Source organism: Pseudomonas sp. PME37.24/025 (assembly GCF_055556615.1).
Genome location: NZ_JBVHNK010000001.1, coordinates 1 through 57671, shown reverse-complemented (window position 1 = coordinate 57671; position 57671 = coordinate 1). Strand labels below are relative to the sequence as shown.

Annotated in this window: 38 protein-coding genes; 19 read left to right on the top strand and 19 right to left on the bottom strand. The window is 58.5% G+C overall.

All coding sequences use genetic code 11. From position 1 onward, the window contains the following. Window positions 1-433 precede the first annotated feature (433 nt). Both ACZ3HH_RS00190 and ACZ3HH_RS00185 read left to right on the top strand, forming a co-directional pair. The gene (locus tag ACZ3HH_RS00190) at window positions 434-1030 is read left to right on the top strand and encodes a TetR/AcrR family transcriptional regulator (RefSeq protein WP_465802715.1); all 597 of its coding nucleotides are present in this window, start codon (window positions 434-436) and stop codon (window positions 1028-1030) included. Between the two features lie 506 nt (window positions 1031-1536). After that, a complete protein-coding gene (locus tag ACZ3HH_RS00185) occupies window positions 1537-2838 on the top strand; it encodes an MFS transporter (RefSeq protein WP_465802062.1) in 1302 nt (433 codons plus the stop codon). 143 nt (window positions 2839-2981) lie between these two features. Here ACZ3HH_RS00185 and ACZ3HH_RS00180 read toward each other — a convergent pair whose 3' ends face one another. The 5 genes from ACZ3HH_RS00180 to ACZ3HH_RS00160 form a co-directional block, all read right to left on the bottom strand. Next, window positions 2982-6077, bottom strand: coding sequence for an efflux RND transporter permease subunit (locus tag ACZ3HH_RS00180; RefSeq protein ID WP_465802060.1), 3096 nt, complete (start codon window positions 6075-6077; stop codon window positions 2982-2984). Next, the gene (locus tag ACZ3HH_RS00175; RefSeq protein ID WP_465802059.1) at window positions 6074-7186 is read right to left on the bottom strand and encodes an efflux RND transporter periplasmic adaptor subunit; all 1113 of its coding nucleotides are present in this window, start codon (window positions 7184-7186) and stop codon (window positions 6074-6076) included. Before ACZ3HH_RS00175 ends, ACZ3HH_RS00180 begins: the two co-directional genes overlap by 4 nt. Window positions 7187-7215: 29 nt before the next feature. Beyond that, window positions 7216-8739, bottom strand: a complete 1524-nt coding sequence (locus ACZ3HH_RS00170; protein WP_465802714.1) for an efflux transporter outer membrane subunit — start codon at window positions 8737-8739, stop codon at window positions 7216-7218. A 117-nt stretch (window positions 8740-8856) separates the two neighbouring features. Further along, the gene (locus ACZ3HH_RS00165) at window positions 8857-9072 is read right to left on the bottom strand and encodes a hypothetical protein (RefSeq protein ID WP_465802057.1); all 216 of its coding nucleotides are present in this window, start codon (window positions 9070-9072) and stop codon (window positions 8857-8859) included. 123 nt (window positions 9073-9195) lie between these two features. Next, window positions 9196-12111: an AAA family ATPase gene (locus tag ACZ3HH_RS00160; protein ID WP_465802056.1), complete on the bottom strand. Its 2916-nt coding sequence runs from the start codon at window positions 12109-12111 to the stop codon at window positions 9196-9198. A 264-nt stretch (window positions 12112-12375) separates the two neighbouring features. On the opposite strand from ACZ3HH_RS00160, the gene mhpA reads away from it, so the two are divergent. Together mhpA and ACZ3HH_RS00150 are read left to right on the top strand one after the other, a co-directional pair. Then, window positions 12376-14034, top strand: coding sequence for a bifunctional 3-(3-hydroxy-phenyl)propionate/3-hydroxycinnamic acid hydroxylase MhpA (mhpA, locus tag ACZ3HH_RS00155; RefSeq protein ID WP_465802054.1), 1659 nt, complete (start codon window positions 12376-12378; stop codon window positions 14032-14034). A 2-nt stretch (window positions 14035-14036) separates the two neighbouring features. Further along, the gene (locus tag ACZ3HH_RS00150) at window positions 14037-14681 is read left to right on the top strand and encodes a TetR/AcrR family transcriptional regulator (protein WP_465802053.1); all 645 of its coding nucleotides are present in this window, start codon (window positions 14037-14039) and stop codon (window positions 14679-14681) included. A gap of 21 nt (window positions 14682-14702) precedes the next feature. On the opposite strand, the gene ACZ3HH_RS00145 is transcribed toward ACZ3HH_RS00150, so the two are convergent. Beyond that, complete coding sequence (locus tag ACZ3HH_RS00145) at window positions 14703-15938, bottom strand: NADH:flavin oxidoreductase/NADH oxidase family protein (protein ID WP_465802052.1); 1236 nt, start codon at window positions 15936-15938, stop codon at window positions 14703-14705. Between the two features lie 294 nt (window positions 15939-16232). Between ACZ3HH_RS00145 and ACZ3HH_RS00140 the strand changes: the two genes are divergently transcribed. The 6 genes from ACZ3HH_RS00140 to ACZ3HH_RS00115 all read left to right on the top strand — a co-directional run bounded on the left by ACZ3HH_RS00140 (window position 16233) and on the right by ACZ3HH_RS00115 (window position 23318). Further along, complete coding sequence (locus tag ACZ3HH_RS00140; protein ID WP_465802050.1) at window positions 16233-16847, top strand: TetR/AcrR family transcriptional regulator; 615 nt, start codon at window positions 16233-16235, stop codon at window positions 16845-16847. A gap of 85 nt (window positions 16848-16932) precedes the next feature. Beyond that, window positions 16933-18024, top strand: a complete 1092-nt coding sequence (locus ACZ3HH_RS00135) for a VOC family protein (RefSeq protein ID WP_465802713.1) — start codon at window positions 16933-16935, stop codon at window positions 18022-18024. A 175-nt stretch (window positions 18025-18199) separates the two neighbouring features. Continuing rightward, complete coding sequence (locus ACZ3HH_RS00130) at window positions 18200-19156, top strand: fumarylacetoacetate hydrolase family protein (protein WP_465802049.1); 957 nt, start codon at window positions 18200-18202, stop codon at window positions 19154-19156. Further along, window positions 19156-21057 carry an acyl-CoA synthetase gene (locus ACZ3HH_RS00125; protein WP_465802047.1) on the top strand — a complete coding sequence of 634 codons (1902 nt, stop codon included), beginning with the start codon at window positions 19156-19158 and terminating at the stop codon, window positions 21055-21057. The genes ACZ3HH_RS00130 and ACZ3HH_RS00125 overlap by 1 nt, the downstream gene beginning before the upstream one ends. A gap of 162 nt (window positions 21058-21219) precedes the next feature. Then, the gene (locus tag ACZ3HH_RS00120) at window positions 21220-22539 is read left to right on the top strand and encodes an outer membrane protein transport protein (RefSeq protein ID WP_465802046.1); all 1320 of its coding nucleotides are present in this window, start codon (window positions 21220-21222) and stop codon (window positions 22537-22539) included. Between the two features lie 236 nt (window positions 22540-22775). After that, window positions 22776-23318: a DinB family protein gene (locus ACZ3HH_RS00115; RefSeq protein ID WP_465802044.1), complete on the top strand. Its 543-nt coding sequence runs from the start codon at window positions 22776-22778 to the stop codon at window positions 23316-23318. Between the two features lie 180 nt (window positions 23319-23498). On the opposite strand, the gene ACZ3HH_RS00110 is transcribed toward ACZ3HH_RS00115, so the two are convergent. From ACZ3HH_RS00110 to ACZ3HH_RS00095, 4 genes are all read right to left on the bottom strand, one after another. Then, window positions 23499-24173: a class I SAM-dependent methyltransferase gene (locus ACZ3HH_RS00110; protein ID WP_465802042.1), complete on the bottom strand. Its 675-nt coding sequence runs from the start codon at window positions 24171-24173 to the stop codon at window positions 23499-23501. Window positions 24174-24251: 78 nt separating this feature from the next. Next, window positions 24252-24872 (bottom strand): glutathione S-transferase family protein, encoded by a 621-nt coding sequence (locus ACZ3HH_RS00105; protein ID WP_465802040.1) that lies wholly within the window; start codon window positions 24870-24872, stop codon window positions 24252-24254. Between the two features lie 98 nt (window positions 24873-24970). Further along, window positions 24971-25852: an NmrA family NAD(P)-binding protein gene (locus tag ACZ3HH_RS00100; protein ID WP_465802039.1), complete on the bottom strand. Its 882-nt coding sequence runs from the start codon at window positions 25850-25852 to the stop codon at window positions 24971-24973. A gap of 108 nt (window positions 25853-25960) precedes the next feature. Continuing rightward, window positions 25961-26602, bottom strand: a complete 642-nt coding sequence (locus tag ACZ3HH_RS00095) for an HD domain-containing protein (RefSeq protein ID WP_465802038.1) — start codon at window positions 26600-26602, stop codon at window positions 25961-25963. Window positions 26603-26707: 105 nt separating this feature from the next. Between ACZ3HH_RS00095 and ACZ3HH_RS00090 the strand changes: the two genes are divergently transcribed. Together ACZ3HH_RS00090 and ACZ3HH_RS00085 are read left to right on the top strand one after the other, a co-directional pair. Beyond that, entirely contained in the window at window positions 26708-27751 is a 1044-nt protein-coding gene (locus ACZ3HH_RS00090) for a GlxA family transcriptional regulator (RefSeq protein ID WP_465802712.1), read from the top strand. Between the two features lie 196 nt (window positions 27752-27947). Further along, a complete protein-coding gene (locus tag ACZ3HH_RS00085) occupies window positions 27948-28487 on the top strand; it encodes a nuclear transport factor 2 family protein (RefSeq protein WP_465802037.1) in 540 nt (179 codons plus the stop codon). An 82-nt stretch (window positions 28488-28569) separates the two neighbouring features. Here ACZ3HH_RS00085 and ACZ3HH_RS00080 read toward each other — a convergent pair whose 3' ends face one another. Genes ACZ3HH_RS00080 through ACZ3HH_RS00070 form a run of 3 tightly spaced genes read right to left on the bottom strand, consistent with a single transcriptional unit; the run spans window position 28570 to window position 31247 of the window. Next, window positions 28570-29211 (bottom strand): TetR/AcrR family transcriptional regulator, encoded by a 642-nt coding sequence (locus ACZ3HH_RS00080; RefSeq protein ID WP_465802035.1) that lies wholly within the window; start codon window positions 29209-29211, stop codon window positions 28570-28572. After that, complete coding sequence (locus tag ACZ3HH_RS00075) at window positions 29198-30049, bottom strand: 3-hydroxybutyryl-CoA dehydrogenase (RefSeq protein ID WP_465802034.1); 852 nt, start codon at window positions 30047-30049, stop codon at window positions 29198-29200. The genes ACZ3HH_RS00080 and ACZ3HH_RS00075 overlap by 14 nt, the downstream gene beginning before the upstream one ends. Before the next feature lie 13 nt (window positions 30050-30062). Then, window positions 30063-31247 (bottom strand): acetyl-CoA C-acyltransferase family protein, encoded by a 1185-nt coding sequence (locus ACZ3HH_RS00070; protein WP_465802032.1) that lies wholly within the window; start codon window positions 31245-31247, stop codon window positions 30063-30065. Window positions 31248-31378: 131 nt separating this feature from the next. On the opposite strand from ACZ3HH_RS00070, the gene ACZ3HH_RS00065 reads away from it, so the two are divergent. After that, on the top strand, window positions 31379-32395 hold the full coding sequence (locus ACZ3HH_RS00065) for an AraC family transcriptional regulator (RefSeq protein WP_465802030.1): 1017 nt from the start codon (window positions 31379-31381) through the stop codon (window positions 32393-32395). 255 nt (window positions 32396-32650) lie between these two features. Here ACZ3HH_RS00065 and ACZ3HH_RS00060 read toward each other — a convergent pair whose 3' ends face one another. Beyond that, window positions 32651-33073 carry a nuclear transport factor 2 family protein gene (locus tag ACZ3HH_RS00060; RefSeq protein WP_465802029.1) on the bottom strand — a complete coding sequence of 141 codons (423 nt, stop codon included), beginning with the start codon at window positions 33071-33073 and terminating at the stop codon, window positions 32651-32653. Window positions 33074-33174: 101 nt separating this feature from the next. Here ACZ3HH_RS00060 and ACZ3HH_RS00055 point away from each other — a divergent pair, with 101 nt between their 5' ends. Next, window positions 33175-34059, top strand: a complete 885-nt coding sequence (locus tag ACZ3HH_RS00055; protein WP_465802028.1) for a LysR substrate-binding domain-containing protein — start codon at window positions 33175-33177, stop codon at window positions 34057-34059. Window positions 34060-34092: 33 nt separating this feature from the next. Here ACZ3HH_RS00055 and ACZ3HH_RS00050 read toward each other — a convergent pair whose 3' ends face one another. Continuing rightward, a complete protein-coding gene (locus ACZ3HH_RS00050; protein WP_465802026.1) occupies window positions 34093-35502 on the bottom strand; it encodes an amino acid permease in 1410 nt (469 codons plus the stop codon). A 359-nt stretch (window positions 35503-35861) separates the two neighbouring features. On the opposite strand from ACZ3HH_RS00050, the gene ACZ3HH_RS00045 reads away from it, so the two are divergent. The 4 genes from ACZ3HH_RS00045 (at window position 35862) to ACZ3HH_RS00030 (ending at window position 41796) form a co-directional block, all read left to right on the top strand. After that, window positions 35862-37643, top strand: coding sequence for a type I secretion system permease/ATPase (locus ACZ3HH_RS00045; protein ID WP_465802025.1), 1782 nt, complete (start codon window positions 35862-35864; stop codon window positions 37641-37643). After that, a complete protein-coding gene (locus ACZ3HH_RS00040) occupies window positions 37624-38937 on the top strand; it encodes an HlyD family type I secretion periplasmic adaptor subunit (RefSeq protein ID WP_465802024.1) in 1314 nt (437 codons plus the stop codon). Before ACZ3HH_RS00045 ends, ACZ3HH_RS00040 begins: the two co-directional genes overlap by 20 nt. A gap of 38 nt (window positions 38938-38975) precedes the next feature. After that, window positions 38976-40325 carry a TolC family outer membrane protein gene (locus ACZ3HH_RS00035; protein WP_465802711.1) on the top strand — a complete coding sequence of 450 codons (1350 nt, stop codon included), beginning with the start codon at window positions 38976-38978 and terminating at the stop codon, window positions 40323-40325. A 727-nt stretch (window positions 40326-41052) separates the two neighbouring features. Then, window positions 41053-41796 (top strand): response regulator transcription factor, encoded by a 744-nt coding sequence (locus ACZ3HH_RS00030; RefSeq protein ID WP_465802023.1) that lies wholly within the window; start codon window positions 41053-41055, stop codon window positions 41794-41796. A gap of 126 nt (window positions 41797-41922) precedes the next feature. On the opposite strand, the gene ACZ3HH_RS00025 is transcribed toward ACZ3HH_RS00030, so the two are convergent. The 3 genes from ACZ3HH_RS00025 to ACZ3HH_RS00015 form a co-directional block, all read right to left on the bottom strand. Continuing rightward, a complete protein-coding gene (locus ACZ3HH_RS00025) occupies window positions 41923-47874 on the bottom strand; it encodes a DUF5801 repeats-in-toxin domain-containing protein (protein ID WP_465802022.1) in 5952 nt (1983 codons plus the stop codon). A gap of 250 nt (window positions 47875-48124) precedes the next feature. Continuing rightward, on the bottom strand, window positions 48125-50812 hold the full coding sequence (locus ACZ3HH_RS00020; protein ID WP_465802021.1) for a DUF5801 repeats-in-toxin domain-containing protein: 2688 nt from the start codon (window positions 50810-50812) through the stop codon (window positions 48125-48127). A 354-nt stretch (window positions 50813-51166) separates the two neighbouring features. Then, a complete protein-coding gene (locus tag ACZ3HH_RS00015) occupies window positions 51167-55300 on the bottom strand; it encodes a T1SS-143 repeat domain-containing protein (protein ID WP_465802019.1) in 4134 nt (1377 codons plus the stop codon). Window positions 55301-56080: 780 nt separating this feature from the next. Here ACZ3HH_RS00015 and ACZ3HH_RS00010 point away from each other — a divergent pair. Beyond that, complete coding sequence (locus tag ACZ3HH_RS00010) at window positions 56081-56440, top strand: DUF6124 family protein (protein ID WP_465802018.1); 360 nt, start codon at window positions 56081-56083, stop codon at window positions 56438-56440. A gap of 50 nt (window positions 56441-56490) precedes the next feature. Here ACZ3HH_RS00010 and ACZ3HH_RS00005 read toward each other — a convergent pair whose 3' ends face one another. After that, window positions 56491-57483 carry a LacI family DNA-binding transcriptional regulator gene (locus tag ACZ3HH_RS00005; RefSeq protein WP_465802016.1) on the bottom strand — a complete coding sequence of 331 codons (993 nt, stop codon included), beginning with the start codon at window positions 57481-57483 and terminating at the stop codon, window positions 56491-56493. Window positions 57484-57671 lie beyond the last annotated feature (188 nt).

Here is a 57671-nt window from a genome sequence, read left to right as displayed (position 1 = left end):
TGTCACCGGGCTCGATGCTTTGATCTGGCATTGGTTGCATCAATGGTGGCAAGTAAAAACCATTCGGTATCTGAAAATCAAGCGGTATTTCATGATCGTCGCACCGTCGACGTCCTTGAATCCGACCTAAAACACGAAAAACCCACAGTTTAGAGCGTTGTAGACAGCAGGCATTCATCAAAAAGCCCAACCTCGCTGATTCGATCGGGCAGGGGGGAGCACGCGTCAGGCTGGATACCTGCCTATCTTGGGCCTCCCTCCCGTCGGCCTGGTACATGGCATTTACATGGCACTCCTTAAAAGTTTAAAGGTGAAGTGATTAAGAAGGCGTAGTATAAGATATGATAGTTAAAACAGATTTTGCGCAGTGAGTAGCAGATCTGTTGCATCCAGTTACAAATGGATTTTTTGTTTGGCCAAAGGAGCCGAAGGTGTGATTAAAAAGAGATTGGGTCGAGAAGAAAGTCAGCAAGTAACAAGAGATAAGTTATTCGACACTGCCACTGAACTTATGGTGAGAAAAGGCTTTCACGCCGCCAGTGTCAATGCTATTTCCGAGGAGGCCGGTTTTTCGAAGGGGGCTTTTTTTTCAAACTTTTCAAGTAAGTCAGACTTGCTTCTGCAATTGGCTCAGAGATTCAAGAGGGTTGAAATCGATCGATTGAGTATTACCCTGTCTTCGGGGTATTCATCGGAAGAGTTGGCCTATGGGTTGAATGCATATATTGACACGCTTAAAAATAATACCAGTTGCGCGATTCTTGATGCTGAACTGCAACTGATTGCCTTGCGCAATGAAGAGTTCTCAAAGCATTATTACGATCTGCATCAGGAAAATAGTGAAGCCTTGGGAAAGCTGATTACCATTATATTTAATCATGCGGGCAAGAAGCCTCCTCTGGAGTACGCCGCTCTTGCAAGAACCTTCACCGCTTTGTCGGAAGGTTTGATACTGCAAGGGCATAAAGATCCGGCCTCTGAAATAAAGCTGGTGTTGAATTCGCTTATTCAGACAGCAGAATCTTTATAGACGCTGCCATTCTTGTGATACATACGGTATTCGCATGTCCGAGGCTCAGACCTCGGGCAGGATGCGAAAAGGCCCCTCTGTATTTTCATGGTGGTGGGGCATTGCCTGGTATGGAGCAAAGTGCATCGATGGATAAACGATCACTCAACACCGCAGCCCCTTGGTATCGATGCCGTGAACGGAGTCTGAAAAACGCGTTGATACTCATAAAATCACGCCCGTAACACCCAGGCTCTTCAGACGTCAGGGAGTGGCTAATCTGTCGTGGCACACGTGCAACCCGCACGTCCCATAAAAAATTCTTCTGCATTTCTTGTTGAGGGCAGCGTTTTCAATCCCCCTCGTAGGCACCGAGCGCTACTCTATAAACAATCAGAGTGCCTCTTCGTATTGAGTTCCGCAGTGGGGACTGCCTGTTCGGCGGGATCGGTCGTTTCGAACCAGCGAGTAACAAAGCGAAACGGGTTGTTTCAAAACCCGTTGAGTGAGGGTGGGGAGTTGATGATATGAAATTGTTCAGGCCGTTGCTTCAGCGGCCCGTAGCGTTGCTGTGGGGAGGGTTGGCGCTATCCTCAATTGGCGACGAACTCTTCGTGATTGCCATCGCCTGGATGGCGGTGCAGATCGCCGGTACCGATGCGAGCTGGCTCAGTGCTTTACGCGGTGCTGCTGCGTTGGCGGGCGCATTACTGGGTGGAATATGGGCGGAGCGTTGGGATCACCGTCGCACGATGATTGGCGCTGATCTGGTGCGGGCCGGACTTGCCTTGATTCCGGTGATCGCCTGGGGGCTTGGCATCATGAGTCTCTGGATGTTGGCGGTGCCGCTCATGCTCATGATGATCGTCAACTCGCTCTTCGAGCCGGCGCTACGCGCCAGTCTGCCACGCATTGTCGCGGCGCCGGATCAGCTGCAATCGGTCAACGTACTATTCGATGCCATCATCCGGGTTGCCCGGGTGATTGGGCCGATGCTTGCCGCCACGATTACGCTGCTGATACCGATCGAGCATCTTTTTACCCTGAACGGCATCACATTCCTGATCTCCGCCTGGGCGGTCATGAAGCTGGGTAAAGCGTTGCCGCGCCAACCTGTCAAGGCGACAAGCCGACGTGCCGGTTTCACTGCCGGTTGGCGAAGCCTTGTGGGGCGCAGCCAGATGCAGACGGTATATGTGTGTGCAGGACTGGGCAATGTTGCCTGGAGCGTGGGTATTTCAATCGGCATGGCGCTGGCCGTCGTCAAATACGATATCAAGGGTTTCGGTGTCCAGGATTTTGCTGCCTACGGCCTGATCATGGGTGCCTATGGGGCAGGGAACCTGATCTCCATTTTTATCGTGGGTAACTTGCAAATCCGCCGCTTGTATCACGGGTTTACCTTCGGCTCAGTGATCAACGGACTGGGCATTGCGACCATCGGTGCAGCCGTGATGTATCTGCCTCCGGAGCATGTTTTGGCGGGGATGATGATCGGCGCAGGTCTTGCGGCACTCGGTGGGCCACTGATTGACATCTCATTCATTCTGCTCATTCAAACCAAGTTCAAGCAAAGCGAGATCGCCGGGCTGGCCAGGCTGCGCTTTGCGGCGCTGGGTGCATCCATTCTGATAGCCGGTGCTTGCGGTGCTGCGCTGTATGCCCATTTTGAAACTGGCCTGGTTATTGTCGGTGCCGGGATTTTCGAGGTGATCGTGGGTGCGATCGTGCTGCTCGTTCCGAAGGATAACGAAGCCGTACAGGCGAACAGGGAAGGAGGTGCTTCATCGTCCTCCTTGGCGGATGGCAGCGAGGTGTTACCTGTTTGATGTGGCGTTCATTTGAACCGCGAGGGGGCGAAAGAAAGTAACGTTCGCAGAACCTCGCGGCTGACCTCGATGGTTTTCAGAAACGCTGCTGAGTAATCCTCTCTAATAGTGGTGAGGCCGGGCGCACAGTGCCACGGCATTCATCACTCAGAAGCGAGCGCGGCATCCCCCCGTACCAGTTGGGTGTCAGTGGCTGTCTGGCGATCCACCTTGAACCATGCGGCGTACAACGCCGGGACGAAGAAGATCGTCAGTAGCGTCGCCACGGTAAGGCCGCCCATGATCGCAATTGCCATTGGCCCCCAGAACACACTGCGCGTTAGCGGGATCATCGCAAGCACGGTGGCCAGCGCCGTCAGCATCACCGGACGGGCTCGGTGAATGGCGGCATCCAGCACAGCATTCCACGGGTCGCGTCCTTCGGCGATCTCGGTTTGTACCTGATCGATCAGGATCACCGAGTTGCGCATGATCATGCCACCCAGTGCGATGATGCCCAGGATTGCAACGAAGCCCAGCGGCGACTGGAACACCAGCAGCGCCGGCACCACACCGATCAGGCCCAACGGTGCGGTCAGCACCACCATCCACATGCGAGAGAAGCTCTGCAGTTGCAACATAAGCAGCAGCAGGATGCTAATCAGCATCAGCGGAGCCACCGCTAGCAGTGCCTTGTTGGCCTTGTCACTTTCCTCCACCGCGCCGCCCACGTCGATGCGGTAGCCCGACGGCAGCTTCGCTTCGATATCCTTGAGCAACGGCTGGATTTCCTGCGTCACCGATACACCTTGTTCGCCATCCTTCACGTCGGCACGCACCGTGATCGCCATGTCGCGGTTGCGGCGCCACAGCACCGGCTCTTCCAACTCAGAGCGCACCTGTGCGACTTGCGACAGTGGCATCACCGTGCCCTGGCGCGTGTAGAGGTTGATGTCTTTCAATGTGTCGAGGCTCAAGCGCTCCTCAGGCACGGCACGGGCCACGATGTCGATCAGGTCTTCGTGCTCGCGCAGCTGCGACAGGGTTGCGCCGTTCATCACGGTCTGGGTCGCCAGCGACACGTCGGCGGGCGTAAGGCCAAGCGCGCTCGCCTTGTCCTGATCGAGCTCTACCTTCAGCGTGCGCACTGGGTCGTTCCAGTCGAGCTGGAGGTCGCGCACCTTCGGGTTGGCTCCAACCACCTTCTCCACGTCGCGGGCGATTTGGCGCACCACCTGGGTATCAGGGCCGACGACGCGAAACTGCACCGGGTAGCCGACAGGCGGCCCCAATTCGAGCCGGGTCACGCGTACCCACGCCTGCGGGAATTGTTGGTCGGCCGAGGCCACCAGCCGTGCACGTACCCGCTCGCGAGCATCCAGGTCCTTGGTCATTACAACGAACTGGGAAAATCCCGGATTCGGCAGCTCGGGGTTGAGCGAGAGATAGAAGCGCGGTGCGCCGGCGCCGGTGTAGGCGGTGTAGAAACGCACGTCCTCGTCCTTCGCCAGCGTCTCCTCCATGTGCTTGACCTGCTCGGTCGTCGCGGCGAACGAGGCGCCTTCCTTGACGCGCAGGTCAATGACCAGTTCAGGACGCGAACTGTTGGGGAAGAATTGCTGCGGCACTAGCTTGATACAGGCCAGAGCCAGCACCAGAGCGCCAAACGTCGCACCGATGACCACCCAGCGGCGCTCGATGGCGGCGTCGATCAGGCGGCGCAGGCTGCGATAGAACTTCGTGTCATACATATCACCATGCTGGTGCTTGCCCAAGTCGTTGGGCAGCATCTTGACCGCCAGGTACGGCGTGAAGATGCCGGAACAAATCCACGAGAACAGCACCGCGGCGCCGACGATCCAGAAAATGCCACCCGCGTACTCGCCGGTGGTGGACTTCGAGAGGCCGATCGGCAGGAAGCCCACGACGGTGATCAGCGCGCCGGTCAGGCGCGGCATGGCGGTGGACTGATAGGAGAAGGCGGCCGCCTTCACGCGATCCATGCCGGTTTCCATCTTCGCCACCATCATCTCGATGGCGATGATGGCGTCATCCACCAGCAATCCCAACGCGATAATCAGCGAGCCGAGCGAGATACGCTCGAGGTTCCAGCCCATCGCCAGCATCACCAGCGCCACGCCGCCCAACACCAGCGGCACCGTGGTCGCGACCACGAGGCCGGCGCGCCAGCCCAGGCTGGCGAGGCTCACCGCGATGACGATGATCAGCGCCTCGGCCAGCGCGTGCGCGAAGTCGTGGATGGCATCCTTCACCGTGGTGGGTTGGTCGGCCACGAGCTCAAGCTCCACGCCATGTGGAAGCTCCGACTGGATGTTGGCGACTGCCGTGTCCATCGCCTTGCCAAGGTCCACGATGTTGCCGTCGCTGGTCATCGTGATGCCGAGCATCAGCACTGGCTGGCCGTTGTGACGCACCGTGTAGGTCGGCGGATCCTCGAAGCCACGTGTAACGGTCGCAATGTCGCCGAGCTTGATCAGCCGGCCGCCTGCGGAGATGGGCACGTTGCGGATAGCCTCTTCGCTGGCGAACTGGCCGCTCACGCGCACCATGACACGGTCGCCGTTGGTGTCGATCTGGCCTGCGGGCAACATGGCGTTCTGGCTTTTGAGGCTTTCGGCGATGGCCAACGGTGTAATGCCCAGTGCTGCCAGGTGCTCGTGTGAGAACTCGACGTAGATACGCTTGGCTTGCTTGCCAATGACGTCGATCTTCTTGACCATCGGCACTTTCAGCATCTGGCGCTTGATGTCCTCGGCCGCGTCCGACAGGTCGGCGTGACCGACACCGTCGCCCTTGATCGCGTACATCAGGCCATACACGTCGCCGTATTCGTCGTTTACGATCGGGCCGATCACACCATCAGGCAGCTCGCGGCTCAGGTCGTCGAGTTTCTTGCGCGCCTGGTACCAGGCCTCGCGCTGGTCAGCCTTGGAGGTGCCGCCGCGCACGGTGAGCGTCATGCCTGCGTAGCCTTGCCGCGCGTAGGTGACCACTTTCTCGAAGTTGTCGATCTGCTCGAATTTCTTCTCCATGCGGTTGAGGACCTGGTCCTGCATCTGCTGGGCGGTGGCGCCCGGCCAGATGACCATGGCGGTCATGGAGGGCACGGAAAAGTTCGGATCCTCGAGCTGACCGAGCCTGGTGAAGCTGAAGGCGCCAGCCACTGCGACAATGAGGAGCATGAACAGGACGATGGCGCGATGGCGCAGCGCCCAGTCGGTGAGGTTCAGGTTGTTCATCGGGCGGCCTGCTGCGTGGTGTTCGCGTCAACAATCGCCGCGCCGGGAAGCGCGACCTTCAGTCCGGATGCCATCTTCTGCACCCCGGCGGTGACGACCAATGCGCCGGCCTGCGGCCCGGAGACGAGCACCTCGTCGTTGCGGTAGCCCAACACCGCCACCTGCACCAGTTCGACGACGCCTACCGGATCCTTGCCCACGGGCGTGACCACCCACAGCGCAGGCTGGCCGCCGCTTTGCGTCAGTGCCGTGGCTGGCACCGCTGCCACCGAGACACTGGTCATCACACGCTCGGCCGTTACCGTGGCAGTGGCGCCCAGCGGCAGCGCCTGCATCGGTTTGAGCCGCGCGCGATAGGTGCGCGTTTGCGCCGCGGCCTGCGGCGACAGTTCGCGCAGCGTGACATCGAAGATCTCGTTCGGCGCACTGGCCAGCGAGGCCTTGAAACGCGCCTCCTTGAAGACGGACAGCTGAGCCTCGGGCACATCGATGACGATCTCGGATTCATCCGGATTCGCGATCGATACAACCGGTTGGCCCTCCGGAACGACCTGTCCGGCCTCAAAGCGCACGGCCGTGACGACGCCGCTACGCGAAGCGCGCAGCACGGTGTACTTGAGCCGGTTGCGCGCAAGCTCGAGCTTTCGCGCCTCCGCCTCGGCGGTCGCATGCGCGGTCTGGGCATTGGTATGTGCGCGCTCGTCGTCGGCCGCACTGACCGAGCCGTCAGCCTTCAGTGCAGTCAGGCGTTGGCGGTCCGAGTCGGCCTGGCGCGTCTGCTCGACGGCAACCGCCCACTGTTGTCGCGACGCTTCCTCAGCGAGGCGGTAGTCGCTGTCATCCAGCACAGCCAGGATGCTGCCTTCGCGCACAAACTGGCCTACATCGACGTTGCGCTGGGCGACTTTGCCGCCCACGCGGAAGGCCTGGTCGACTTCATGTCGCGACTGTACGGTGCCCACGTAGCGACTGATGTCGCGAGCATTGTCGTAGCTGATTTCAACGGTGCGTACCGGTCGTGGCGCCTGAACGGTCGGCTGGTCCGGGCTGCACGCGGACAGCATGACGGCTACGGCCAAAGCGCCGGCCGCAGTAAGGGAGGTTTTCAAGGCGGTTCCTCTTTGAAAAAGGCAGTTTCTTAAGAAAGTGGTGGCCGGTCGGCTTGGGTGGCTTGGCTGGCTGCGGTGGGAGTGGCGGGTTGTTCGAACACCTGCCAGCCCCCGCCCAGTGCCTTGTAGAGCTGCACGCTATCGAGCAGCAGGCGGGTGTTGCTGTCGTTGGCGCTCAGGCGCACCGACAAGCGCGCCCGTTGCGCGTCCAGCAGCGGCAACAGGTCGATCTGCCCCCTGTCGTAGAGCGACTGCGCGTGGCTCAGCGCTGCCTCCGCAGATTCGGTGGCCGACTGCAACGACTGGGCGCGCTGACGCTCTTGCGTCTGCGTGACGAGGGCGTTCTCCACGTCCTCGAGCGCGCGCACAATGCCGTCCTCGGCGCGCAGTAGCGCCTCACGCTGGCCGCTCTCGGCGACCTCGTTGATCGCGCGCGTACGCCCGGCGTTGAAGAGCGGCATCGCGAGCAGGCCGGCCACATTGGTGAAGCGGGCGGCCCCCAGATCCAGACCGTTCAGCTCAAGGCCCTGGCGGCCGTAGGATGCACCGAGGAACAGCCGCGGGAACCACTCAGCCGCGGCTTGTTTACGCCGCGCATTGGCGGCATCGAGCTGCGCCATCAGCGCCAATACATCAGGCCGGCGCTGTAGCAGGGTGGCGGGCTGGCCTTGGCGTGCCTCAGGCGCCACCGCGTTGCCACGGGAGGGCTGGATGCTCGTGGCATCAAAGGCCTGGTCACCGATCAGTACCGCGATGCGGTGTCGCGATACGGCTGCCAGCGTCTCCAGCGGTGGGATCTGCGCGTGCGCCGATGCGGCATCGGTCTGTGCGCGCTCGACGTCGAAGGAAGTCGCCAACCCTACACGGTGACGCGCATTAACCAGGCGCAGTGTTTCGTCCTGCGCCGTCGAGATCGCGCGCAATGTTTCGGCCTGGCGCAGTGCGCCGACCAGCGTGAAGTAGTTGCTGGCGACGTCGCTCATTACCAGCAGGCGCACGCCGCGCACGCCGTCCTCCGCGGCCAGTGCTTCGGCATCGGCGGCTTGCGCACCAGCGCGCAGGCGTCCACTCAGGTCAAGTTCCCACGAGACGTCCAGGCCTGCGCCCACGGTCTTGGTATCTGGATAAGCCTGCTTCTTGGCAGTGTCGTAGCCGCTGCTACGGTCGGAGCCGAAGGCGGATATTCCGACACTCGGAAAGAGCCAGGAGCGACTGATCGTTTCACCGGCGCGAGCGGTGCGCACACGCTCGGCGGCGATCTTGATGTCACGGTTCTCGCGCATCGCGCGGCGCACCAGATCCGTCAACACCGGATCGTTGAACGTCTCCCACCACGCGGCTTCGGGTTCCATCTCGGAGGCCGTGCTTGCGGCAAACTTGGCCGGCAGGTCTACCGACGGCTTGGCGACCTCTGTGGAACAACCGGTCAAGACCAGAGCGAAAGACGCGGCGAGCGCCGCACCCACGACGACGCCGAGCAGGCGTTCGGCATGTTGCAGGGGCGTCTGCCCGGCGTAGCGGGTCAATGGATGGGAGGTTGGAAGTCGCGGCATCGGATTGGACTCGTGTAGATTCGAGGTGGCATCAGCGTAGGGCCCGGTGTGTGCGAAGTCGTCAGCGAAGCGTCGCCGTTCGGTCGCCATATCGAGCGCTCATTCATGTTGGAGGTGTCACTCGCCGTCGGTATCTGCCGCGTGCTCGCCGGCCGCCGACGTGAGGTCCGAGTCAATCGACTCCAGCAACTCATCGGCGGACGAAAACTCGCGCTGACGCCCGGTGACCAGGTTTTCGAGGCGGCCCACGAGGGCGCCGGGCGTGGCATCGCTGCGCAGCTTCACGACGTACGAGCGACGATTGGGGTACTTGGATTCAGGGTTCAGGCTCATCACAGACCAGGGGGCAAGAAAGTTCGACGACAGCGTAGGCCGTCCCCCCTGGTGGAGTCGTAAGCGAAAGGTCAGACTTCGGTCGGGACAGCGCCGCTCCCTCAGGTCTGTGCCCTTGACTCGTCAATCAGACTTTGCCGCCTGAAGCAGCGAGCGCGCACGTTTCACCAGCTCGGTTCCATCTGTTTCGGGCAACTGGTCAAGCAGCGCCGCCAGGGCCTGACGGTCCTCCGCCGTGGCGTCGTGGTGCCCACACAATTCGACTAACGCCTGCAGCTCCAGCCACGGTGCTTCCTGGGCGCGAGCCTCCTCAACCGCACGCAGCACCGCGGTGCTGCCGTCATCGAGCCGGCCCTGCATCCGCGCAATCGTTGCCTCCAGCAGCAACAGTTGCGGCAGGTACACGCGCTCGCCCAATTCTTCCCCCACCCGTAGGGCTTCTTCTAGCTCGACTTGCGCAGCATCGCAATCACCCGCCAGCAGCAACGCTTCGGCGGCGTAGCCGAGCACCTCGCTGGCACCGGATCGCATGCCGAGTCCGGTGTGTTCGTCGTAGGCTTCGCGGATGCTGCGGTAGCCGTCTCGTGGCGCACCGTTGCGCGCGTCGGCCCAGCCGCGCCACCAGCGGCAAGCCGTGCGCCCCAGTGCGAGCGAATACTCGTCGACCAGCGTCTGCATGTCGTCAGCCAGCGCTGCCACACGCACAGGGTTTCCCATCCGCACCTCGATCAACACCTCCTGCCAGGTGGCGACCAGCCAGGTCATAGGCTGGCGAAGTGTTTGTGCGCGGGTCCGCGCCAGTTGCATGTGAGCCCGGCCTTGCTCAACCAGGCCAGAGCGCACGAGTTCTATGGCCAGCATGCCGTGCAGCATGACCTGAGGATCGGCCGCAAAGATCTCGTTCGCCCCGATGTTCAGCGGCTCGGCGATTGCGAGTGCGCGCTCCAGCCATCGGCGGGTCGCCTGCGTGCGACCCTGGAGATGATGCACCTCGCCCTGCACGATGCACGCCACCAGCATCAGTGCTGGATCGTTCGCCTCGGACGAGAGGGCTTCGGCGCGTTCCGCTACCGCCAGCGCCTGCGTATAGTCGCCGCGCAGACCGAGCAGATAGCCGAGTCCGTGCAGCAGGCGACCGCGCATTGGATGCTCGGGTACATCTGCTAGCAGCGTGTAGGCGCGTTCGAACGCGTTCCTGGCTTCGCTGCCGACACCGAGCGTATGGAACGCCGACACGCCTTGCAGCGTGGCCAAGGTGATTTCGAGCGTATCGCGCTCTATCCCTTCTGGCGCTTGGCGCAGCAGGACCAACGCGCGCTCAGTGAGGCCGATGCACAAGGCCGGGCTGAAGTGCAGCAGCGCGGCTTCCGCGGCCTCGGCGTAGTAGCGCAGCGCGGTCATCGGCTGCCGGGCCCGGTCGAAGTGCGTCGCCAGCTCCGAGGCCGCAACCGGCACGCCGGCCATGCGCTCGCGTTCGAGCGCAGTGCCAACCTGGCGATGAAGGTGGGTGCGCAATGAGCGCGGTGTGCGGTCGTACAGTACCTGGCGGAAGAGGGCATGCCGGAACGAGTAGGGTAGCTCCATCGTTTCTTCAAGTTCGGCGGCCCGCGACCGTGTGAGCCATACCTGCTCGCGCACCAGTTCCTCGCAGGTGTCGGCCACCGAAGCGAGGTCGCGCTCGAGGGCCAGCGAAACCGTCTCGACCCGGAATTCGACTCCGCATACCGCTGCCGCCGAGAGCAGCGCACGCTGCTCCGGCCCGAGCTTGCTGATGTAGTGGTCAATGATGGCCGCGAGGTTCTCGGGAACCGCCATTCCCGCCAGCCGGGCCTCGATGGTGGCGTCGTCGTCCGTGGTGTCCATCACTTCACTGATGACTGACGACACGAACAGCGGCACACCGTCGGTGCGCTCGTGCAGGGCACGCACGAAAGCTTCATCGCGGGCCAGAGAGGTCGAACGCAGCGCGACATAGTCAGCGACTTCGGTTTCCGAGAACGGATCGAGCACCACTTCCTCGCACAGACGTTGCAGGCGCAGTTCGTGGCGCAACGAGTTGAGCGGATGGTCGAGCGCCACCACCTCGGCGACGCGAAAGCTCGCCAGCCACATAAGCCGAGTGCGGCCACGTCGCCGCGCCACATAGTCAATGAGCTGGACCGTCGCCCGATCGCTCCAATGCAGGTCTTCGGTTATCAGCAACAGCGGCCGTTGCTCGGTGTAACGGTCCAGCAGTTCACCCATTTCCCGCAGCATGCGATCCGGACCGATGCCGGCAAGCTCGCGCCGCAACGCGTCTCGCTCTTGCGCGGTGCTCAGCCACGGCAGTTGCAGCAGCCAGGTCGGCGCCACGGCGCGCATCAGCGTCGGCAAGGCGGGGTCGCTGCGGCACAGATCGGCCAACGCCTCCAGCACCGGCAGGTACGGCTCGCCGGTGCCGTAGTGCTCCACGCAATGGCCGCGTGCGCAGGCGATGCCGCCAAGGCTGGCGAGGAAATGCTCGATCAACGTGGTCTTGCCAATCCCCGGTTCTCCGGCCAGCCAGACCACTGCACGATGCCCGCCGTAAGCCCGTTCCCACGCCCGTTGCAGTCTTGAGAGTTTGTCGGTGCGACCAATGAATGGCGGTGATGGATACGCTTCGGCCACTGGCACTGGCACTGGCACTGGCACTGTTGCGGATGCCGGTGGCATCGAAGGCGCAGGGGAGGGCGCGGCGATGAAGCGATAGCCGCGCCGCGACACAGTCTCAATGAAGCGGGGCTGTCTTGGGTCATCGCCCAGCACCTTGCGCAGATCGCTGATGGCCGTCTTCAGCACTGAATCGCTGACGAACCTATGCCCCCACACGGCATCAAGCAAAGCATCTTTGGTCACCAGCGACCCAGGCTGGCGCGCAAGTACGCACAGCAGAGTGAAGGGCGTTGGCGCCAGCGCCACGGTTTCTCCGTTACGCAACAAGCAGGCGTTGGCCTCGTCGAGCTCGAACTCGACGAAGCAGAGCTGGACTGGGTTCGGATGGGGCTGCGGACGCGCCACGTTGGATTCCTGACTAAAACATAGTTTCTAGCGCTGGGGCATTACTTCAATAACAACGCTGATTGGCTCAGAAGCCAAGCCTCGCCGGTCGGAAAACTGGCCCTCGGCACAGCCTGAATGACCTCATCCCGGCGCGGTAACGATCTCAAAAAAACTAATGAGGAAAATTTCAATATTGAAATATGTCTCAATATTACATACCTTCACCTTGCCTGACGATGAGATCTCCACCTCTCACGACTTCAATCACAACAAGGGCTCGAGATGAACAACAACAAGAAAGGTACCGAACTGCCTCCCACCGCCGTCGATGTGCTGGTCGTCGGTAACGGTCCGGTAGGGGCGACAATCGCGGCGCTGCTCGGCCGCTATGGGGTAACGACGCTGGTATTGGACAAGACCCATGAGGTCTTGCTGATGCCCCGTGCCATCGCTCTGGACAACGAGGCGCTTCGCATCCTGCAACTCGCCGGATTGTCGGAAGACGCTTTCGAGAAGATCGTTATCCCTGAAGTGAAGATGCATTCCCCGGTCCTCGGACAATTCAGTCGGGCCAATACCGCGGGGTGCATCGACGGTCATCCCAAGCTTGTGACTTTCTATCAACCCGACCTCGAACACGCGATGCGCAATCAGGTCTCCCGGCTGAAGTCAGTGACCAGCCTGGGAGGATTCGAGCTTGAGAATCTGGTCGAGGAACCGGATTGTGTCGTCGCCTCCGTACGGGACCAGGACGGGCATACGCATTACGTTCGCGCCCGATATCTGGTCGGTGCGGATGGTGCAAGCTCCAGGGTCAGGGCCTTGATTGGCCAGGAGTTCGAAGGACAAACCTATGCAGAGGATTGGCTGATTGTCGATGCCAAAAACCGCCATAAGTCAGCCATAGATCATGTTGAGTTTCTCTGTGATCCACGGCGCCCGACGCCGCACATGCCTGCGCCCGGTGGAAGGGAGCGTTGGGAGTTCATGCTGCACCCAGGCGAATCCCGGGAAGAGCTGGAAAGCCCGGAAAGCATCGCCCGGCTGATCGCGCCCTGGGTCAATCCGCAGGAGCTGGAAATCGAGCGCAAGGCGGTGTATCGATTCCACGCGCGTTGCTGCAACAGATTCAGCAAGGGCCGAACTTTTCTTGTCGGGGATGCAGCCCATATCACCCCCCCCTTTGTCGGGCAAGGTCTCGTAGCGGGACTTCGAGATGGCGCCAACCTCGCCTGGAAACTGGCTTGGGTCCTTCACGGCCAAGCCGCGCCGTCAGTACTCGATACCTATGACGTAGAGCGCCGCCCTCATGCCCAGGCGATGATCAATCTGGCGAAACTCATGGGCCGTCTGGTGATGCCGAGAAACAAGGTCGCCGCTTTCTTCGTCCACGGCTTGATGCGCACGCTGGCGTTGACACCCGCTACCAGAAAGTACTTCGAGCAACTGGACATCAAGCCGAAGAACATCTTCAAACACGGTCTGTTCGTGCAGCATCGTCGTGGCGACAAGCTGGTTCGTGGCAGTCTGTTTCCCCAGGCCTGGGTTCGCAACACGCAACAGCAGATCCAACTGAGCGACGATGCTCTTGGACACAACCTGACCCTGGTTGGATTCGGTGTTGACCCGTCGTCACTGCTGAGCGCTGCCGAGGTCTTTTCCTGGATACAGATGGGCGGTCACTTCTTGCAGATAGGACCCTGCGGTCAGCGCTCCGACAGCGCTTGCGACTTCATCGAAGACCTGAACCATGACATCCTGCCGCTGGCTGCCAAAGGCACGCTCGTCGCGATCCGCCCCGACCGTATCATCATGCACCACGCTCCCGGCTTCGATGCAGGCAGCCTGGTTCGAGACTGCCTGATGCTGATGGGTAGCGCCGATTCCACTGCCGACAACGTTTCCATTACCATCAACGAGCCCCCTCGATTAAGAGCGTGAAGATGCCTTCCCCCACTTTTCCTTCAGAAGCAACTGAGCAAGAGCCTCTCACTCGGGGCCACAAGAAGCGTGAACGCACCCGTCGCGGCCTGGTGGATGCGGCATTGCGTCTTGTCGCGCGTAAGGAGGTGGGGGAGATTGCACTGCTCGATGTCGCCTCGGAGGCCGCGGTATCCAACGGCACCATCTACAACTATTTTCGAACGCGCGACGAAGTACTCGAGGCGGTTGGCATCGCCATGGCGAGCGAGTTCTCCGATGCCATTTCTGCCCTGAGTTCGGACGTGCACTGCGGTGCACAGCGGCTTTCGATTGGTGTGCGCATGTTCGTATGCCGGGCCGCGTACGACCATCAATGGGCCAATGCACTGCTGCGCATCATCCATTCCGATCAAACCATGCGCTCGCGCCTGGCTGCTCATGTGCTGGGCGATCTGCGTGAAGGTTTGAGCGCGGGCATTTTCGCTTACGAGGACGAAGGGATCGCCCTGGACATGGTCGTATCGTGCACAACCGGCGCCATGCGCTCGGTTGTCGAAGGGCGTGTGGTGGCGGAGCACGACCAGCGGGTCGCCGAGATGATTCTCAAGGCTCTGGGCGTAACACCTGCCAAAGCCAAGAGAATCGCCGATAAGCCGCTACCCTAGTGCTGAGTCATCATCGGCCGGCTAAACCCGGCCAATCCATTGCCGATAGTTCTTCGCCTGGCGACGAGACTTCAACTGATTGCCGATCAATGCCATGAGTGGCGACGCCCCGGGTTTTGTCTGTTTGCCTTGGCTCAACAAGCCGAGTTGCTTCTTGATCACCGACGCCACTGCAAGCGATGCCAGCGCCTTATTCTTCCAGCGGACGACGATCGGTTCCACTTCGGTGTCCTGACCTGCCATCCAGTGGCTTGGCAGGGCCGGCTCGATTGCCAACGCAGTGGCAAGCCCCACCATCGACACCGAGCCGCTCACCACTCGCTCCGCGACCTCCTTTCTGCGCACACCGCCGGTGACCATCAGCGGCATGCGCGCTATTTCTCCTATTTTTTCCGCGCACTCGAGAAAATACGCTTCTCGAGCCAAGCGGCTGCCGTCGCGGGTTTGCCCCTGCATCGCCGGGCTTTCGTAGCTGCCACCTGATAACTCGATCAGGTCGACCGCCTTGGCGTTGAGCATTTCCACCACCCGAGCCGCATCCTCGGCATCGAAACCACCGCGCTGAAAGTCCGCGGAATTGAGCTTCACAGCGACGCAAAAAATCGGTGCCACTCGCAGGCGTATTGCGTCGATGGTTCGCAGGAGAATTTGCGCACGATTTTCCAGGCTGCCACCCCAGCGGTCGCTACGCCGGTTGGTCAAGGGCGAAAGGAATTGGCTGAACAGGTAACCATGCGCCGCGTGAATCTCCACGCCGGTGAATCCGGCACGCTCAGCCAGCACCGCAGCCTGGGTATAGCGCTCAATCAGCTCTTCGATCTCCTGCTCATTCAAGGCTCTGGGCGGCACAAAGGCCTTTGATAGTCCGGGAATGTCGACAGCCACCGCAGAGGGGCCCCGTGCCGATTGCCCCATGGAAGCCAATAGCTGCCGTCCGGGATGATTGATTTGCATCCAGGCCTGGGCTCCGCGACTGCGGCAAGCATCGGCCCATAGCTTGAATTCGCCCAGGTTCCGATCGTCCTCAAGCACCACGCCAGCCGGTCCGGTCAAGGCGTGGCGATCAACCATGACGTTGCCAGTGATGATCAGGCCGGCTCCACCGTCCGCCCAACGCCGATAAAGCTTAACCAGCGCTTCCCCTGGAGCGTGATCCTCATTGGCAAGGTTCTCCTCCATGGCAGCCTTGGCGATTCGGTTTGGAATCACTGTGCCGTTAGGCAAACGAAGCGGTTTGAAGAGCTTTGAGCCGGTCATGTTCTGTCCTTCAGCTAATAAAAAGTCGGCCAGCCATCGCTAGTTTTCATCGACGGACAGAGCTTGATGCTTGCCGAAAAGGCGAGCCTGAGTTATGACATAATTGAACATGCGTGTTCAATTATGTCAATGTTCAGGGCTTTTATTGGCCTCGCGACATCGATCATGACATCCGGATTATTAAGGTTGTAGGCCGGTTTTCAGGCAGAAAAACCTACATGCTTAAAAATATGGTTGACGTAAAATGAACACGAGTGTTCAATCTGGCCATAAGGTAATCCTGGAGAGAGAACCGTGGAATCCCTAAATCCAACACAGCGCCGCATTCATCAAGCCGCCTTTCGCCTGTTCGCTGAAAGAGGTACCTCACAAGTGAACATTCTCGACCTCGCACAAGAGGCGGGCGTGGCGCGCGGAACGGTCTATAGCAACATCGACAGCATGGAAAGCCTGTTCGAGGCGGTCGCCAGCCATCTCGCGAAGGAGATGCATGAGCGCGTCAACAAGAGCTTCAATTCCCTCTCTGATCCGGCTCAGCGCCTTGCCAATGGCATTCGATTGTTCATTCGTCGAGCGCACGAAGACTCCCAGTGGGGGGCCTTCATACATAAATTCGCCATGAGCAATTCTTCGTTGCGCGAAATGTTCAGCAGCCAAGCGACGACGGACCTTCTGAGCGGACTGGCCAGTGGGCGGTACACGTTTGAAAAGGAGCAATTGCTCTCTGTACTGACGCTGATATCGAGCAGCGTCCTCGGCTCGATTTTCCTGGTGCTGGAAGGGCACAGAACGTGGCGCGAATCGGGCTCTGACACGGCCGAGCTGGTGCTGCGGGCGTTGGGTGTATCACCAGAGGAGGCTCGTGCGCTGGCAACCACAGAGTTGCCAGCACTTCCTTCTCTCGACTGAGTTAGTCAACCGACTCAACCAGACATCCCTGGATTTTCAGGGGTGCGGGGACGGCTTTACCCTGAAAACCCGGAAAACAACAACAATGACCAACCAAAATGAAATGCCCCGGTTAGCGACACCACAACCTGCCCGGCATCCGCAGCCGACGGTGAAGGCTCAGGATCTGACTCACCTGATCTTTCAGCGGCCGGACTTGAACGAGGCGGCGCGGTTCCTGAATGACTTCGGCCTGACGGTCAGTCAGCAGGACACCGATACGCTTTACCTGCGCGCCGCCGACCCCGCCGCATATTGTTACCGTGTCCATCGTGCAGAACATGCACGTTTTATTGGATTCGGACTGGCAGTCCAGTCGCTCAAGGATCTGGAAAAACTGACGCGAATCCCCGGCGCGTCATCGGTAGAAAAATCAGAACATCCTGGTGGTGGGTATTACGTCAGATTGACCGATCCTTCGGGTTTCATTGTGGAAGCGGTTTGCGACCAGACTGCAGGTATAACGCTGGGACACAGAACTCCTCTTCCCTGGAATCTGGTGCAGGAGCAACCGCGAATCAACGCCACGCAGCGCCCGCCGATTGCTCCGTCAGAAGTCCTCAAACTGGGCCACATCGTCATCGAGGTGGCTGACTACCAGACGACCTGTGCCTGGTATACGGAGCATTTCGGGTTTATTCCCAGCGATGTGCAGGTACTCCCCGATGGCACGCCTATTGTCGCCTTCATGCGCCTTGATCTCGGTGAAATTCCAGCACCTCACCATACGCTCGCCATAGCGCAAGGGTTCATGGCCACCTACAGCCATAGCGCCTATGAGGTCGTCGATGCAGACGCTGTGGGCATGGGGCAGCGCGTCCTGCGCGAGCGCGGTTGGGAGCACTCATGGGGCATCGGCCGACACATTCTGGGCAGTCAGATCTTCGATTACTGGCAAGACCCTTGGGGCGATAAGCACGAGCATTACTGCGACGGGGACATTTTCACGGCTGCACAGCCTACGGGCATTCATCCCGTGAGCCCCGAGGCAATGGCGCAGTGGGGGCAGCGCATGCCCAAGCGTTTTACAAAACCGAAGATGAGCCTGGCCAATCTGCGTGCGCTGTTGCGCAACCTGCGACGCAGTCCGGACTTGAGCATTCGCAAGTTGATAACACTCATGCGGATGTTCGGGTAGAGCGGCCACCATGTCGGGCAATGCAACAAGGTATGGCCGTCGGGATGTGCTCAAAGCCAGCGCCTTGATCGTCGGCGGCTCGTTGGTCTTCAGCGTTGCCAGCCCCCCCTCAGAACAACACCACAGTTCTCGCGCCGCCGAGCACGGGACAAACGCCGCTCCTGGAGTACCTTCAATGTCTGCTGTACACGTAGTCCGCTTCGAATTTCAGAACGGTATCCACTGGGGCGTGCTGCGCCAAGACCGTATCACGGTTGTCCCCGGTGCTTTTGAAACCACCGGTGATTTCATTCGCCAGAACAGTATCGACGACCTCGCTCAATTGAAAGGTACGGAGCTTGCGAAGGGCGAAGTGAAACTGCTGTCGCCGGTGACCCGTAACCAGCAGTTCGTCTGCCAGGGCGCCAATTACCGTCAGCACATGATCGAGTCGGGCATGGACCCGGATGCGAAGAAATTCAACATGATCTTCACCAAGGCGACGAGTTGCCTGGTGGCGGCTGACAGCGACCTGATCAAGCCGCGCACCGTGCGCTTCCTCGACTACGAGATCGAACTGGGGCTGGTGATGAAACGCGCGATCACCGGCGCTGTTGCTGTCACCGACGCCAATCTGCATGAGTTCATTGCAGGCGTCGTCATCGTCAATGACTACTCGGCTCGTGACATACAGATTCCGCAGATGCAGTTCTACAAGGGCAAGAGCTTCCGCACTTTTGGCCCGGTCGGTCCGTACCTCTGCCTTCTGGATGCCACGAACATTAGTTACCTGAAAGAGTTGCAGCTGCGCCTGACGGTCAACGACCAGGTGCGACAGAACGACAGCACGGCCAACCTGGTTTATGGCCCCGCTGAAACCCTTACCGAACTCTCCTCCGTGCACGATCTCGCCGTTGGCGACCTGATCGCCACCGGTACGCCTGCCGGCTGTGCGCTAACGATTCCTTCGCCTGCCAAACAGCGTATTGCGGCCCTGATGCCAGAAGCCACCAAATGGAAGCTTTTCCTCAAGGCGCAGGAAGGTCGGACGCAATATCTCAAGGCAGGTGACGTGGTCGAGGCGCGCATTCGCAGCGCCGATGGTGTGATCGACCTCGGCGTGCAACGCAACCGAGTCGTGGAGGAAGCCTGATGGTTGTGCAGACCCTGAGTGACATCGAAAGTCTCGAACAAGTCCCCCTGTCGGAACGTGGCCTGGCTTGCAGCACTTATGAAGCGCTGCGAAAGGCGGCCCGGTGCTCCCCCCAGGCACCGGCGCTTAGCTTCTTCGCCGATGCCGCGGATTTCAGGCGCACCTACAAGTGGAACTACTCCCAGCTCTTCGGGGATATCACCCGCGCGGCGAATGCCTTCGATGACCTGGGTATAAAGCCGGGCGAGGTGCTTGCCTTTATCTTGCCCAATCTGCCGGAAACCCATTTCACGATATGGGGCGGGGAGGCGGCGGGCATTGTCATGGCGATCAATCCGCTGCTCGAGGCCAAGCAGATGGCTGGCTTGCTGAATGCCGCGAAGGCAGCCGTGGTAGTGACGCTCGCGCCGACGGCGGGCAGCGATCTGTGGCCCAAATTGGCTTCGCAGCTGGATCAGTTGCCTACGCTCAGGTCTGTCGTTTGGGTCAGCATGGAGCCCTATGTCGCCGAACCCGTGCGGGGGGGCCTGAAAGCAGCGGCACTCAAGGAACGAGACTTACACCGAGATATCGCGATCCACGATTGGCAATCGCTGATGAGTACTCAGCCGCACACACACCTGAAGAGTGGTCGGCAAATCCGCCAGGATGAGTGCTCCTCCTACATCTGTACGGGCGGCACCACCGGGCTCCCGAAGATCGCTGCGCGTACCCATGGCTCGGAAGTATTCAATGCATGGGCCATGGCTGCTCATATGCAGCCACGCAGCGGTGGCCAGGTGATCTTTTGTGGTCTGCCGCTGTTTCATGTCAATGGACAACTGGTGACGGGACTGATGCCTTGGACTCAAGGCGACCATGTGATTCTCGGGACGCCTCATGGGTATCGTGGCGAGGGGGTGATCCCGCGATTCTGGGAGATGGTCGAGCACTTCGGTATCAACTTCTTTTCCGGTGTGCCAACGGTCTATGCCGCACTATTGCAAAATGAATGTGAGGGCCGCGACCTGTCCAGCCTTCGCTATGCAATGTGTGGCGCCGCACCCATGCCGGCTGAGTTGTTCCGGGAGTTCGAGCGCCGGACCGGGCTAAAGATCCTTGAGGGTTACGGTCTTACCGAGGGCGCCTGCGTTTCCTCGGTCAATCCGCCCCATGGCGAGCGCCGTATCGGCTCCATCGGGATACGGATCGCCTACCAGAATATGCGCGCGATCGTGCTCAATGATTCTGGAGAGTACCTGCGCGACGCCAACATGGATGAGATCGGCCTCATCACGATCAGTGGCCCGAACCTCTTCAATGGCTATCTGGAGGAGCGTCATAACCAGGGCCTTTGGATCGATATCGACGGTCAGCGCTGGCTGAATACGGGCGATCTGGGTCGCCAGGATGCACAGGGTTACTTCTGGCTGACCGGACGCAAGAAGGAGTTGATCATCCGCGGCGGTCACAACATCGATCCCAAGCAAATCGAGGAGGCTCTGCAGGCGCATCCCGCCGTCGCCTTGGCCGCTGCAATCGGCAGCCCCAATGCCTACTCGGGCGAGGTGCCAGTCGCCTACGTTCAACTGCGCCCCGGGCAAACCTGCAACGCCGAAGAGCTTGAGGCGTTCGCTCATCTCAATATCAGCGAGCGGGCAGCAGTCCCCAAGCGCATTGAAATCCTCGAGGCGTTGCCACTGACTGCCGTGGGCAAGATATTCAAACCTGCTTTGCAACAGCGGGAGATTGCCAAAGTAGTCCAGGAAGAAGTGGAGCGCCTTGGGCTTTCGAATATTGCTGTTGAGGTCGTGCAGGACAATCGCCGTGGGCATGTCGCCTGCATCAGGGCCGGAACGGGCCAAGAAATCCTGGCTCCGCTCTTGGGGCGCTATAGCTTTCAAGTCGAGTGGCTTAATTGAGTTTCTGATTCACATCTGTAAGTCCAGCAGTCGTGCCCTGGCGCTGTTCAGCCAGGGCGTTTAACACAACTTCGATCAACTCCAGCCGGCACTGAAAAGTGCACAGGAAGGCGAAGCCTTGCCTGCGTGCAATCAACAAAAACAATAAACAAGAGGTGGAAGATGAAACCGAATAGCCGTGTGATCCCGTGTCTCTCTGCACAGCGAAAGTGTGCTATCTGGATTAAGTTCACCAGTGCCATGGCACTACTCAGCGCCTCTTTTATTGCAGGTGCCAATGGCATCGCCCTTAACGAACAAAGCGCAAGCAGTGCGGGAACTGCTTATGCGGGAAGGTCGTCTTCGGCGCTGGACGCCAGCACCATCTTTGGAAATCCTGCAGGCTTGACCAAGTTGAAGCGCAGCGAGATTTCCGGCGGGGCAGCGGTGGTCTCGGTTAGCGACGACATCAGTGATGCACAGAGCAGTGCGCCAGGAACGAATGAGGGGGACTCGGTACCTTTGGGGGCCGTTCCTTTCGCCTATATGTCGACACCGCTTGATGATTGTCTTTCGATAGGTCTGGGCCTCTATGCTCCGAGTGGTCTGATCAATGATTACGAGGGCTCTTTTCAGGGCCGCTACCATGGCTCCTACAGCACGACCAAGGAAATAACCCTGCAGCCCACCATTGCCTATCGGATCAATGATTACGTGTCTATTGGTGGCGGACCGACCATAAACCGTTTCAATGCAAAGCTTCAGAATTACCTCGCTACCGGCGCCCTGAACAACGGCCAGGACACACTGGTTACCATCAAAGGCGATGACACGGCACTTGGCTACAACGTCGGCGTCTTGTTTGACTTGAGTGATGCGACCCGTTGGGGGATTAACTATCACTCGAAGGTGAATTATGAACTCGAAGGGCATACTGAGGTTTCCGGCTCCCCGAGCGTTATCCCGCTGGACGGAAAGTATGACAACAAGATAGACCTGACGATGCCCGAATCGGTGGACACGTCCATCACCCATCATTTCAATAGTCGCTGGACGGGATACCTGGGGACCACGTGGAAACGTTGGAGCCGGATCCAGAAGGTCGAAGCAGTCAATAGCGGTCTTTCCCCCTTGGGCCAGGCGGCTGGCCTGGGACGTGTGACCGAAGAAATGAACTGGCGCGACACGTGGTCCACCGCCGTTGGCGCATCCTGGCAATTGAACCAACAATGGCTGCTGCGCGCAGGCTACGCCTATGATCCGTCGCCCATTAGAAATGCCGATCGCAGCGTGCGCGTTCCGGTCGGGAATCGCCAGGCCGTGACCTTGGGCGGCGCTTACTCACCGAATTCCGATCTGACGATAGACTTTGCTTATGGTTATCTCTGGGATTCCAAAGTCTCTGTAAAACAGTCGAACAACTCCGGTCTTCAACCGGAATACAGTGCCAACTACGAAAATAGTGCGCATGGAATTTCAGTGCAGGCAACCTATCGGTACTAGTCGCCACGACTCCCTTTTAGGGGAGCCCATTTTCAGAGAGCGGGCAGGGACGCCTCGTTTCAGCTAGCATCTGCTTTCGACTGCGGATTCCACGAAATCCTCTCCGATGCCCTTGGCCCCACCATGCGATGCTGTCGTTCAGACTGGAATCCGCCAACACAACAAAGCCGGGCAACAGGCCGGGCTTTGCGATGAGCGTGGAGCGCTTGTCAAATACCCACTTAAAGGATGAACACATGAGCCGTACCGGCCATATCTGCCTGATGGCGACCTATAACAAATGGATGAACGCAAAGATCTATGGGGCGGCGGGGGGCTTGTCCGATAATGAGCTCTCAGCTGATAGAAAAGCGTTCTTCGGGTCGACTCTCGGGACGCTAAACCACGTGGTGGCCGGAGACACTGTGTGGCTAAAGCGATTCGCCAAGCATCCAGCGAATCATTCGGCATTGGAGCCGGTGAGGCAACTTGCTGATCCGAAAAGCCTCGACCAATTGTTGTTCTCTACGATTCGAGAACTCTCAGTCCATCGAGAGAGGCTTGATCAGATGATCGTCGAATGGGCTCACGCCATTACAGAGCCCGATTTAGACCACACCCTCCATTATGCTAGCTTGAAGGGTGTAGTGTCCGAGAAGGATTTTTACAGCTTGGTGATGCATTTTTTCAACCATCAGACCCATCACCGCGGCCAGTTGACTACGCTGCTTTCACAGGCAGGTGTCGACATAGGTGATACAGATTTGGTCGTCCTCATCCCATCCCGATCCAACGCATGAAGAAAAGCTCGATATCAGTATTCCGAATTCATAGCCCAAAAGGGTGTTCGGATCGCACTGATTGCATCGCTATTGCCCTGGCTTAATCCACGACGAACAGCTTCGCACCGTTGGTGGTGAGCGGCGCGGTCAACCTCGCGACTGCGCAGCGTCCGTGCTCGGAGCGTTTCAGGAAACGTGTCATTCCAGTTGCTCAGCCACCAACAGCAACGACTGCGGCACAGGACTTTGCGGGTGTTGCGGCTCCTGCAGGCCGGCCAGCCGAAAACCGGCCATGTCCAGCGCATTGAGCCAACTGGATAAAGTGCGGAAGTACCACGGCATGGGTTGCCACTGCCCTTTGAACCCGGCGAAGGTTTCCTCCCGCCAACCATCCTGATAGTTGCCCGCCGCCGCAGTCCATGGATGCAGCGTCTGGATTACCAGCGCGCCGCCAGGGGCGAGCAGGGCGTTCATGGCGGCGAGCAGGGGGATGATGTCCTGGTGCAACAGGGCGAAGTTGGCGCAGATCAGGTCGTAGTTGCTGCCGATGTCCACCTTCGCCTCCACCAACTCTTCATAACTCGCCAAATACACCGACGAAGAGCCCGCCGCCCGAGCCGCCTCGACTAACGCCGCATCGCCATCCACACCGACCGTCGTGATGGTCCGTTCAGCCAGCGCACGCAACAGCCAGCCCTCGCCGCAGCCCAGGTCGAGCACTCGCTCGGGTTGACGGCCTAGTACCGCCAGCAGGATTGCCTGGTCGGTGACCTTGAGGCGGCTTTCGATGGTGCCGGTGCGGATAGCCTCGATCCAGGATTGGGCGTTGTGGTGCCAGCTCTGGAGGAGGAGGGCGGATTCGGGGGCAGGCATTTCGATGTCCGGAGTTGTTGGGTGGATGAAAGGATAGGACAAATGCTGGGGTAAAAAATAAGGTCTGCGCAGTAGCGCTTAGTGATTTTGGAACGCTTTCAATCCTCGCTGTACTGCGGGCCTGGCTTCGATCGCATTGAACCAGCGTGATAAGCGTGAAAGCACGGCCCAATCCAGCCGGTCACGCATTGATGCCGCAATGGTGAAAGCAGAGATGTCGGCCATGGAAAACTGATCTCCGGCCATGAAGTCGTCGGTAAGAAACCGTTCTGCATAGACAAGTTGTTCAATCACACGCAGATCGATAACTGTGGCCGCATCGATTAATCCCGCCTGGCGCAGGAAAAATGCGGCATGGCTGGGCCCGATTACGTCCGTTACGAAAAAGAAGTAACGATCAAATACCCGGTCGCGCTTTGGCCCCGCATGCGCTGGTGCGAGCCGACCGGGAGCTTTTGCATCAGCGAACTGAATGATTGCGTTTGATTGGTTAATGACCAGCGGGGGTGTCGATGTATGGTCGACCAGGGTTGGGACTTTTCCTGCCGGATTAAGCGCCAGGTACGACAAGTCGTGTTGCTCATTCGCTTGCAAATTCAGTCTTCGTGCGGTGTAGGGGATACCTGCTTCTTCCAAGGCTATTGCAGCCCTCAGACTGTTGCCGGTTTGAGCGCCATACAGCTCGATTTTTGGGTTCATCAGGCACTCCATTGGAAATGAATGGACAATCATTGGATGCTAAGTGAAAAGCGGCATATGCGCATGTCTTCAAGACCAGGCGCATACGCCCATCGTGATCACCCCTCGAACGCTTGCCGGTTTGCGCGTACGAAGTCACCCACCGTTTGAGGCGCTTGTCCGGTGATTTGGCCGATAACCCCGTCCTCACCGCTAAAGATTCCGTTCTGGTAATCGACCGCGACTGCAAGGAAGTGCTGGATCACAAACTCCGGCAGATCGTAGGTCTCCAGATGCTGGCGATACTCTTCCAGGGTCGAAGGGCTGTAGGTGATGGTGCGGCCAACGATGTCGCTGATTTCGTCGGCAATCTCTTGATGACTCAGCTCGACAGGGCCGTACAGCGGATAGGTTTTCCCGATATGGCCAGACGGCTGTGTGAGAACGGCGGCGATCAGTCGCGCTTGGTCTTCAGCGGCGATGGGGGCATGTCGGCCGGTGCCGTACGGCAGTGTGATCTTGTTCTCCTTCACGATCTGATCGAGCACCCACGGAAAGATCAGCCATTCGGAAAAGAACGTCGGACGGATGTGCACGGTGGGGACGCCCGACCAGTCGAGTACACGTTCTGCAACCCAGTGGTCGCGCGCGGCGTGACTCAAAGAGTCTTCCCGAGCAGAAATCTGCGACATTTCCACAACGACCTCGACGCCGGCTCGCCGGGCGGCATCCGCAAAATAGGCAGTCGCCTGAATGTAGCCAGGACGCACGGGATAGCACAGGTAGGCGCCTGTGACCCCCTCCATCGCACGAATGATGTCGTCATGTTCCAGGAGGTCGCCAACAACTATTTCGGCGCCCTCGCTTTGGAGCGCTGCGCTGCGCTCGTCCTCCTGGTGCACAAAAGCCCGAACCGCATGACCTCCGTCGAGAAGGTGGCGAATGGTGTAGACGCCAGTTTTTCCCGTAGCGCCGGTGACGAGGTATTTACGTTGCTGCATGGTGAATACTCCAAAGTAAAGGAACACACATTGCTCGCGCCGATATCACGTATCAGGCGTTACCAATTCAGGAATGTTGCGCAACAGTGCCGATTGGCAGCACCGCATTCAGCTGTCGAAAGGGGCGTGATCAATCAGGTCGCACACATTCGGGCAATCGAACCCGTGCACGTGACGACGGCCGACATCAGCGAGCCCAGTGCCAATCGCAGTGTGAGGTTTCTTCTTGGCCACTTCGGCGACCGCTTGGGTAAACGCGGCTTTCATTCCAATGCGGGGGTAGAGGGCCAGCGTATCCTCGACCAGCGATGGCGTGATTTCCTCCAGCCGTAATCCCATCACATCGACATGGGCGCCCATGTAGATCAGGGCGATCTCTGGCTGTTTGCGGTCGGCGATGCCGGCGCTAGAGTGAAGTGCGATCGCATCCCAAACCAGCTCGGCTTTCGATTCCGGGTAACCGTTTTCCAGCAGGAAGCGGCTGGCAGCGTCGGCGCCGTCGACCTCAAAACGTTGGTCGGCTGCAAATTCGTACGTCAGGCCCAGATCGTGCAGCAGTGCGGCGAGATAGACGGCTTCGCGGTCGTATTTCAGGCCTCGCTGCTGGCCGAGGAATTCGGCAAACCACCACGTCCGGTGTACATGGTGCAATAGCACTGTCGAGTGAACACGTTCGACGAGGAAGGAGGCCTTGCGAGCGAGTTCAGAGTCTGGAGCGCTGAAGCCGCCGATGATCACAGGTGTACTCATGTTTGCTCCCGGGGGATGAAGTTGGCTTGCAGTCGATTCTAAATAGTTGCAATTGGCCAAATTGACTATTTTCAGATGATTTGTGCCAATATTCGTGTCAGGTCAATGCGGGAGATCGCTGTGAAAATAACCACGAAATCAAACCATTCCTTTGTCGGCGCGGCGCAAAAACGAGTGGTGATTTTGGGTTTGCCGCCCGTGGACTCGCTTGACGTGATCGGCCCGGCAGAGGTGTTCGCCTATGCAAACAACCTGCACCGCGGCGACTCTGCTCCCTATGTACTTGAGCTCGTTTGCGCGGGCGCGAATGAACACCTGGAAAGCAGCACCGGCATCGCACTCATGGCGCACAAGACGCTTGAACAGGAGCGTCTTGAAAACAAGGCGATCGACACGTTGATCGTGACGTCGGGCTGGAAAGCCATGGATCAGCTGGATCAGACGGCTATCGAGTGGATCCGCACGCGAGCCAAAAATGTCAGGCGTGTGTGCTCGATCTGTGTCGGCGCGTTCGCCTTGGCCGAAACAGGGCTTTTGGATGGTCGAAAGGCAACCACCCACTGGCGGATGGCACGCAGCCTGGCCGATCGCTATCCCAATGTGCAGGTGGATCCCGACCCGATTTGGGTCAAGGACGGCAACCTGTACACCTCGGCAGGCATCTCGGCGGGAATCGATCTTGCGCTCGCCTTGGTCAGCGAAGACCTGGGGGACGACATCGCTTTGGAGATCGCGAAAAATCTGGTTCTGTTTCTGCGACGTCCAGGCGGCCAGGCACAGTTCAGCGTCGCACTCCAGTCGCAGCATGCGACAGGTTCGAACCTGGATGAGTTATGCGTATGGATCAGTGAGCATCTGCATTCGGAGCTTACGGTCGAGATACTTGCAGACAAGCTCGCCACCAGTGTGAGGACCTTGATTCGCATGTTTCAGAGGGAGTTCAAGACAACGCCTGCGAAGTACGTCGAGGACGTCCGGGTCGAAGCGGCCTGTCGGCAAATAGAGCTGGGAAGGCGGTCGATGGAGGAGGTTGCGCGCCGATGCGGTTACCACAGTGTCGACGTGCTCAGAAAAGCCTTCGTGCGACGCATGGGGGTGAGTCCAAAGGAGTACGCACAACGTTTCGCGCCAGTTAACGAGCCCGCTTAGGCATGCACAATGGTCATGAGCCTGGATCTGCAAATAGCCTTTCTGCTGCACCAGAACTATGCTCCTGATTCAAAGTCGCGAGTGCGTGTTCGAACCATCAACGAGGGCCTTCGGTAGCTCGTGACTTGGCGTTCGACGCTGAGCAGTGTCGCATTCGAAGCCGAGTGCCCGGTGCCGTCAAGCACAGGAGGCAAAGATGAGTTTCTTCCCCAAAGTCATCGCAGTTGGCGAGATTGATGCGCAAATGCGCGCCAGCGCAGTGGATTACGTCAATCGTGTTAACTGGTTGTTTGAGACCTGGGATCTGGAGGGCATGATCGAGTCCTTTACGCACGACGCGAAGATCGTCCATTTTCACGGAACTTTGAATGGCGAGGGCGATGTTCGTCACTTCCTTTCAGATCACTATCCTTATCTGGTTCCGGGCGTCGGGCGCTGCGCGTCCAACCATATCGTCGATGTTGAAGCCACTGGACTAGTCGCAGTTCGCTATCAGAACCTGCTGGTGCGATATGCCTGGCCAGAAGACGCGCCGAGACTGGGCGATGGCGAGGTGAACGAAGACGACGACTTGCCCGTCATCTGGCTTTATTCGCCAATGCTCGATCGTCTTCGCAAGATCGAAAGTGGCTGGAAGATCGCTGAGCGCTACATCGGCGGTTCGACGTTTAATCGACGTTTTACGCCGAAGGACACTTCAGCCGCCGCGGCAAGACCCTTCCTGCCCAAGGCTTAACGGACTGCTGAAAATACTCGCTGCGCGCTTCGCTCTGGATGGGACTTGAGCGGTCATGGAAAGTGCTAAAACGCGGCGGGTATCAGGTTTGTTTAGATATTTTTTCTATAGGTGGGGCGAGGCTTATCGTTTCATGTGTGCGTTTTGGCGCCAGCAACCGCTCGATGGCGCCACTTACCATGTTTTCCATCAGATTATCGCGCTCTTGTTCATCCAGCGAATAGTGTGTCAGCCAACTGGGCGCGCTATTGAGCAAGGCGGCAATGGCATGACCGGCGGCCATCCGGCCCTGTTCACTGAATCGGGGTCGGATGCCGAGCATCAGCAGCAACTTGCGTTCGTACTGCTCGCGCAGTTGCCGGACGCGTTCCTGCTGCTCTTCATTCAGGCAGCCGCTGTCGCGCTCCACCAGACGAAAATGCCAGGGCATTTCCTGATGCAGATTCAAGTGCGCGCGGATCAATTGGTTGAGTCTGTCGCGTTTTGCCGGGGCCGTTTGTCCGATGCGCCCCAGGGTGGCCAGCAGCTCTTCGTAGAACTCCTCGATCAGGTCGAGCAGCATGTGCTGCTTGCTGGGGTAATGGTGGTACAGCGAGCCCGGGGCGAGCCCCAGGCAGGTCGCGAGCTCACGCATGCCGACTTGACCGAAACCCTTGCTGGCAAAGAGCTCCAGCACCTTGTCCCGGTATTCGGCGAAGCGCGAGCAACGCTCAGGCGTAGGCATGGAAGCCGCGCCCCGTTTTGCGTCCCAGGTAACCGGCGGCGACCATTTCCTTGAGCAGTGGAGCGGGGCGGTATTTGCTGTCGTTGAAGCCGTCGTAGAAGGCTCCAAGGATTGCCAGCACGGTGTCCAGGCCGATCAAGTCCGCCAACGCCAGCGGGCCGATCGGCTGGTTGCAGCCCAGGCGCATGCCGGCGTCGATGTCTTCGGCGCTGGCCAGGCCTTCCTGAAACACCAGGATCGCTTCATTGATCATCGGCACCAGAATCCGGTTGACCACGAAGCCTGGACGATTGCCGGCGGTGATGGCGGTTTTGCCGAGAGCGGTCGCCATGTCCAGCGCCAAGGCGTGGGTGGCATCGCTGGTTTGCAGGCCACGAATCACTTCAATCAGGCCCATCACCGGCACCGGGTTGAAAAAGTGCAGACCGATGAAACGCTCAGGCTGACTGACACTGGCAGCGAGTTGAGTAATGGACAGCGACGACGTGTTCGAGGCAATCACACAGTCGGCGCTGACCTGCGCGGCGATTTGTTGCAGCACGCGCAGTTTCAGGTCGAGGTTTTCGGTGGCGGCTTCGATCACCATTTGCACGTTTTGCAGGCTGTTGTAATCGGTACTGGTGCGAATTTTGTCGAGGGCAGCGAGCTTTTGCTCATGCGTCAGCGTGTTTTTGGCGACCTGCCGATCGAGGTTTTTATCGACGGTCGCGATTGCCTTTTGCAAGGCACTCTCCGAGATATCGATCAAAGTCACATTGATGCCGGCCAGGGCGCAGACTTGTGCGATGCCATTGCCCATGGTGCCGGCGCCGATGACGCCAATGTTCTGAAGATTCATGCGCATGTCCTTATCAAACCCGCTCAAACAACACGGCGATGCCTTGGCCGCCGCCAATGCACATGGTCGCCAGGGCATAACGGCCTTGGCAGCGATGCAGTTCGTGAATCGCCTTGGTCGCGATGATCGCGCCAGTGGCGCCCACTGGATGGCCCAGCGAGATGCCCGAGCCGTTGGGGTTGACCTTCTGCGGATCGAAGCCCAGTTCTTGCGCTACGGCACAGGCCTGGGCAGCGAAGGCTTCGTTGGACTCGATCACATCAAGGTCGGCAACGGTCAGACCGGCGCGCTTGAGCACCAGGCGGGTGGCGGGAATCGGTCCCAGTCCCATCATTGAAGGTTCAACGCCGGCGTGGGCATAACCCACCAGTCGGGCTATGGGCTTGAGGCCTTGTTCTTGAACAGTTTGGCCGGTGGCCATGATCAGTGCGCCGGCACCATCATTGAGGCCGGATGCGTTGCCGGCGGTGACGCTACCGTCCTTTTTGAAGGCAGGTTTCATGCGGCTCAATTGCTCGGCGTTGACCTCGGCCCGTACATGCTCATCCGTCGCAAACGAAACCGTCCCTTTGCGGGTCGCGATTTCGATCGGCACGATCTGCCCGGAAAAACGCCCTTCGGCAATCGCCCGGGCGGCACGCTGCTGGCTGAGAAGCGCCAATTCATCCTGGGCCTGACGCGTGATGCCATAGTGCTCGGCGATATTTTCAGCGGTGATACCCATGTGGAAACCGGCAAACGGGTCTTGCAGTGCCCCAAGCATGTAGTCGACGGCCTGCATGTCGCCCATTCGAGCGCCCCAGCGCGCCTGCGGCAACAAGTACGCGCCTCGGCTCATGGACTCGACGCCACCTGCCAGCGCAGCGCCCGCATCCCCCAGCATCAAACTTTGCGCGGCACTGACAATCGCCTGCAAACCCGAACCGCAAAGGCGGTTGACGTTGAAGGCGGGCGTCTCTTTCGTCAGGCCGGCATTCATCGCTACGACCCGGGAGATGTAGGCATCGCGCGCCTCGGTCGGGATTACATGTCCCATCACCGCATGGCCGATGTGCTCGGGCGCAAGGCCTGATCGTTCGATAGCGGCGCGGCAAACGTCGGTTGCCAACTGAATCGGCGGCACATCCTTGAGTGAACCGCCAAAGCTGCCGATGGCAGAACGGACGGCGCTCACTACAAAAATATCGGAATGGTTCATGTTGGCTCTCTGAATAGGTCTTTTTTGTTGGGCACGAGTCTAGAATCAGCAGCGCCACAGGCCTATGCCAAAACTGTTCAAGGGTGATGGCGTTTTTTGCCATATTCAGATGTGACGAGAGAGGCATTCAAATGCGGGAAACGGATTCGGTGGCGGTTTACTTCATGTACCCCATGATCCATGCGTTACGTGAGAAACCGCAGCGTCTGCGGGCAGTACTCGAACAGGTGGGAATTGATCCGGCACTGATGGACCAGCCGACGGCACGGGTGCCGGCCACGGCTTTCGCCGCGTTGTGGCTGGTGCAGATTCGTGAGTTGAACGACGAATTTTTCCAGTTGGACTCCCACGGAATGCCACCAGGCAGTTTTGCCTTGATCTGTCGGGCATTGATTCAGGAGCCGACACTGGAAAAAGCCATGCGTCAGTGCCTGGCCAATTTCGCCCTGTTCCTGCGTGATTTTCGCGGCACGTTGAGTGTGCGTGGCAAGCGTGCGGTCATCAGCTTGCAGACCTGTTCGCAGAACAGCGAGGTCAGCCGGTTGGGCGAAGAAACGTTTCTGGTGTTGATGATCAGCCTGCTGTGCTGGCTGGGCGGGCGGCGCATTCCGATCGATCGTGCGGACTTTCGTCATCAGCGTTTGTCGCTGCGTGATGATGCCATGCTCTGGGGCCCCAACCTGACCTTTGGTACCGAACGCACCGAAATCGAGTTCGCCAGTCACTACCTGCGGCTGCCGATGATTCAAGACCTTGCCTCGCTGAAAGTGTTTTTACGCACCGCACCGCAATGGCTGGTGATCCGCTTTCGCAATCAGCATGGACTGGCGTCGCAGGTTCACCAGCGCTTGCGCCACAGCCATTACAGCGAATGGCCGACCTTGCAGGCCTTCGCCCTGGAGCAGCACCTGAGCCCCAGCACCTTTCGCCGCAAACTGGGACGTGAAGGCTGTTCGTATCAGGAAATCAAGGATGAAGTGCGGCGCGTGGTGGCGTTTGAACGGTTGCGCCAGAGCAAGGCGAGCATCAGCGATATAGCCGAACAGTTGGGATTTCAGGAGCCTAGTGCGTTTCATCGGGCGTTCAAGAAGTGGACGGGGGAGAGCCCGGGGCGCTATCGGGCGCGGTTTCAGGAGGGTTCTGAATAGCCCTGCTCGCTGGGTCACGGCAAGGCTTTGTCAGCTCCGCAAAAACCTTGGTCTCGAACACTCCCATCACTATTCTTCAGTGCCGAGCCTCGCAAGGGAGGAGAGCAGATTGAGTTGGAGGATGTCTATAACAGCAGCAAGGAATACTTCCGACCTTCTCGGAAGCTATAAACGGGCTCCCATTTTAATTGTTTGGGTTTTTGAGCGGGTTACAAGTGATCAGCTCAAAAAGCCGGGGTATATATAAAGATCTAATTAATTATGTGCATATTTGTCACCTACCGTTTCACGAATAGGGTGAGTGTCGTAAATAATGATCATTTTTGTGATAAGGCCGGCTTCATTGAATTCAAAAACATCAACGCACTCAAAAGGTGCCTTGGATCCATCGCTCAGGACCCAGTCATAGTTAAAGTAGCCGGTGGCGCGTAACTGATCTTTAGCACTTACACAAATATCGATCTGGGTGATAGTGCTAGGCCCTGAGGTTTGTTGTAGTTTTTCAAAGAATGGACTAGGCTTCATCCAGCCCAGAAACGGAGAGTAGATATCTGCATCCTCAGTAAAAAGTGGGCAAATTGTCTCTGGGGTGCACTTTTCCAGTTCTGTGATGTATACAGCTACTTTGGTCGCCAGATCAATGTTAGGGTTGGTGAAGTTGGTATTTTCAGGGCTCATAATGTACTCCTTTTGGTTGAGGGTTCATGGTATGAAAGCGCTGTGGCACAGGCAATGTAAAATAGTTGATAGGGGGTATATCGTTTTGGAAACGGAGGCGTATGAAATCAAGAATATTTAAGTCGTTGCCCAGTCTCGTGGCGATCCAGTCGTTCGTGATATGTGCCGAGCTGAAGAGTATTAATAAAGCGTCGATGCTACTCCACAGATCGCAGGGGGCTATTAGCAAACAGATCAAACAACTCGAAGAACATTACGGTGTGGCGCTTTTTGAGCGCTCCGTAGAAGGTCTTAAGTTGACGGGGCGTGGGGTGCAATTTCTGGCGCTTTCACAGGACTTGCTTGAGTTGATGGAGAAGTATGAGCGTCAGGATCAATTCTTGATCAGGCCAATCACAATATCTGCCCCTTCTACATTTACGCTTAGATGGCTACTGCCTAGAATTGAAAATATCAAAGAAGCGCTTGGCGATCAAAAGCTGCAAATTAACAGCACCTATCAGGATTTGACATCGCTCAATGAAAGTGAGTTGGAGGTCATCATCAAAAGGGACAATGCTCAAGCAAAAGGAATTGTTTCTACTGAGCTTTTTTCTGAGTTTTTGACACCTATGTGCTCTTGCGCAGTAATGGCCGGCATTGTTGAGAATGACTTATCGCTGCGAGGCCAAAACTTATTGCATGCCTCCAAATCAGGAAGCGAGTGGGCCACCTGGCTAGAGTGCAGCAGAGCTGAAACAGATGTACCGGTTCAATCAATAGTATTCGATACCCTTGATCTTGCAATGTCAGCGGCGGAGGCATCGATGGGGGTTGTAATGGGAGATCCTGTTATGGCGGCGGAAAGATTAAGCTCGAAGCGTTTGGTCATGCCGTTCAGTTTGATTGTGCCTAGCGGGAAGAAATATTATGCATGCTACGCTGAAAAATATAGCGATAACCCAGCGATTGTGAAGCTGATTAACCTGCTTCAATCTCAGGTGTAAAAAAGCGGCCAGTGGGCCGCTTTTGCCTTCAAGCTATTGTTTTGTTAACCCTTTTTTAGATTGGAGATCACCCTTGGATTTCCAGAAGAACGCGATGCTCAGTCCGGCTATCCAAATCGAGAACACAAACCCTGCGATTCGGGTTTCTGGATCGATTATGACCAGAGCACCTAATAGAACAATAAAACTTAAGCAGATATAATTTACTATTGGGTAGCCAGGAAGCTTAAATGGCAGTGACGAATCTCCATCCTTAAAGCGAAGTCGATGTTTGATGTGGGACGCAAGTATCACTGCCCAAATCCACAGCAGTAGTAGCAAAACCCCCGCCATCAAATAACCGAATAGATCATTTGGGAGGAAAATATTCAGCGCCACGCCGACTAGCATGCAGGCAATGGAAACTGAAAGGGCTCTTGTGGGGACGTTACGGTCGCTAAGCGTTAGCATCGCTCTGGGGGCGTGCTCTTTGACAGCAAGGGAAAAAAGGCAGCGACTGGTTGCATACAAGCCACTGTTGCATGAAGACGCAATTGAAGTGATGACCACGATCATAATGATGTTTGCTGCGTCTTGAAGGCCCACGGCTGTAAATGCGAGAACAAACGGGCTTTGATTTGGATCAATCTGGTTCCAGGGAAACAGGCACATTACAATTGCCAGTGATCCCATATAGAAAATAGCGATGCGCAATAGAACGCCGTTTATAGATTTAGGAAGCGTCTTTTCTGGATCCTTGGCTTCTGCAGCCAGAAGTCCAATGATCTCCATTCCTCCAAATGAAAACGCAGCAATTGGGAGCGCCAGGAGGAAGGATTGGTAACCTGCTGCGAAGAAGCCACCGTGTTGCCATAAATTTGATACTGAGGGTCCGATTGGATTTCCAATGTTGGTTACGATCAGATAGAGGCCAACAAGAATGAGGCAAACGATGGTGATGACTTTAATAATAGCCATCCAGAACTCAACCTCGCCAAAATTTTTTACGCTGAGATAGTTGAATGCTGAAAGTAAAACCAGAGCGATGAAGGCTGGGGCCCATTGTGGGAGCGCTGGATAGAGATTGTGAACAAGCAATCCGATTGCGGTTAGCTCCGCAATACCTACCAATATCCAGTTCATCCAGTAAGACCAGCCTGTTATATAACCTGCCCAAGGTCCGAGCATTTCATCTGCAAGGTCTGACAGTGAGCGGCAACCAGGATTGGAAAGCAGAATTTCGCCAAGGGCCCTCATAACGATAAAAATGAATAGACCAGCGAGCGCGTACGCGAATATCAGTGCAGGCCCGGCTTTGGCAACGGCATGTCCGGATCCCAGGAAGAGGCCTGCGCCAATCGCGCCGCCAATGGCGATCAATCTGATATGTCTATATTCCAGTACACGTGCGAGCGTGGGTGAGGAACTATCATTTGGAATTTCGAGGGTCGAGGCTTTGCTCATTGTATCCATCCGCCTTTTTAAATAGTTATTTTTGCAGCAGAGATGCATTTAGAATTTGGCGTCTTATTTGATAAGTATTCAATCGAATATATTTCTCCCCCACTATTCCAAATGGTGGCTCCCCCCCCCCAAGAAAAAACAGATTATTAGTTCGCTTGCATGGCGAGATGAAGTATCCAGCCCTGACGCTGCCAGCCAGCGATGGCGACGACAGCGCGGTGTAGAGCTCTTGGCCTTGAAATCGCCGGTATCGTCGCAGGCGAAGTACTCGTTACTTGAGGCAATCCGGCCAATTGCTCCACGCAGTCGTTCGGCATGATCTAAGCTGCAAAAGATGGTTTTTGCGAGCAGGGGTTTCAATGCGAAGCACACCTGAAAACAGCCTGAAAAATGCGTTGAAAGCCTGTAGAGACAGCTTTGTTTCTGTTGGTTTTTTCAGCCTTTTCATCAACGCGCTAATGCTCGTTCCTACCTTCTATATGCTTCAGGTGTATGGGCGAGTTATAAGCAGCGGAAGTCTGACGACTCTGGCAATGCTGACGCTGATCATGACCGGCCTGGTGGTCACGCTCGGCTCCCTGGAATGGGTTCGTTCGCGCATCATGGTTCGGGTCAGTACCCGGCTGGATGTGTTGCTGAGTCGCCAAGTCTATAAGGCCAGCTTCAAACGGGCTCTGGACAGTGGCGGTATGGATGCTTCGGCCCAGTCGCTCAACGACTTGACGGGCTTGAGGCAGTTTCTCTCCGGTCCTGGATTGTTCGCCTTTTTCGATGCGCCCTGGTTGCCTATCTATATCGCTGTGATGTTCATGTTTCATCCCTGGTTTGGCTGGGTAGCGACGGGCAGTGCGCTGTTGCTGTTATTGCTCGCGTTTATCAATGAGAGGCTGACGGGACCGACACTGGCCCAGGCTAACAAGGAACATATTGGCGCGACGCTCTATACCACGAAGAATCTGCGCAACGCTGAAGTCATCGAGTCCATGGGCATGCTTGAAACCCTGATGGACCGTTGGGGGCATCGCCAAAGAAATGTCCTGTTGCTGCAGGCACAGGCGAGCGATAGAGGTGCCGTGATCAGCACGCTTTCCAGGACTTTCCGGATCCTGGTGCAGTCACTGATCCTTGGTCTGGGGGCGTATCTGGCCGTGGACCATCAGGTGGGGGCAGGCTTGGTGTTTGCCGGGTCCGTGCTGCTAGGGCGCGCATTGGCCCCCATCGATCTGATCATCGGCAGCTGGAGGGGCTTTATTGCGGCCCGCTCGCAGTACCGCCGTCTCAATGACATCCTCGACAAACAACAGGCTCAGCCCGAGCGTATGCCATTACCTGCGCCTCAGGGACACGTGCAGGTAGAGAATTTGGTCGTCGCGGCACCTGGCTCGAAAACGCCGATCATCAACAACATAAGTTTCAGCGTACCTGCCGGCTGCGTTGTCGGAATCATCGGTCCAAGTGCAGCGGGCAAGTCCACCCTGGCCAGGGCACTGATGGGGGTATGGGTGCCGCAACATGGCGTGGTCCGGCTCGATGGCGCGGACATTAGCGCGTGGGACAAACATGAACTCGGGCCGCATATAGGTTACTTGCCCCAGGACATTGAATTATTCGAAGGCAGCATCAGCGAGAACATTGCCCGCTTCGCCGAGGTCGACTCGGCACAAGTCATTCTGGCTGCCAGGACCGCTGGCGTTCACGAAATGATTTTGCAGTTGCCCGATGGCTACGACACCGTCATTGGCAGCGAGGGCCTCATGCTCTCGGGAGGGCAGCGCCAGCGCATCGGGCTGGCCCGTGCCCTGTATGGCAACCCGCGGCTGATTATTCTCGACGAGCCCAATTCCAATCTTGACGAAGTCGGTGATCGCGCACTGGTGGCAGCCATCCAGCAGCTCAAGCAGACCGGCGCGACCCTGTTTGTCATTACCCACCGAACCAACATCGTGTCGCAGCTTGACCGGCTCATGGTGATGAACGCAGGGGTTATCAGTCTCTATGGGCCGCGCGAGCATGTGCTCGCCGAACTCGCGCAGAAACAGCAGGCACAAAAACATGCCATGTCGGCAGGCGCCAGCATGGCTTCGGTCAAAACCAGCAAGGGTGATGCCGATGAACCCTACGATGCCCAGTCGTCAAATTGAAAGCTTCGCCGGCCTGCCGATATCTGATCGTAAAGCACGCCGCCTGGGCATTGGTATTGTGGGGTTGACCTTTGGCCTGTTCGGCACCTGGGCGGCGCTCGCGCCCCTAGACGGTGCCGCTTACGCGCCGGGGGTGGTCACCGTGCAGACTTACCGCAAAACGGTCCAGCATCCTGAAGGGGGCATCGTCAAAGCGGTACTGGTCCATGACGGTGACATCGTCAAGCGTGGTGATCCGCTGATCATTCTTGATGATGCCCAGTTGCGCTTCGAATACGAGATGACCCGAGGCCAGCTGGCCGCGACCAGAGCCATGGAGGCGAGACTCAGAGCCGAGCGCGACACACTGTCGGCGATCAGCTTTGGGGAGATAGCTGATCCCTCCAGTTTGCGAGGAGTGGAAGCGCGCCAGGGTGAGACCCAGGTATTCAACGCTCGGCAGGGCTCGCGGCTGGGCCAGATGGCGGTGTTACGCGAACGCATTGGGCAGTTGAGTCAACAGATCAAGGGACTGGAATCGATGATTGGTGCCAAGGTTAATCTGGAGAAATCCTACAGCGGTGAAATCGATGAATTGACCGACCTGCTCAAGCAAGGGTTCGTCGATAAACAACGCCTGCTCGAGCAGGAACGCAAGCTGGGGATGCTCAAATCGGAGGTGGCTGATCACCGTTCCGCTATTAACAGGACTCGTCTGCAGATCAACGAAACACAGCTGCAGATTCTGCAAATCGACAAGGATTTCAATACCGAGGTCGTCAAGGAGCTGGCCGAGGTTCAGACGAAGATGTACGACCTGCAAGAGAAAACCTCGTCCCTGGAAGACCGGCTCAGTCGTATCGTCATCCGCGCGCCCGACGCGGGCATGGTGATTGGCATGACGGTGCACACCATTGGTGGTGTGGTGAGCCCGGCGACGCCGCTGCTGGATATCGTTCCCTCGGTTTCCGAGCTGGTCATAGAGGCCCAGGTCGCGCCGGTGGATATTGATCGTATCGCCATCGGCAAGCGTGCCGACATTCGTTTCGGCGCATTCAATAGTGCGACCACGCCGGTGATCGAAGGCGAGGTCAGCAGTGTCTCGGCGGACCGGCTGACCAACGAAAAGACCGGGACGGCCTATTACCTGGCGCGGGTGCGGGTAACCGAGAAGGGCGCGCACACCTTGGGTGAGCGCAAATTACTGCCGGGGATGCCCGCGGATGTGTTGATCATCACGGGGCAACGTACGCTGTTGCAATACCTGATGCAGCCGGCTCGCAATGCCATCGCTCAATCGATGATCGAGGAATGATCGTGCGAGTACCTGCAGCTTTTCCCGGCGGTCTGCTCATGCTTGTACTGGGCACCGATATTGCCTTGGCGCAAACCACTGCGGCAACGCCGGCCGGGGTCAGCGCTTCGACGTTTTCCACCGACCTCATGCAGTTGTACCGTGAGTCACGGCTCGAGGATCCGCGGGTATTGGCCTCCTATGCGCAAGCGCAGGCGGGCAAGGAACATCAGCGCGAGGCCTTGGGTGCGCTGTTCCCCCAGGTATCGCTCAACGCCGGGGCGAATCGGATTCATCAGGAGAACGACCTGGTGCAGCGCAGTTACGACAGCGAAAACTACAGCCTGGTGCTGCGTCAGTACCTCTACAACAAGACTGCGTGGGAGAACTACCAAAAATTCAAAAGCCTGGCCAAGCAGTCCGAATCGCAAGCGCTTGACGCCCAGGCCGAGGCCACGGTGGACTTGGCGCAGCGTTACTTCACCGCGTTGGCGGCCGAAGATGAACTGGAGTTGGTGAGGGCGGAGCGTCGAACCACGCAAAAGAGTCTGGACCGAGTCAATGCGTTGTACGAAAAGCAGCTGGCATTGATTACTGATCAACTCGACCTCAAGGCCCGGGTAGATTTGCTGGCGGCGCAGGAACTGGATGCCCAGAACCAGGCCAGTATCAGTCGCGAGGCACTGGCGGAGATCGTCGGCCGGCCGGTCAAGGAGAAGCTCAACCGGATTCGCGATGATGTGCAACTGCGGGTTTCAGCGCAGAGCCTGGAAACCTGGGTCCGCGAGGGTATAGCGCTAAACCCGGCGCTCAAGGCCAACGAGAGCGGCGTCGAAGCAGCGGGCGCTGCGTTGCGCAGTGGCAAGGGCGGGCACTATCCGACCCTGAGTCTGAGCCTGAGTGCACAACAGACCAACGAGGGCTACAACAATACCCTGGCGCCGCGCACCGACAGTTATGTCGCCGGTATTGGCCTTCAGGTGCCGCTGTACAGCGGCGGCTCGACCTCGGCTCGGGTCCGTGGGCTCTATCAGGATCAGATTACCGCCGAGCAGGAACTGGAAGCGATCCGGCGCCGGGTGGTCAAAGAGATCACTAGCGCTTACCTGACCGCCAATTCGAGCGGAGAAAAGATCAGCGCGAGCCGAAATGCCCTGGCCTCGGCACAGCTGTCCAGAGTGGCGGCAGAGAAAGCGCTCGATTACGGAATGGTCAATGCCGTCGATGTACTGACCAGCGTACGCAACGAATTCCGGGCTCGTCGTGACCTGCTCAAGACGCAATACGAGTTCGTCACCAATGTCCTCACGCTCAATCGCTGGGCGGGAAAGCTGCCTGCCGAAAGTGTCGAAAGCGTTAATGGCTGGTTGAGCCCCGGCAGCTCCAGCCAAAACCTCACATCCCACTGATTCTGCCGCAATATCGACTGCGTATCCCCCCATCCCCACTGGACGCCAATTTGCGCCACAACCTCCCGCAGTTCAGGCGTTGGTTGCTGTGGCGTTATCGCAAAAAACTCGAGCACCGCAGTCATGCTGTTACCCAACGCACCGGAAGGAAAAACCAGTGGCGAGACCCAGACAGGGAGATTTCAATGGCTCGGGCAAGGCAAATTTCGCCGATAAATTGACGCCAGTGTTACGGTCGTACTTGTATGCGCACCACTCGTCGGTTAATTGACGATTTTTGTCGTGGTCAGACCTTGGCCGCAGGTCGCCCCGACGAGCCTAAGACCTTGATTTTCTAGGGCAGGAAGGGCCTTGGAAGCATCGGACGCGCTACTCGCAGGAGGCTTGAGTCGACGACTGGCGGAAGGGCGTGCTGGCAGTGTGCTGGTGTGGCCTAGACTCAGTTGAACAGATCGAGGGAGCACATCAATCATGCGCAAGCTATTGATGATTATTCCTATTTATGTTGCCTCGATGGCTTTACCCGGCTTTTGGAAGCGTCCGCGACTCCTGCCGGTGAAGCCAGTGGAAGTGTCCCCCAGGGATGAAGTAGCCGGGTGGGCACCATTAAGGCCTGTCGGCGCTCGCATCTGTCCTTCGATCACGGTGGCCAGGTGAGGGAGCCGCTGATCCATGTAGGCCAAGGGAGGGAGGTCGTAGTTCATTTTTCAAGGGAGTCAGGAAAGTAATGACGACCCACAGAAAACCAATACGCGTGATGCTGATCGATTGTCGTCCCCTCGTGCTCATGGGCCTTCAAGACTTGATCAATGCCCGCAAGCCTCAGATGGAAGTTAGCGGCCAGGCCACCACCTATACCAATGCGCTGGATCTTGCCGATCAGTTACGTCCCAATGTGATTTTTTTCAGTTTCTTTCCGGATGCGCTGAACCCACTGGAGGTCGTTGCGGGACTCACCCGCAGCGCCGAAATGAAATTGCTGGTGCTCAAGGGCCTGTACGAAACCGTTCCCGTTGCCCAGGCAATAGAGGCGGGCGCACGCGGCATCGTGTTGGCGGAAGACCCGACGGAATCGATCATCCAGGCCATCATCACGGTTCACCACCGCGACACCGGACTGGATAGAGCCTGGGCCGGTGGGCTTTCCGGCTATGCCGCGACCGGGCACGTACACTTGAAATGCAATCTGGAGCAGGCAAAACAGGCGCGGCTGACGCTGCGCGAGAGGGAACTGATTCGCGCCATTGTGGGAGATCCGTCCGCCAAATACATGAGCATCGCCGGGCGCCTGGGCATCAGCGAGCACACCGTGCATAACCACCTCAGCAACATTTATCAAAAGCTTAATCTCATCAACCGCATCGACTTGCTGATGTATGCGCTGAAGCACGGGCTCACCAACAATGAAAAACCACCCGAGTCTACGTGGGTGGAAATGGATTTGGTTTCACGTCAAAAAAAGACGGTCTGAAACCCTTTGACACCCACTGGCGCGCAGAGGGTGCCCAGGTTGATGCGATCGTGCGGATCTCCTATTGGAAATGCAAAAGATGCGAGGGTGGCTTGCGCCACCCTCGCATCTTTTTATGCGCGTTTCTCAGGCGCTGCCAAAGACAATGTCGCTACTCAGAAGATCGACCCCGACCAAGGTGATGGTCGTGACTTGTCCGCCCGTTTCGGCAACCGTGACGATGCTGTCTGCACCGCTGATGTCGATCGATTGGACAACCGCGCTCTGGTCGCCGTTGAGCACCAGGGCGTCTCGCAGGTTTGCGTTCGCGTCGAAGCCGGTGACCTGATACAGGTTCTCATCGACTGACAAATCGACGTTGAAGGCATCACGCTCACCGCCCGTGCCAATCAGGGTGAAGTCGAACTGTGCTCCGGCCAAGTCGTTGGCGAACAGGTTGGCGTCGAACGTACTCGTTGCCGAGTCCCCATCCTTGTCCGTCAGCGTCGCGTTGAACGTCAGCTGGACATCGCTGGCCAGGCTCTCGCTCTCCTGAATGAACTGGATCACCGGGATCTTGATCTCGCCTCGGGCCATCGTGAGCTGAACAGCGTCGATCAGATTCGTGCCATCGCTCTCAATGAGGAAGGATACCTGTCCGCCTGCCTCCGGAGTCAGGGTGTTCACTTCGATGAGGTTCGAGAACGTGCCATCCTCGTAGTAGGCCCTGTAGTACAGGTCCTCGGTTGCCGTGTTGTAACCTCCCACGGAGTTGTCGATGAAGACCCTCATGCCCGTCAGGAGGCTCTCCGGATTGACGACGAAACTTTCATCCGCGGCGCTGATTGCCGCCAGGTTGTCTCCCTGGAACAGGTTATTGGCGACGCCGATGCCGGCCGTGCTGACGTTCATGGCCCTCGGGTCAATGTACGAGGGCAGGGGGTTGGTCTGTAGCGTGGCTTCGGTGGGGTCGGGTTCCCCGAGTCCGATACCGGTCAGGATGTCCGAAGTTGACGCAAGTGCCTTCGCGGAAAAGAACACAACCTCCTCAGATGGTGAAGGAATAGTCGGTGGATCCTGCTCCGGAATTAACAAGGTGCGCACGGGATCCGGGCCGCCGGCACCGAGCGCGCCATCGGCAGTGCTGAGCACGATCTCTGAACTGAAGCCTTGCACCAGATCCAGTGCATAGCGGCCATCGGCATAGGCAGTCAGCGTGTAGTCGACGCTGGTATCCGCGGTTGCGGCGTTATTGTCGAAATCGCCGGTCAACGTCCCTGCGAATTGGTACGCGCCATTGCCGTCCGGTGAGGGCGATTGCTCGGTGAGCGTGGCGGTCCCGGTCGTGGTCGTGTTGTCTGGCCTGACGAGGGTGAACTGGCTATTCACCGAGATATCCAGACCGGCCGCACCCAACCCGTCGGCGCCCGCCGAATTGTCCCAGAACCCGAATTGCGGCAGGACGCTACCGGTGCCGATCAGGTTGCCGAATGCCAGTGATGGGCCGTCGTCTTCGAACACCAGGTTCTGGCCGATGTTGAGCGTCGCCTGGGCGCTGTCGCCGTCCTTGTCGGTTGCGGTCCCTATCAGCGTCACCAGATTGTCCGCCGACAGACTCGTCGAATCATCGGGATTGGTGGCATCGGGATGCACCACGGCCCGCAGCTGGTCGAGCGTGACGTCACCATTGGCGGCGACGCTGGCGGTGAACACCAGCAGGTTGGTGGTGGCCGTGCGGCCTTCCACCACGGTGCCGTTGAGCGACAGGTTCACTGCCTCGCCCGTGGCCGTGTCGGTGAGCCCGGAAGCCCCCGCCACCACGCCCAGCGCATAGGTCAGTGTGCCCGCGCCATCAGCGCCAAACGCGGAGCTGAAGTTGGCGGCAAAGTTCTGGGTGGCGTTGGTTGCCAGCACCGTTTCGTCGACCGTCAGCGTTGGTTCCGTGCCGGTGGTGCTGATGCTTGGCCCGTCGTCCTTGAACACCAGGTTCTGGCCGATGTTGAGCGTCGCATGGGCGCTGTCGCCATCCTTGTCGGTTATGGTCGCCGTCAGTGTCACCAGGTTGTCTGCCGACAGGGTCGTCGAATCATCGGGATTGGTGGCATCGGGATGCACCACAGCCCGCAGCTGGTCGAGGGTGACGTCACCATTAGCGGCGACGCTGGCGGTGAACACCAGCAGCCCGGTGGTGGCCGTGCGGCCTTCGACCACTGTCCCATTGAGAGACAGGTTCACTGCCTCGCCGGTGGCCGTGTCGGTCAGCCCGGAAGCCCCCGGCACCACGCCCAGCGCATAGGTCAGTGTGCCCGCGCCATCAGCGCCAAACGCGGAGCTGAAGTTGGCGGTAAAGCTTTGGGTGGCGTTGGTCGCCAGTACCGTTTCGTCGACCGTCAGCGTTGGTTCCGTGCCGGTGGTGCTGATGCTTGGCCCGTCGTCCTTGAACACCAGGTTCTGGCCGATGTTGAGGGTCGCATGGGCGCTGTCGCCATCCTTGTCGGTTATGGTCGCCGTCAGTGTCACCAGGTTGTCTGCCGACAGACTCGTCGAATCATCGGGATTGGTGGCATCGGGATGCACCACAGCCCGCAGCTGGTCGAGGGTGACGTCACCATTGGCGGCGACGCTGGCGGTGAATACCAGCAGCCCGGTCGTGGCCGTGCGGCCTTCGACCACTGTGCCGTTGAGAGACAGGTTGACCGCCTCGCCGGTGGCCGTATCGGTCAGTCCGGAGGCTCCCGGCACCACGCCCAACGCGTAGGTCAGTGTGCCCGCGCCATCAGCGCCAAACGCGGAGCTGAAGTTGGCGGTAAAGCTTTGGGTGGCGTTGGTTGCCAGCACCGTTTCGTCGACCGTCAGCGTCGGTTCCGTGCCGGTGGTGCTGATGCTTGGTCCGTCGTCCTTGAACACCAGGTTCTGGCCGATGTTGAGGGTCGCATGGGCGCTGTCGCCGTCCTTGTCGGTTATGGTCGCCGTCAGTGTCACCAGGTTGTCTGCCGACAGGGTCGTCGAATCATCGGGATTGGTGGCATCGGGATGCACCACAGCCCGCAGCTGGTCGAGGGTGACGTCACCATTAGCGGCGACGCTGGCGGTGAACACCAGCAGCCCGGTGGTGGCCGTGCGGCCTTCGACCACTGTCCCATTGAGAGACAGGTTGACTGCCTCGCCGGTGGCCGTATCGGTCAGTCCGGAGGCTCCCGGCACCACGCCCAACGCGTAGGTCAGTGTGCCCGCGCCATCAGCGCCAAACGCGGAGCTGAAGTTGGCGGTAAAGCTTTGGGTGGCGTTGGTTGCCAGCACCGTTTCGTCGACCGTCAGCGTCGGTTCCGTGCCGGTGGTGCTGATGCTTGGCCCGTCGTCCTTGAACACCAGGTTCTGGCCGATGTTGAGGGTCGCATGGGCGCTGTCGCCATCCTTGTCGGTTATGGTCGCCGTCAGTGTCACCAGATTGTCCGCCGACAGACTCGTCGAATCATCGGGATTGGTGGCATCGGGATGCACCACGGCGCGGAGCTGGTCGAGCGTAACGTCACCATTGGCGGCGACGCTGGCGGTGAATACCAGCAGCCCGGTCGTGGCCGTGCGGCCTTCGACCACTGTGCCGTTGAGCGACAGGTTCACTGCCTCACCGGTGGCCGTGTCGGTCAGCCCGGAAGCCCCCGCCACCACGCCCAGCGCGTAGGTCACTGTGCCGGCCCCATCGGCGCCAAACGCCGAGCTGAAGTTGGCGGCAAAGTTCTGGGTGGCGTCGGTCGCCAGCACCGTTTCGTCCACTGTCAGCACAGGCTCCGTGCCGGTGGCGGTGATGCTCGGTCCGTCGTCCTTGAACACCAGATTCGAGCCGATGTTGAGGGTTGCCTGGACGCTGTCGCCATCCTTGTCGGTTATGGTCGCCGTCAGTGTCACCAGGTTGTCCGCCGACAGGCTCGTCGAATCATCGGGATTGGTGGCATCGGGATGCACCACCGCCCGCAGCTGATCGAGCGTAACGTCACCATTGGCGGCGACGCTGGCGGTGAACACCAGCAGCCCGGTCGTGGCCGTGCGGCCTTCGACCACTGTCCCATTGAGAGACAGGTTGACCGCCTCGCCGGTGGCCGTGTCGGTGAGCCCGGAAGCCCCCGCCACCACGCCCAGCGCATAGGTCAGTGTGCCCGCGCCATCAGCGCCAAACGCGGAGCTGAAGTTGGCGGAAAAGTTCTGGGTGGCGTCGGTCGCCAGCACCGTTTCGTCCACTGTCAGCACAGGCTCCGTGCCGGTGGCGGTGATGCTCGGTCCGTCGTCCTTGAACACCAGGTTCTGGCCGATGTTGAGGGTTGCCTGGACGCTGTCGCCGTCGCCATCGGTTGTGGTCGCCGTCAGTGTCACCAGGGTGTCTGAGGTCAGGCTCGTCGAATCATCGGGATTGGTGGCATCGGGATGCACCACCGCCCGCAGCTGATCGAGCGTAACGTCGCCATTGGCGGCGACGCTTACCGTGAACACCAGCAGCCCGGTCGTGGCCGTGCGGCCTTCGACCACGGTGCCGTTGAGCGACAGGTTGACCGCCTCGCCGGTGGCCGTGTCGGTGAGCCCGGAGGCACCCGCCACCACGCCCAGCGCGTAGGTCAGCGTACCCGGGCCATCCGCACCAAACGCCGAGTTGAAGTTGGCGGCAAAGTTCTGGGTGGCGTTGGTCGCCAGCACCGTTTCGTCCACCGTCAGCGTCGGCTCCTCACCGGTGGCGCTGATGCTCGGTCCGTCGTCCTCGAATACCATCTTGGAGCCGATTTCGGCGATCGAAGTAGAAGCCTTGGCCAGCGTGAAGCCGCCGATATCAAAATCGGCGTGGTCATTGCCCCTGGCGTCGAGAGCTGCCCCGTTCTCGATGAGCACGCGGTTGTGGTTCGACGTTGTGGTGTATTCAATCTGGTAGCCGGCCAACACGCCGGTGATGGTTGCAACCCCACCAGTAAAGCTGATGGTAATGGTCGGATCATTCACTGTTCCGTCTGAATTCTCGATCACCAGCCCGGTGCTATTGTTGATGACGCGAACATTGGTGATGGCAACCGGCGTATCGTTCGCATAGCCGTTGATGAAATTCGCGCCAGATTCAGCCGCGGTGCTGAATGCGCTGATTTTTACGACGGCACTCTTGCCGCTTTGCAACTGGACGACGTCGAAGTTGGCCGAGGTCGTATTGTAGACGCTGGTAAAGTCGATGTTGGACTCAACATCGGCTTCGGTCTGACTCAGGTTGGGAACGGTCACATCCTGCCTGGCGCCCGTGACGAACGAAAAGCGGATGCCTTCCTGCTCCACAATCATCTGGTTGTTGGTACCGAAGGTGGTCGGGCCACCCCCCTGGCTGGTATTGATCGTGTCGCCAGTGTTTATATTGGCACCGCTTGACTGGTCAGCGGGGTCCTTGCCAGTGGCGATGATGGTGGGATCCGTGATCCGCACGACACCATTGACGGTTTCAGTTGCCGGGTTCGCTTTCGTGAACATCAGGAACAGGTTCTGACCGGAGGGCGCACCGGCCAGACTGAATTCCAGGTCCTGAGTGGCGCCGATGAACACCTTATCCAGCAGATTGAGCGAATCATCGGGGTTCGTCATATCTGGATGCTTGAGCGGTTGGTACTCCACGGTCCAGATCTTGCCGCCGGTGACCGGCGATCCGGTTTCTTCAATGTAGGCAGCGAACACGATCGCGCCGGATGCGCTCCCGGCTCGGCCCACAAGAATGTTGTTGTTCGTATCGGTATAGAGAAGGATGCTGGTGCCATCGAGGGTGTCCAGCCCGCTGTCCACGCCATTGAGGGGGGCGCCAGCGCTGTCGACGAAGCGGATATCGGTAATGCTTCCTCCGCCGGTGAAGGTGAACGCATTGGTGCCCGTGTTGCCCGCGGCACCGGTATAGCCACTCAAGGCCGCACCCGTTGCGGTACCTGCTCCAAGTGCGGTCAAACGGGTAGAGAAGGAAGAGGGCAGGGATGCCACCAGAATGTCGTTGTCGTCAGCGTCTCCTGCAGGGGTTGGCGTGGCGGTGGCGTTCTGTAACCCGGCCGTCTCGTCCAGCACAACGTCCTCGCCGGTGATTGCAATAGCCATGATTTTTCTCCCGAGCAATTGCGGTCATCAATGCCTGACCATTGACCTACAACTATGAATAAAGCGCCGGAGGTTGCACATTGGCCGATACTCCCAAGCGGGATAGGAGTTTCGGCCTAGTCGTCTTCGTCGGTGGTCCGCCGCAGGGTGCCCAGGGTGATGCGAGCGTGCGGATCGCCTATTGGAACTGCAAAAAACAATGCGAGGGTGGCTTGCGCCACCCTCGCATTGTTTTCACACGCGCAACGCCTCAGACGCTGCCAATAACGATGTCGCTAGTCAGAAGATCGACCCCGACCAAGGTTATGGTCGTGACCTGTCCGCCCGTTTCGGTAACCGTCACGACGCTGTCTGCGCCGCTGGTGTCGAGCTGGACAACGGCAGTCTGGTCGCCGTTGAGCACCAGCGTATCTCGCAGGTTGGCGTCCGCATCGAAGCCGGTGACCTGGTACAGGTTCTCATCGAATGACAAGTCAACGTTGAAGGCATCAGCCTCACCGCCCGTGCCCACCAGCGTGTAGTCGAAGGCGCCGACCAAGTCGTTGGCGAACAGGTTGGCGTCAAACGTACTTGATGCCGAGTCCCCATCCCTGTCCGTCACCGTCGCGTTGAACGTCAGCTGGATATCGCTGGCCAGGCTCTCGGTCTCCTGAATGAACTGGATCACCGGGATCTTGATGTCGCCTCGGCCCATCGTGAGCTGAACAGCGTCGATCAGCGTCGTGCCTTCCTGCTCAATGAGGAAGGACACCTGTCCACGGGGCTCTGGAGTCAGGGTATTCACCTCGATGAGGTTCGAAGTCGTGCCATCCTCGTAGTAGATCCTGTAGTACAGGTCCTCGGTCGCGGTGTTGTAACCCGCTACAGAGTTGTCGATGAAGACCTTCATGGCCGTCACCAGGCTCTCCGGATTGACGACGAAACTTTCATCGGTAGCGCCGATTGCCACCAGGTTGTCTCCCTGGAGGACGTTATTGGCGACGCCGATGCCGGACGTGCTGACGTTCATGGCCCTCGGGTCGATGTACGAGGGCAGGGGGTTGGTCTGTATCGTGGCTTCGGTGGGGTCGGGTGCTCCAAGCCCGATACCGGTCAGGATGTCCGAAGTCGACGCAAGCGCCTTCGCGGAAAAGAACACAACCTCCTCGGATGCCGAAGGAATAGTCGGGTCATTCGTCTTCGGAATTAACAAGGTGCGCACCGGGTCCGGACCGCCGGCAGCGAGCGAGCCATCGGCAGTGCTGAGCACGACCGTCGAACTGAAGCCTTGCACCAGATCCAGTGCATAGCTGCCATTGGCATAGGCAGTCAGCGTGTAGTCGACGCTGGTATCCGCGGTTGCGGCGTTGTTGTCGAAATCGCCGGTCAACGTCCCTGCAAATTGGTACGCGCCATTGCCGTCCGGTGAGGGCGACTGCTCGGTGAGCGTGCCGGTCCCGGTCGTGGTCGTGTTGTCTGGCCTGACGAGGGTGAATTGGTCATTCACCAACGAGATATCCAGACCATTCGTATCCAGCCCGTCGGCGCCGGCCGAATGACTCCAGAAGCCAGTTTGCGGCAGGACGCTACCGGTGCCGATCAGGTTGCCAAAGGCGAGTGCTGGGCCGTCATCTTCGAAGATGATCTTGGAGCCGATTTCGGCGGTCGTAACAGCAGTTTGGAGCAGTGTGAAACCACCGATGTCAAAATCGGCATGGGTATTGCCCCTGGCGTCGAGGGCCGCTCCGTTCTCGACGAGCACGCGGTTGTGATCCTCCGTTGTGGTGTATTCAATCTGGTAGCCGGCTTTAACGCCGGTGATGGTTGCAACCCCATCAGTAATGCTGATGACAAGGGCCGGATCAGTCACCAATACGCCTGAATTGAAGACGCGCACATTGGTGATGTCAACCGGCGTATCGTTCGCATAGCCGTTGATGAAATCCACTTCAGGTTCAGGATCGGTGCTGAATGCGCTGATTTTTACCACAGCACTCTTGCCGCCTTGCAACTGCACGACGTCGAAGTTGGCCATCTTCGCGTTGAAGACGTCGGTAAAGTCGATATTGGATTCAACATCTGCTTCGTTCTGACTGAGGTTGGGAATGGTCACATCCTGCCTGGCACCCGTGACGAACGAAAAACGGATGCCATCCTGTTCCACAATCATCTGGCTGTTGGTGCCGAAGGTGGTCGGGTTAGCCGCCTGGCTGGTAATGATCGTGTCGCCAGTGTTTATATTGGCGCCGCTTGACTGGTCTGCGGGGTCCTTGCCGGTGGCGATGATGGTGGGGTCCGTGATCCGCAAGACACCAGCGTCATCGACAACTGTCGGGTTCTCCTTAGTGAACATCAGGAAGAGGTTCGAACCGGAGGGCACACCGGCCAGACTGAATTCCAGGTCCTGACTGGTTCCGACGAATACCTTATCCAGCAGATTGAGCGAATCATCGGGGTTCGTATCATCTGGATGCTGGAGCGGTTGGTACTCCACGGTCCAGATCTTGCCGCCGGTGACCGGCGATCCGGTTTCTTCAATGTAGGCAGCGAACACGATCGCGCCGGTAGCGCTCCCGGCTCGGCCCAGAAGGATGTTGTTGTTCGTATCGGTATAGAGAAGGATGCTGGTGCCATCGAGGGTAAACAGTCCGCTGTCCACGCCATCAAGCGGTGTGCCATCGCTGTCGACGAAGCTGATATCGGTAATGCTTGCTCCGTCGGTGACGGTAAACGCATCGCTGCCCGTGTCGCCCACGGCACCGGTATAGCCACTCAAGGCCGCACCTGTTGCGGTGCCTGCCGCAAGTGCGGTCAAACGGGTAGAGAAGTCCGAGGGCAGGGACGTCACCGGAATGTCGTTGTCATTAGCGTCCTCCGCAGGGGTTGGCGTGGCGGTGGCGTTCTGCAACCCGGCCGTTTCGTCCAGTGAAACGTCCACGCCGGTGATTCCAATAGCCATGATTTTTCTCCCGCGCAATTGCGGTCATCGAGGCCTGACCGTTGACCTATCGCTGCAACTATGGCTAAGCGCCGGGGACCGCGCATCGGCCGATACTCCCAAGCGGGATGGGAGTTTCAGACTACTTGGATGGGGGAACAGCACGAGGGCGTGAAGGAACGGTGCCGCCTATTCCGTTTGTGAATGAGGGCAGGTTGACTCAGGAACGAAGCGGCCCAATGAAAACGGCCTGGCCCCTTCCGGGAGCCAGGCCGTGTACCTGCAGCGGTTTTCAGACAATGTCAGTGCTTGCGATGTCGGTCACCCCGTACCTTTTCGACAGGGCTGAAAACCACTCGCCGCTTCCTTAGCTGATCAAAGCACCAAATCTGTCGGTGCCAAGTTAGTTACTCCTACCAGTTCGATCACAGGATTTTCGATATCAATCGTCTGAACAGCGGTGAAATCGCTATCGCTATCGACGACTTTGAAATCCAGCGTTAGATCAAGGGTAGCGGGTGTAGTCGTGGTGGTGGAGAAACCAGCATCGATGATCTTCAGCGGATTCGTACTCGTATCCTCGGCAATCGTGTTTCCAGGCCCGACGAGACCACTGACCGGCTGTGCGGAAGTGCTGCTTGCGCCATCGGCACCGACATTGCGATTCAGATTTATCGCGCTGCCCGTAAGGCCAGCATCATTCGAAAGAATCTGAATACCCTTGATGAGCCAGTTATCACCGATCTGGGTGTTGAAGTCATTGCTTTCAACAATCAATAGAGCATCATTATTGTCCAGGAACGGGTCGTTCGGATCGGCTAGGTCGTTGAGGATAAGGGCCTCGTACTTGGTTCCAACAAGATCGGCGTTGTTTGTATCGTTCTCGTACACATCGCCTTGGTCGACGTAGATGGCACGTGTTGTAGTCGTGCCGGGATTATTTGCATCAGCAAGACTGACTATAAGCACAAGATCATCGCTTTCAGTCTCGTATCCATCGAACTTGATAAAGAAATCGGTCGCGTAACTAAAATTGTTCGCGCCCAGATTTCCTTTCGGATCAGTCTGGAAGAAATTGATGTTGGCCGCTTCACCTGCCTGGATCGTATTTCCGGAGACGCCCAGAGCAGTGCTGGACAAGGTTACAGGGGCCTGCGTGCCGCTCACAAGCTCACCCGCCGTCACAACAGTATTGCCGCCGGCACTAAGTGGTGCCTCGAAGCCCGTGATCTGGATGAAGAAACCTTCCCCAAGCTTCCCAGTGGCCACAGGTGATGGGCCACTGGAAGGGCTCGTACCACCCACGTTATACGTTTCGTATCCAGTACCTTCGCCCAGCGTGACGTCTTGCGTCGTTTGCAGCGCATCCATCTGGAAGGTATAGGTGTCATTGGCTTTGTCAAACACCAGCGTGCCTTCCACCAGTTCAGGCGCGGTGCCAGCATTCCGATCGTGATCGTATTCGAACGACACGTTAAACGTGGCAGCGTTGAGATTCTCTGAATCCCAGGTGACCGTTGGATTAACGATCGCAACATCGTTCGCCGAACCAGAGAGGGCGAGTTCGGCAAAATCACTGTCCGCTGCCGAAGAGTAGGTCGGCCCGCGCTGGTCCGCACCTATCGAGTAGGCGAAGTCACCCGAAAAGGTCCATGACGTCTCACCCAAAGTGGGATCGACATCTTGCACAGGGGCTGTCCCTATAACGGGCGTATCGTCGTCGACGGTGATGACCAGTTTGTCGGCCGCGGCCGTCACCGTGTCGCCGTCCTTGTCGGTGGCCTGCAGCAGCGTGCCCAGGTTGATGGTGATGTCGTTCTCGTTGTTGCCAGCCGCGTGATCCAGCTGCTTGAGCAGCGTGAAGCTGTACACACCCGCTGTGGTGAGGCTGAACGTAAACACGTCGGCACCGCCTACGCCAGCCTTGGCGGTGAGCGTGTTGCCCGCGACGCTGTACACCAGCGCCACCCCGGCCGAGCTCAGCGCCGGCAAGCCGCTGGTGACACTCGACAAGGCATAGCTCAGCGGCGTGTCGGCGCCCGACTGGAAGATACCAGTCACGCTGCCACCGGCGATGGTCGCCTCGCCAGCCACATCGCCCGTACCACCGGCGTTGCCATTGGCCAAGCCATCCTCGTCGACGGTTCCCGTTACGGCGGTCCCGGTCGCCGTCGGCGTGTCGTCGTCGACGATGATGACCAGTTTTTCGGCCGCAGCCGTCACCGTGTCGCCGTCCTTGTCGGTGGCCCGCAGCAGCGAGCCCAGGTTGATGGTGATGTCGTTCTCGTCGTTGCCAGCCGCGTGATCCAGCGGCTTGAGCAGCGTGAAGCTGTAGGCACCCGCTGCGGTGAGACTGAACGTGAATACGTCGGCACCGCCTACGCCGGCCTTGGCGGTGAGCGTATCGCCGGCGACGCTGTACACCAGCGCCACCCCGCCCGAGCTCAGCGCCTGCAAGCCGCTAGTGTCACTCGACAAGGCATAGCTCAGCGGCGTGTCGGCGCCGGACTGGAAGATGCCGGTCACGCTGCCGCTGGCCGTGGTCGCCACGCCCGCCACGTCACCCACACCACCGGCAATGCCATTGGTCAGGCCGTCCTCGTCGACGGTTCCCGTCACGGCGGTTCCGGTCGCCGTCGGCGTGTCGTCGTCGACGGTGATGACCAGTTTTTCGGCCGCAGCCGTCACCGTGTCACCGTCCTTGTCGGTGGCCCGCAGTAGCGAGCCCAGGTTTATGGTGATGTCGTTTTCGTCGTTGCCTGCCGCATGATCCAGCGGCTTGAGCAGGGTGAAGGTGTAGGCACCCGCTGCGGTGAGGCTGAAGGTGAACACGTCGAGTGCGCCGGCCTTGGCGGTGAGCGTGTTGCCCGCGACGCTGTACACCAGCGCCACCCCGCCCGAACTCAGCGCTGGCAAGCCGCTGGTGTCACTCGACAAGGCATAGCTCAGCGGCGTGTCGACGCCGGACTGGAAGATGCCGGTCACGCTGCCGCTGGCGATGGTCGCCACGCCAGTCACGTCGCCCACACCACCGGCAATGCCATTGGTCAGGCCGTCCTCGTCGACGGTTCCAGCCACGGCGGTCCCGGCCGCCGCCGGCCCGTCGTCTTCGAAGATCATCTGGGAGCCGATTTCGGCGCTCGTAACAGAGGCTTGGAACAGGTGGAGGCCATCGATATCAAAGTCGGCGTGCTCATTGCCCTTGGCGGTGAGGGCCGCCCCGTTCTCGATGAGCACGCGGTTGTGAACCGCCGTTGTGGTGTATTCGATCGCGTAGCCGGCTTTAATGCCGGTGATGGTTGCAACCCCATTAACAAAGGTGATGCCAATGGTGGTGTCATTCACCGTTCCGTCTGAATTATCGATCACCGTCCCGGTGCTGTTGAGGACGCGAACACTAGTGATGTCAACCTTCGTATCATTCCCATATCCGTCGATGAATTGCGTGCCAGATTCAACAGCGGTGGTGAATGCGCTGATTTTTACGACAGCGCTCTTGCCGCTTTGCAACTGCACGACGTCGAAACTGACCGTATTCACATTGACGACGCCGGTAAAGTCGGCGTTGGCTTCGACATCTGCTTCATTCTGATCCAGGTTGGGAATGGTCACATTCTGCCTGGCACCCGAGACGAACGAAAAACGGATGCCTTCCTGTTCCGTAATCATCTGGTTGTTGGTGCCGAAGGTGGTCGGCCCACCTGCCTGGCTGGTATTGATCGTGTCGCCAGTGGTTATATTGACGCCAGTTGACTGGTTTGCGGGGTCCTTGCCGGTGGCAATGATGGCGGGATCCGTGATCCGCATGACACCACCGACGTCGACAACTGTCGGGTTCGCCGTCGTGAACATCAGGAAGAGGTTCTGACCGGAGGGCGCATCCTTGAGACTGAATTCCAGGTTCTGACTGGCTCCGATGAAAACCAAACCCGCCAGATCGACCGCGTCATCGGGGTTCGTCGTAACTGGATGCTTGAGCGGTTGGTACTCTACGGTCCAGATCTTGCCGCCCGTGACCGGCGATCCGGTTTCGTCGATATAGGCAGCGAACACGATCGTGCCGTTTGCGCCCCCGATTCGACCCAGAAGGATGTTGTTGTTCACCGTATCCGTATAGAGAAGGATGCTGGTGCCATCGAGGGTATCCAGTCCGCTGTCCGTCCCATTGAGCGGTGCGCCATTGCTGCCGACGAAGCTGACATCGGTAGCGCTTGTTGCGCCGCTGATGGTGAATGCATTGCTGCCCGTATTGCCCACGGCACCGGTATAGCCACTCAAGGCCGCTTCCATTGCGGGACCTGCCCCAAGGGTGGTCAAACGGCTAGAGAAGCCCGAGGGCAGGGTTAGCGCCGTGTCGTTGTCGTTAGCGTCTTCCGCAGCGCTTGAAGTGGCGGCGTTCTGCAACCCGGCCGTTTCGTCCAGCGAAACTTTCACGCCGGTCGCCCCGACGCTCAGAGCGTTGGCGGTAATCGACGTTGTCAGCAATGAGTTTTGTTCGTCAATAGTCATGACTTTTACCTGGGGTAGTTGCGGTCATCGAGGCCTGACCGTTGACCTTTGGTCGCAACTATGGCGAAGCGCCAGAGATTGCGCATTGCCCGATACTCCCAAGCGGGGTGGGAGTTTCGGACTACTTGGGAGGGGGAGGCGGGATGTGGGCGCGAAGGAGTGGCGTGCATATTTCGTTTGTGAATGGCTCAGGCTGAGATAAATCCCCAAAAACGCATCGCCGCGCGGCCTGCATGATGTTAAGCGGACGGCAGGTGCGGCGCCGCGACACAACACAAAATTAAGCCACGGAACCTGTGGGAGCGGGCTTGCTCGCGAAGACGGCGGCACAGTCAACATTGATGTCGTCTGACACGCCGCTTTCGCGAGCAAGCCCGCTCACACAGGGATTTCGCTTAACTAACCGGCACTGGGCCGCTTTCTCGTTTTTTTGATAGCGCTCACGCGTTTAACGATGCGTGTTTAACGACACTCAGTGTTACGTCCCGAAGGCTACAAGACCTTGCGCCGTTACCTACGGTTAAGACAGAATCCGCCGGCTTGTGCGCCGATGGGCCGGGCTCTATCGTTTCCCTGTCACTGAAATCAGTGATCGGGTTTGGTAGCCCGGTTTCGTATCACGGCGCATTGCGTCACCTATTATGGTGGTCATGCGCGGGGTCCTTTCGAGGGCGCCGGGAACTGATACGACCGGTCTACCAACCCGCGTATGGCCACCACCCTTCGTTGGTAGCGAGTGTGATGGCTCTTTTTAATAAACTCGTATCAGGAGTTTGATTTATGTTCAAAGTTACGCCCAACCCACCGGACACCGATCCGGCATCCCCGTACGAATCTGACGATTCAAGAAAATTCCACGAAGCCGCCGAACGCGCCCTCAATTTCTACCTCAACCCGGCAGCGCTCAAGAACACCCCACGCAAACCCAGCACCATGTACATGGTTGCGCCGGATGTCGGTCATGAAGCCTTACTGGTTCAAACGTGCGAGAACCTGGCGTCGGCCAGTGTCATGGCCAGCGACATTGCTGCATTGATGGAGGGCACCCATCGCAATACGCTGTTGGCGCTTCAGCAAGTCATCATGCTGGCTGAACTGGCGGTGAATCGAATGCTGGATAACTTCGTTCCACCCAAGTAATCAAGCAACCCTTTACCGAGAGCTTGCCCTCGGTAAAGGGTTTTGACAGCTCACAACGACGTCCTGACCACCAATGGACAATCAACCGGCTGGGCTCCCGATACCTCCAGGGTCTCGATCAGGTGCCGGGCCGCATTGCGACCGATCTCGTAGTACGGCAGTTGCACCGTGGTCAGCGGCGGAATGAACAGTTCGGCGATGCCGATCATATTGTCGTAACCAAGTACGGCGACATCGGCGGGAATCTTCAGGCCACGGCCCAACAACAGCTGATAGGCACAAAAGGCAATGCGGTCGTTGCCACAGATCAGAATGTCGAATTGGGGGCGACCCTCGATGATGTGCCGGTCGAGGATGGCGGCGGTTTCACCATAGGCATCATGATCGGAAAGGTCGTACTGCAGGAGTGCCTCAGGCGCAAGGCCGAATGCCTGACAGGCACGCAGCAAGCCTCTTTGTCGCAGGTCCCAGGCCAGGCTCTGTTTGGGCAGATTGATGCACAGTGGGCGCCGATAACCCTGGCTCAGCGCGTGATGTACGGCTCGATACTGCCCCGTTTCGTCGTCTGGCACATAACTGACCAGGTGACTGTCATCTGCCAGGCAGTTGGCGAGTACCAGGGGTTTGCTCTTCAAGCGCTCGGGAATGCTCACCTGGCGAAAACCCATGGCGCTGAAGATCAACCCATCGGGGCGGTGCGACAACATCAGGTCGATGTTCTGGTCGGTGGGCGGGTTGCTCAACAGGTTAAGGATGAACACATTCCAGCCCGCCTGTTGCGCGGTCTGTTCGATGGACAGCAGCAGCTCGACCGCGAACGGTGTGGTCGCGGTGTCCAGCGCGAACACACCGATGGTGCGTGACTGGAGGTTGTCGCCGCGCATCTTGCGCGCCGACAGGCTCGGTACGAATTGCAGTTCATCAATGGCGCGACGCACCCGCTGAAGCGTTTCGGGGCTCAGTTTTTCCGGGTTGTTGAGCGCTCGAGAAACCGTCATCAGGGACACGCCGGCCAGCTGTGCAACGTCTTTCACTGAAGTCATGCGAGGCGAGGCCGGTCAGGTTGACGCAGGATCATGACACAGGCCCCGGGCTTCTCGCGACTCGAATGACGCTACTCATTGCCATCCGCCGCTCACAGCCATCCAGAGTCGAGAGGCCATGCCTTGGGAATCGAGACACGTCCGCCATTCCCGCTGGCAAACAGCTTCACGCCCAGACTGTCGAGCTT

What these genes read in the sequence shown, in the direction of transcription:
- ACZ3HH_RS00185 (WP_465802062.1), top strand. Translation starts at nt 1,537, where the DNA reads ATGAAATTGTTCAGGCCGTTGCTTCAGCGGCCCGTAGCGTTGCTGTGG.
- ACZ3HH_RS00030 (WP_465802023.1), top strand. Translation starts at nt 41,053, where the DNA reads ATGACGACCCACAGAAAACCAATACGCGTGATGCTGATCGATTGTCGT.
- ACZ3HH_RS00105 (WP_465802040.1), bottom strand. Translation starts at nt 24,872, where the DNA reads ATGAACCCAAAAATCGAGCTGTATGGCGCTCAAACCGGCAACAGTCTG.
- ACZ3HH_RS00100 (WP_465802039.1), bottom strand. Translation starts at nt 25,852, where the DNA reads ATGCAGCAACGTAAATACCTCGTCACCGGCGCTACGGGAAAAACTGGC.
- ACZ3HH_RS00055 (WP_465802028.1), top strand. Translation starts at nt 33,175, where the DNA reads ATGAAATCAAGAATATTTAAGTCGTTGCCCAGTCTCGTGGCGATCCAG.
- ACZ3HH_RS00025 (WP_465802022.1), bottom strand. Translation starts at nt 47,874, where the DNA reads ATGGCTATTGCAATCACCGGCGAGGACGTTGTGCTGGACGAGACGGCC.
- ACZ3HH_RS00070 (WP_465802032.1), bottom strand. Translation starts at nt 31,247, where the DNA reads ATGAACCATTCCGATATTTTTGTAGTGAGCGCCGTCCGTTCTGCCATC.
- ACZ3HH_RS00115 (WP_465802044.1), top strand. Translation starts at nt 22,776, where the DNA reads ATGAGCCGTACCGGCCATATCTGCCTGATGGCGACCTATAACAAATGG.
- ACZ3HH_RS00075 (WP_465802034.1), bottom strand. Translation starts at nt 30,049, where the DNA reads ATGAATCTTCAGAACATTGGCGTCATCGGCGCCGGCACCATGGGCAAT.
- ACZ3HH_RS00020 (WP_465802021.1), bottom strand. Translation starts at nt 50,812, where the DNA reads ATGGCTATTGGAATCACCGGCGTGGACGTTTCACTGGACGAAACGGCC.
- ACZ3HH_RS00015 (WP_465802019.1), bottom strand. Translation starts at nt 55,300, where the DNA reads ATGACTATTGACGAACAAAACTCATTGCTGACAACGTCGATTACCGCC.
- ACZ3HH_RS00090 (WP_465802712.1), top strand. Translation starts at nt 26,708, where the DNA reads ATGCGGGAGATCGCTGTGAAAATAACCACGAAATCAAACCATTCCTTT.
- ACZ3HH_RS00150 (WP_465802053.1), top strand. Translation starts at nt 14,037, where the DNA reads ATGCCTTCCCCCACTTTTCCTTCAGAAGCAACTGAGCAAGAGCCTCTC.
- ACZ3HH_RS00130 (WP_465802049.1), top strand. Translation starts at nt 18,200, where the DNA reads ATGTCTGCTGTACACGTAGTCCGCTTCGAATTTCAGAACGGTATCCAC.
- ACZ3HH_RS00145 (WP_465802052.1), bottom strand. Translation starts at nt 15,938, where the DNA reads ATGACCGGCTCAAAGCTCTTCAAACCGCTTCGTTTGCCTAACGGCACA.
- ACZ3HH_RS00120 (WP_465802046.1), top strand. Translation starts at nt 21,220, where the DNA reads ATGAAACCGAATAGCCGTGTGATCCCGTGTCTCTCTGCACAGCGAAAG.
- mhpA (WP_465802054.1), top strand. Translation starts at nt 12,376, where the DNA reads ATGAACAACAACAAGAAAGGTACCGAACTGCCTCCCACCGCCGTCGAT.
- ACZ3HH_RS00005 (WP_465802016.1), bottom strand. Translation starts at nt 57,483, where the DNA reads ATGACTTCAGTGAAAGACGTTGCACAGCTGGCCGGCGTGTCCCTGATG.
- ACZ3HH_RS00085 (WP_465802037.1), top strand. Translation starts at nt 27,948, where the DNA reads ATGAGTTTCTTCCCCAAAGTCATCGCAGTTGGCGAGATTGATGCGCAA.
- ACZ3HH_RS00110 (WP_465802042.1), bottom strand. Translation starts at nt 24,173, where the DNA reads ATGCCTGCCCCCGAATCCGCCCTCCTCCTCCAGAGCTGGCACCACAAC.
- ACZ3HH_RS00135 (WP_465802713.1), top strand. Translation starts at nt 16,933, where the DNA reads ATGACCAACCAAAATGAAATGCCCCGGTTAGCGACACCACAACCTGCC.
- ACZ3HH_RS00165 (WP_465802057.1), bottom strand. Translation starts at nt 9,072, where the DNA reads ATGAGCCTGAACCCTGAATCCAAGTACCCCAATCGTCGCTCGTACGTC.
- ACZ3HH_RS00180 (WP_465802060.1), bottom strand. Translation starts at nt 6,077, where the DNA reads ATGAACAACCTGAACCTCACCGACTGGGCGCTGCGCCATCGCGCCATC.
- ACZ3HH_RS00080 (WP_465802035.1), bottom strand. Translation starts at nt 29,211, where the DNA reads ATGCCTACGCCTGAGCGTTGCTCGCGCTTCGCCGAATACCGGGACAAG.
- ACZ3HH_RS00045 (WP_465802025.1), top strand. Translation starts at nt 35,862, where the DNA reads ATGCGAAGCACACCTGAAAACAGCCTGAAAAATGCGTTGAAAGCCTGT.
- ACZ3HH_RS00040 (WP_465802024.1), top strand. Translation starts at nt 37,624, where the DNA reads ATGCCCAGTCGTCAAATTGAAAGCTTCGCCGGCCTGCCGATATCTGAT.
- ACZ3HH_RS00095 (WP_465802038.1), bottom strand. Translation starts at nt 26,602, where the DNA reads ATGAGTACACCTGTGATCATCGGCGGCTTCAGCGCTCCAGACTCTGAA.
- ACZ3HH_RS00035 (WP_465802711.1), top strand. Translation starts at nt 38,976, where the DNA reads ATGCTTGTACTGGGCACCGATATTGCCTTGGCGCAAACCACTGCGGCA.
- ACZ3HH_RS00050 (WP_465802026.1), bottom strand. Translation starts at nt 35,502, where the DNA reads ATGAGCAAAGCCTCGACCCTCGAAATTCCAAATGATAGTTCCTCACCC.
- ACZ3HH_RS00010 (WP_465802018.1), top strand. Translation starts at nt 56,081, where the DNA reads ATGTTCAAAGTTACGCCCAACCCACCGGACACCGATCCGGCATCCCCG.
- ACZ3HH_RS00125 (WP_465802047.1), top strand. Translation starts at nt 19,156, where the DNA reads ATGGTTGTGCAGACCCTGAGTGACATCGAAAGTCTCGAACAAGTCCCC.
- ACZ3HH_RS00060 (WP_465802029.1), bottom strand. Translation starts at nt 33,073, where the DNA reads ATGAGCCCTGAAAATACCAACTTCACCAACCCTAACATTGATCTGGCG.
- ACZ3HH_RS00065 (WP_465802030.1), top strand. Translation starts at nt 31,379, where the DNA reads ATGCGGGAAACGGATTCGGTGGCGGTTTACTTCATGTACCCCATGATC.
- ACZ3HH_RS00170 (WP_465802714.1), bottom strand. Translation starts at nt 8,739, where the DNA reads ATGCCGCGACTTCCAACCTCCCATCCATTGACCCGCTACGCCGGGCAG.